General features: G+C 70.3%; 44 protein-coding genes and 2 pseudogenes (2 of these 46 only partly in view). 24 read left to right on the top strand and 22 right to left on the bottom strand.

Features of this window, described 5'->3' with window-relative positions; genetic code table 11:
* From ACFYR3_RS07205 to ACFYR3_RS07195, 3 genes and pseudogenes are all read left to right on the top strand, one after another.
* Positions 1–114, top strand: a pseudogene (locus ACFYR3_RS07205) (FdhF/YdeP family oxidoreductase) (it extends 2,156 nt beyond the left edge of the window).
* A gap of 429 nt (positions 115–543) precedes the next feature.
* Complete coding sequence (locus tag ACFYR3_RS07200; RefSeq protein WP_355840143.1) at positions 544–750, top strand: hypothetical protein; 207 nt, start codon at positions 544–546, stop codon at positions 748–750.
* Positions 747–1,391 carry a PQQ-binding-like beta-propeller repeat protein gene (locus ACFYR3_RS07195; RefSeq protein ID WP_355840144.1) on the top strand — a complete coding sequence of 215 codons (645 nt, stop codon included), beginning with the start codon at positions 747–749 and terminating at the stop codon, positions 1,389–1,391. The genes ACFYR3_RS07200 and ACFYR3_RS07195 overlap by 4 nt, the downstream gene beginning before the upstream one ends.
* Positions 1,392–1,436: 45 nt before the next feature.
* On the opposite strand, the gene ACFYR3_RS07190 is transcribed toward ACFYR3_RS07195, so the two are convergent.
* Positions 1,437–2,669 carry a magnesium and cobalt transport protein CorA gene (locus ACFYR3_RS07190; RefSeq protein WP_355840145.1) on the bottom strand — a complete coding sequence of 411 codons (1,233 nt, stop codon included), beginning with the start codon at positions 2,667–2,669 and terminating at the stop codon, positions 1,437–1,439.
* A gap of 154 nt (positions 2,670–2,823) precedes the next feature.
* On the opposite strand from ACFYR3_RS07190, the gene ACFYR3_RS07185 reads away from it, so the two are divergent.
* The gene (locus ACFYR3_RS07185; RefSeq protein ID WP_355840146.1) at positions 2,824–3,930 is read left to right on the top strand and encodes a winged helix DNA-binding domain-containing protein; all 1,107 of its coding nucleotides are present in this window, start codon (positions 2,824–2,826) and stop codon (positions 3,928–3,930) included.
* Between the two features lie 251 nt (positions 3,931–4,181).
* On the opposite strand, the gene ACFYR3_RS07180 is transcribed toward ACFYR3_RS07185, so the two are convergent.
* From ACFYR3_RS07180 to ACFYR3_RS07170, 3 genes are all read right to left on the bottom strand, one after another.
* Entirely contained in the window at positions 4,182–4,973 is a 792-nt protein-coding gene (locus tag ACFYR3_RS07180) for a serine protease (RefSeq protein ID WP_355840147.1), read from the bottom strand.
* Between the two features lie 654 nt (positions 4,974–5,627).
* The gene (locus ACFYR3_RS07175) at positions 5,628–8,477 is read right to left on the bottom strand and encodes an AAA family ATPase (protein ID WP_389281903.1); all 2,850 of its coding nucleotides are present in this window, start codon (positions 8,475–8,477) and stop codon (positions 5,628–5,630) included.
* A 151-nt stretch (positions 8,478–8,628) separates the two neighbouring features.
* The gene (locus ACFYR3_RS07170; protein ID WP_356784568.1) at positions 8,629–9,480 is read right to left on the bottom strand and encodes a helix-turn-helix transcriptional regulator; all 852 of its coding nucleotides are present in this window, start codon (positions 9,478–9,480) and stop codon (positions 8,629–8,631) included.
* A gap of 102 nt (positions 9,481–9,582) precedes the next feature.
* Here ACFYR3_RS07170 and ACFYR3_RS07165 point away from each other — a divergent pair, with 102 nt between their 5' ends.
* Complete coding sequence (locus tag ACFYR3_RS07165) at positions 9,583–11,262, top strand: AMP-binding protein (RefSeq protein ID WP_389281901.1); 1,680 nt, start codon at positions 9,583–9,585, stop codon at positions 11,260–11,262.
* A complete protein-coding gene (locus ACFYR3_RS07160; protein WP_389281899.1) occupies positions 11,259–12,866 on the top strand; it encodes an AMP-binding protein in 1,608 nt (535 codons plus the stop codon). Before ACFYR3_RS07165 ends, ACFYR3_RS07160 begins: the two co-directional genes overlap by 4 nt.
* A 97-nt stretch (positions 12,867–12,963) precedes the next feature.
* On the opposite strand, the gene ACFYR3_RS07155 is transcribed toward ACFYR3_RS07160, so the two are convergent.
* Positions 12,964–13,560, bottom strand: coding sequence for a hypothetical protein (locus ACFYR3_RS07155; RefSeq protein ID WP_389282033.1), 597 nt, complete (start codon positions 13,558–13,560; stop codon positions 12,964–12,966).
* Positions 13,561–14,353: 793 nt separating this feature from the next.
* Here ACFYR3_RS07155 and gcl point away from each other — a divergent pair.
* Entirely contained in the window at positions 14,354–16,138 is a 1,785-nt protein-coding gene (gcl, locus tag ACFYR3_RS07150; RefSeq protein ID WP_389281897.1) for a glyoxylate carboligase, read from the top strand.
* 98 nt (positions 16,139–16,236) lie between these two features.
* Positions 16,237–17,145 carry an alpha/beta fold hydrolase gene (locus ACFYR3_RS07145; RefSeq protein ID WP_389281895.1) on the top strand — a complete coding sequence of 303 codons (909 nt, stop codon included), beginning with the start codon at positions 16,237–16,239 and terminating at the stop codon, positions 17,143–17,145.
* Here the strand turns inward: ACFYR3_RS07145 and ACFYR3_RS07140 are convergent.
* The 4 genes from ACFYR3_RS07140 to ACFYR3_RS07125 all read right to left on the bottom strand — a co-directional run bounded on the left by ACFYR3_RS07140 (position 17,114) and on the right by ACFYR3_RS07125 (position 20,838).
* The gene (locus ACFYR3_RS07140; protein WP_355840154.1) at positions 17,114–17,701 is read right to left on the bottom strand and encodes a TIGR04222 domain-containing membrane protein; all 588 of its coding nucleotides are present in this window, start codon (positions 17,699–17,701) and stop codon (positions 17,114–17,116) included. The two genes, ACFYR3_RS07145 and ACFYR3_RS07140, sit on opposite strands and share 32 nt — an antisense overlap.
* 270 nt (positions 17,702–17,971) lie before the next feature.
* Positions 17,972–18,211: a hypothetical protein gene (locus ACFYR3_RS07135; protein ID WP_389281893.1), complete on the bottom strand. Its 240-nt coding sequence runs from the start codon at positions 18,209–18,211 to the stop codon at positions 17,972–17,974.
* A gap of 849 nt (positions 18,212–19,060) precedes the next feature.
* A complete protein-coding gene (locus ACFYR3_RS07130; RefSeq protein ID WP_389281891.1) occupies positions 19,061–19,954 on the bottom strand; it encodes a 2-hydroxy-3-oxopropionate reductase in 894 nt (297 codons plus the stop codon).
* A 44-nt stretch (positions 19,955–19,998) separates the two neighbouring features.
* Positions 19,999–20,838: a TIM barrel protein gene (locus ACFYR3_RS07125; protein WP_389281889.1), complete on the bottom strand. Its 840-nt coding sequence runs from the start codon at positions 20,836–20,838 to the stop codon at positions 19,999–20,001.
* Positions 20,839–21,086: 248 nt separating this feature from the next.
* Between ACFYR3_RS07125 and ACFYR3_RS07120 the strand changes: the two genes are divergently transcribed.
* The 5 genes from ACFYR3_RS07120 to ACFYR3_RS07100 all read left to right on the top strand — a co-directional run bounded on the left by ACFYR3_RS07120 (position 21,087) and on the right by ACFYR3_RS07100 (position 24,243).
* Entirely contained in the window at positions 21,087–21,347 is a 261-nt protein-coding gene (locus ACFYR3_RS07120) for a hypothetical protein (protein ID WP_389281887.1), read from the top strand.
* Positions 21,344–21,757 carry a helix-turn-helix domain-containing protein gene (locus tag ACFYR3_RS07115; protein WP_389281885.1) on the top strand — a complete coding sequence of 138 codons (414 nt, stop codon included), beginning with the start codon at positions 21,344–21,346 and terminating at the stop codon, positions 21,755–21,757. The genes ACFYR3_RS07120 and ACFYR3_RS07115 overlap by 4 nt, the downstream gene beginning before the upstream one ends.
* 438 nt (positions 21,758–22,195) lie before the next feature.
* On the top strand, positions 22,196–23,392 hold the full coding sequence (locus ACFYR3_RS07110) for a helix-turn-helix domain-containing protein (protein ID WP_389281883.1): 1,197 nt from the start codon (positions 22,196–22,198) through the stop codon (positions 23,390–23,392).
* A gap of 177 nt (positions 23,393–23,569) precedes the next feature.
* Positions 23,570–23,878, top strand: a complete 309-nt coding sequence (locus ACFYR3_RS07105; protein ID WP_389281881.1) for a hypothetical protein — start codon at positions 23,570–23,572, stop codon at positions 23,876–23,878.
* Positions 23,875–24,243, top strand: coding sequence for a hypothetical protein (locus ACFYR3_RS07100; protein WP_389281879.1), 369 nt, complete (start codon positions 23,875–23,877; stop codon positions 24,241–24,243). Before ACFYR3_RS07105 ends, ACFYR3_RS07100 begins: the two co-directional genes overlap by 4 nt.
* 264 nt (positions 24,244–24,507) lie before the next feature.
* On the opposite strand, the gene ACFYR3_RS07095 is transcribed toward ACFYR3_RS07100, so the two are convergent.
* From ACFYR3_RS07095 to ACFYR3_RS07085, 3 genes are all read right to left on the bottom strand, one after another.
* Positions 24,508–24,786: a hypothetical protein gene (locus tag ACFYR3_RS07095; RefSeq protein WP_389281877.1), complete on the bottom strand. Its 279-nt coding sequence runs from the start codon at positions 24,784–24,786 to the stop codon at positions 24,508–24,510.
* 136 nt (positions 24,787–24,922) lie between these two features.
* Positions 24,923–35,605 (bottom strand): LamG-like jellyroll fold domain-containing protein, encoded by a 10,683-nt coding sequence (locus ACFYR3_RS07090; RefSeq protein WP_389281875.1) that lies wholly within the window; start codon positions 35,603–35,605, stop codon positions 24,923–24,925.
* Between the two features lie 180 nt (positions 35,606–35,785).
* On the bottom strand, positions 35,786–36,094 hold the full coding sequence (locus tag ACFYR3_RS07085) for a hypothetical protein (protein WP_389281873.1): 309 nt from the start codon (positions 36,092–36,094) through the stop codon (positions 35,786–35,788).
* Between ACFYR3_RS07085 and ACFYR3_RS07080 the strand changes: the two genes are divergently transcribed.
* The 6 genes and pseudogenes from ACFYR3_RS07080 to ACFYR3_RS07055 all read left to right on the top strand — a co-directional run bounded on the left by ACFYR3_RS07080 (position 36,093) and on the right by ACFYR3_RS07055 (position 42,172).
* A complete protein-coding gene (locus ACFYR3_RS07080; RefSeq protein WP_389281871.1) occupies positions 36,093–36,611 on the top strand; it encodes a hypothetical protein in 519 nt (172 codons plus the stop codon). The two genes, ACFYR3_RS07085 and ACFYR3_RS07080, sit on opposite strands and share 2 nt — an antisense overlap.
* Positions 36,612–36,795: 184 nt before the next feature.
* Positions 36,796–37,302 (top strand): annotated as a pseudogene (uraD, locus tag ACFYR3_RS07075) (2-oxo-4-hydroxy-4-carboxy-5-ureidoimidazoline decarboxylase); the annotation flags it as partial.
* Positions 37,303–37,403: 101 nt separating this feature from the next.
* Complete coding sequence (uraH, locus tag ACFYR3_RS07070; RefSeq protein ID WP_355840168.1) at positions 37,404–37,805, top strand: hydroxyisourate hydrolase; 402 nt, start codon at positions 37,404–37,406, stop codon at positions 37,803–37,805.
* Positions 37,806–37,810: 5 nt separating this feature from the next.
* Positions 37,811–38,779, top strand: a complete 969-nt coding sequence (pucL, locus tag ACFYR3_RS07065; protein ID WP_355840169.1) for a factor-independent urate hydroxylase — start codon at positions 37,811–37,813, stop codon at positions 38,777–38,779.
* Positions 38,780–38,962: 183 nt separating this feature from the next.
* Positions 38,963–40,339 (top strand): 8-oxoguanine deaminase, encoded by a 1,377-nt coding sequence (locus tag ACFYR3_RS07060; protein WP_389281869.1) that lies wholly within the window; start codon positions 38,963–38,965, stop codon positions 40,337–40,339.
* A 405-nt stretch (positions 40,340–40,744) separates the two neighbouring features.
* Positions 40,745–42,172, top strand: coding sequence for a nucleobase:cation symporter-2 family protein (locus tag ACFYR3_RS07055; RefSeq protein ID WP_389282031.1), 1,428 nt, complete (start codon positions 40,745–40,747; stop codon positions 42,170–42,172).
* 74 nt (positions 42,173–42,246) lie between these two features.
* On the opposite strand, the gene ACFYR3_RS07050 is transcribed toward ACFYR3_RS07055, so the two are convergent.
* Both ACFYR3_RS07050 and ACFYR3_RS07045 read right to left on the bottom strand, forming a co-directional pair.
* Positions 42,247–43,062 (bottom strand): chitosanase, encoded by an 816-nt coding sequence (locus ACFYR3_RS07050; RefSeq protein WP_389281867.1) that lies wholly within the window; start codon positions 43,060–43,062, stop codon positions 42,247–42,249.
* Between the two features lie 143 nt (positions 43,063–43,205).
* Entirely contained in the window at positions 43,206–44,816 is a 1,611-nt protein-coding gene (locus tag ACFYR3_RS07045) for an MFS transporter (protein WP_355840346.1), read from the bottom strand.
* Positions 44,817–44,936: 120 nt separating this feature from the next.
* Between ACFYR3_RS07045 and ACFYR3_RS07040 the strand changes: the two genes are divergently transcribed.
* The gene (locus tag ACFYR3_RS07040; protein ID WP_355840172.1) at positions 44,937–45,338 is read left to right on the top strand and encodes a helix-turn-helix domain-containing protein; all 402 of its coding nucleotides are present in this window, start codon (positions 44,937–44,939) and stop codon (positions 45,336–45,338) included.
* Positions 45,339–45,365: 27 nt separating this feature from the next.
* On the opposite strand, the gene ACFYR3_RS07035 is transcribed toward ACFYR3_RS07040, so the two are convergent.
* From ACFYR3_RS07035 to ACFYR3_RS07020, 4 genes are all read right to left on the bottom strand, one after another.
* Positions 45,366–45,788 (bottom strand): acyl-CoA thioesterase, encoded by a 423-nt coding sequence (locus tag ACFYR3_RS07035; protein WP_355840173.1) that lies wholly within the window; start codon positions 45,786–45,788, stop codon positions 45,366–45,368.
* A gap of 160 nt (positions 45,789–45,948) precedes the next feature.
* Positions 45,949–46,593: a hypothetical protein gene (locus ACFYR3_RS07030; protein WP_355840174.1), complete on the bottom strand. Its 645-nt coding sequence runs from the start codon at positions 46,591–46,593 to the stop codon at positions 45,949–45,951.
* 54 nt (positions 46,594–46,647) lie between these two features.
* Positions 46,648–47,298 carry a histidine phosphatase family protein gene (locus ACFYR3_RS07025; protein WP_355840175.1) on the bottom strand — a complete coding sequence of 217 codons (651 nt, stop codon included), beginning with the start codon at positions 47,296–47,298 and terminating at the stop codon, positions 46,648–46,650.
* Positions 47,299–47,402: 104 nt separating this feature from the next.
* Positions 47,403–48,611, bottom strand: a complete 1,209-nt coding sequence (locus ACFYR3_RS07020; protein WP_389281864.1) for a pyridoxal phosphate-dependent aminotransferase — start codon at positions 48,609–48,611, stop codon at positions 47,403–47,405.
* 84 nt (positions 48,612–48,695) lie between these two features.
* Between ACFYR3_RS07020 and ACFYR3_RS07015 the strand changes: the two genes are divergently transcribed.
* Positions 48,696–49,334: a helix-turn-helix domain-containing protein gene (locus ACFYR3_RS07015; RefSeq protein ID WP_355840177.1), complete on the top strand. Its 639-nt coding sequence runs from the start codon at positions 48,696–48,698 to the stop codon at positions 49,332–49,334.
* Between the two features lie 232 nt (positions 49,335–49,566).
* Here the strand turns inward: ACFYR3_RS07015 and ACFYR3_RS07010 are convergent, their stop codons facing one another.
* Genes ACFYR3_RS07010 through ACFYR3_RS07000 form a run of 3 tightly spaced genes read right to left on the bottom strand, consistent with a single transcriptional unit; the run spans position 49,567 to position 53,228 of the window.
* Positions 49,567–50,400, bottom strand: coding sequence for a hypothetical protein (locus ACFYR3_RS07010; RefSeq protein ID WP_355840178.1), 834 nt, complete (start codon positions 50,398–50,400; stop codon positions 49,567–49,569).
* Complete coding sequence (locus ACFYR3_RS07005; protein WP_389281862.1) at positions 50,400–51,662, bottom strand: VWA domain-containing protein; 1,263 nt, start codon at positions 51,660–51,662, stop codon at positions 50,400–50,402. The genes ACFYR3_RS07010 and ACFYR3_RS07005 overlap by 1 nt, the downstream gene beginning before the upstream one ends.
* Before the next feature lie 54 nt (positions 51,663–51,716).
* Complete coding sequence (locus tag ACFYR3_RS07000) at positions 51,717–53,228, bottom strand: IucA/IucC family protein (protein ID WP_389281860.1); 1,512 nt, start codon at positions 53,226–53,228, stop codon at positions 51,717–51,719.
* A 92-nt stretch (positions 53,229–53,320) separates the two neighbouring features.
* Between ACFYR3_RS07000 and ACFYR3_RS06995 the strand changes: the two genes are divergently transcribed.
* The 3 genes from ACFYR3_RS06995 to ACFYR3_RS06985 all read left to right on the top strand — a co-directional run bounded on the left by ACFYR3_RS06995 (position 53,321) and on the right by ACFYR3_RS06985 (position 56,120).
* Complete coding sequence (locus ACFYR3_RS06995) at positions 53,321–54,850, top strand: IucA/IucC family protein (protein WP_389281858.1); 1,530 nt, start codon at positions 53,321–53,323, stop codon at positions 54,848–54,850.
* Between the two features lie 62 nt (positions 54,851–54,912).
* The gene (locus ACFYR3_RS06990) at positions 54,913–55,827 is read left to right on the top strand and encodes a HipA family kinase (protein ID WP_389281856.1); all 915 of its coding nucleotides are present in this window, start codon (positions 54,913–54,915) and stop codon (positions 55,825–55,827) included.
* Positions 55,824–56,120, top strand: coding sequence for a SelT/SelW/SelH family protein (locus ACFYR3_RS06985; protein WP_355840183.1), 297 nt, complete (start codon positions 55,824–55,826; stop codon positions 56,118–56,120). The genes ACFYR3_RS06990 and ACFYR3_RS06985 overlap by 4 nt, the downstream gene beginning before the upstream one ends.
* 125 nt (positions 56,121–56,245) lie before the next feature.
* On the opposite strand, the gene aceB is transcribed toward ACFYR3_RS06985, so the two are convergent.
* A protein-coding gene (aceB, locus tag ACFYR3_RS06980; RefSeq protein WP_389281854.1) for a malate synthase A crosses the window boundary here: on the bottom strand, positions 56,246–57,671 show its 3' portion. Its footprint extends 209 nt past the window's final position; 1,426 of the gene's 1,635 nt are visible here — the last part of the coding sequence; its start codon lies beyond the right edge, outside the window; its stop codon occupies positions 56,246–56,248.

The raw sequence follows: 57,671 nt of genomic DNA, 5'->3' as shown, positions 1-57,671 counted from the left end.
GCGGCCGGCTACATGCCGGAGATGAACGTACTCTGCGCGATCGGCGACTACAGCGTCCAGAGCGACCAGCCCCTGATGAAACACGTCAAGGTCACCATCGCACCGGCCGGCTGAGCGGGTCGGTGGCATGGCGTGTCCCCGCTGACGGGACACGCCATGATCGGCTGGTCCTTCGGCGGCCCGGTCGTGCACGCAGCCCCGGTGGAGCTGGACCGGCGTGGGCACCGAGTCGGTCTCGTGGCCGTCCTGGACGCCCCACCGGCGACCAACGCGAGGTCGGACAAGGTCAACGGCTGTCGTCGTACGGTCCCGGCCGGCGGCCGTACGTCCTATGCTCCCTCGAGGAGTACGACGTGGACGCCTCGCACCACGACTTGCACATGCCCCAACTCGCAGGCCGGACAATGGAGTTCATCGCCCGCAAACTGGCGCAGTGACGGGTGTAGGTGTGCCCCGGGTCACCGGGCACGCCCTTCGGGGGAGTTGCACCCGCGTTCACCGTCAAGCCGGCGGAACCGTTCCACAGCCTGGAGGGCTGACATCATGCGCTATCTGATCCTGGGGTTCATCGGGGTGTCCGCCGGGTTCCGGGCGTTGACAATGCGTCGAAAGCAGTTGAGCGGGACCGGTGGGCCGCCCCGCTCGGTGTTCCGGCCGGGGTTTCTCGCGGTTCTGGGCGGAGTCGGCATCGCTACGGGCTTCTTCCTCCTGGTCGCTGCCGTCGTCGACCTTGTCCAGGGGCGGGCGTGAGGGCCCACCCTGTACCTCACCGATTTGGCCAGGCGCGAGATCCGGGCGATCGGACGGCGTGGTCCACCACCAAGGCGGGCAGCCTCGACTTCGCAGCCTCCGCACCGGGCGCCCTGTACCTGGCAGAGCGTAACAAGGACGCGGCCAACGGCGGCAGGAACACCGCGGTGGTCCGCCTCGACACCCGTACCCGCACCGGCCTCCGTGTCCCCATTCCAGGAGGTTTCGATATTCACCTGCCGTTCAACACCACGCAAGCGATCAACGACCACTATGGAGTTGCTGATCGCGATCTCTTCTACCTCGTGGCACGCGGCGGCGACACCATCGCCGTGGACACCAGGAGCAGGCGCATCCGGTGGCACCGCGACCCTGGAGCGAACGTCCCGACCGGCATGCCGACCCCCGTCGGGACACAGCTGCTCTATCCCACTCTCTTCGGAGAGGTGTTCGCTGTGGACCCTCGTACGGGCGAGCGACTCTGGCAGACCCACCCGCGTGCCGCCTCCGTCAAGAACCCATCGGGTTCGCCGAGCCCTGTCATGGTCGTAAATGGCAGGCTGTATGCAGTCTCCGCTCGCAACAGCGTCTTCGCAGTCGATGCGAGCCCCTCCCCGCCGGCCCCCGATCAGCAAACGTGATCACCTCACACAACTCCTCGTGGCTACGCCCCTCACGTCGACCACTCAGAGCCAGTCCCTCCGCTTGAAAATCACGTACAAACTGACGCAAACAACCCCCATCAGGCCGATCGCGAAGGGGTATCCGAAGCGCCAGCTCAACTCGGGCATGTGGTCGAAGTTCATGCCGTAGATCGTGCCGACGAGGGTGGGGGCGAAGAGAATGGCCGCCCAGGACGAGATCTTCTTGATCTCCTCGTTCTGTTCGAAGCCCGCCTCCGCCAACGCCCGCATCTCCGCGTTCTGTTGCTGGGTGACCAGTGTCGCGTTGACGGTGAGGATGTCGGTGAGGGCCTGGCGGAAGCCGTCGACGCGTTCGCTGGTGTGGGTGACGTGGTCGGCGACGTCGCGAAGGTAGCGCTGGAGTTCCTCGTCCGTGCCGTACTTGGCGAAGCCGGCCATCAGGCTGTGCAGCATGCTGACCAGTGGGCGGGTGGCGCGCTGGAACTCGACCATCTCGCGCGAGAGTTCGTAGATGCGTCGGGACACCGCCGGGTCGCCGCGGAAGACCTCGGTCTCGATCTCGTCGATGTCGTTCTGGACGCCGGTGACCACGGGGGCGTACCCGTCGACGACGGAGTCGAGGATCGCGTAGAGGACCGCTTCCGGGCCGAGTCTCAGCAGTTCCGGACTGCCCTCCATGCGGCGGCGCACCGCCGAGAGGTCCGGTGCCGCGCCATGCCGGACCGTGATCACGAAGTCGGGTCCCACGAACACGTGCAGCTCGCCGAAGTCGACCTCCTCGGCCGCGTCCAGATAGCGGGCGGCACTCAGCACGACGAAGAGCGTTTCGCCGTAGCGCTCCAGTTTCGGCCGCTGATGCGCCTCCATCGCGTCCTCGACGGCCAGCGGATGCAAGTCGAACTCGGCCGCCAGCGAGTGGAGTTCGGCCTCCGTCGGACGGGCCAGGCCGATCCACGCCATGCCGTCCGGCTGCTCGCGCAGTTCACGGAAGGTCTCGGCCAGCGACGTGGGCGTCGACACCCGCACCCCGTCGCGGTACAGCGCGGACTGGACGACGCTGACGACCTCGGAGGGCTCGGGCGCGGGAGGGGAGTCGTGCGGCGCGGGAGGCTGCGGGGGCGGCGCGGACGGCGGGGTCAGGGCGCGCCGCCAGAGGGACTTCCGCACGGCCTTCGCACCCTTCGAACCCTCGGGGTTCCTCGCCTCCGCGGAGCTGTCCGCGTCCCTCGTACTCTTCCGGTTCTTCGAGGCTTGGCGGTCGCGTCGCTCGGACATCGCGGCTGCCTCCAGGATCGAACGTACATCTGTGTGATCACGGAGCAGGATATACGGGGCAAACGGTCCGCGAGTGTCCGGCGGCAGCGGGATCGGCTCAGAGTTGAGGAGTTGCGGACAGAAGGTGTCCGCAAGAGGCGTTAGCGTGCCGGATATGACGAAGACGACCGCGACGGCCCCCGTGCTCGGCACCCGCGCCCTCAACCGCGCGACTCTCGACCGTCAGCTCCTGCTGCGCCGCTCCCCGCTGTCCGCGACGGCCGCGGTCGAACACCTCCTGGGCCTCCAGGCGCAGAACGTGAAGCCGCCGTACTACGCCCTCGCCGCCCGGGTGGACGGCTTCCGGCCCGAGCAGCTGTCGTCCGCCATGGACGCACGCGAGGTCGTCCGGATCGTCACCATGCGCTCCACCATCCACACGCACACCGCCGAGGACGCCCTCACCCTGCGCCCGCTGGTGCAGGCCGCTCGCGACCGGGAGCTGGGCCAGTTCCGCAAGGGGCTCACCGGCGTCGACCTGGAGCGGCTCGCCGCGGTCAGCCGTGAGCTGGTGGAGACCGAACCGCGCACCATGAAGGAGCTGCGCGAGGCGCTGCTCGCCGAGTGGCCGGACGCCGACCCGTTCGCCCTCTCCATCGCGGCCCGCTGCACCCTGCCCCTCGTCCAGGTCACCCCGCGCGGCCTGTGGGGCCGCAGCGGCCAGGTCGCCCTCACCACCGCCGAGCACTGGCTGGGCCGCCCCGCCGAACCGGCCCCGACACCCGACGCGACCGTGCTGCGCTATCTCGCCGCCTTCGGCCCCGCCTCGGTCAAGGACATGCAGACCTGGGCCGGCCTGACCAGGCTCCGCGAGGTCTTCGAGCGGCTCCGGCCCCGCCTGACGACGTTCAGTGACGAGAACGGTGTGGAGCTCTTCGACCTTCCCGACGCGTCCCGGCCCGACGCGGACACCCCTGCCCCGCCGCGCTTCCTGCCCGAGTTCGACAATCTGCTGCTGTCCCACGCCGACCGCTCCCGGGTCGTCCCCGCCGATCTCAAGGGGCGCACCTGGCAGGGCAATCAGGCCTACTGCACCCTGCTCGTCGACGGATTCCTGTCCGGCCTGTGGAAGCTGGAGGCGGGCGCGCTCGTCGTCGAACCCTTCGGCCGGTTCACGAAGGCGCAGCGGGACGAGGTCATGGCGGAGGGGGAGCGGATGCTCGCGGCGATGCACGACGGGGAGGGGTACGACGTCCGGTTCGGCACGGTCGCACGGTCCTGAGGCTCCGTCACGGTGTGCGACCTGAGGTGCCGGCGGACGGTTGGGGGGCTGCGGGGAAGCAGCCGTCCGCCGGCAAGTGTGAGGGCCATCGAGCGGAGGCCGAGGTGGAAACCGTGGGGGAGACCGAGGTGGAGACTGTGGGGGAGGCCGAGGGGGAGACCTGAGTGGATGAGGGGCGTTGCGGGCCGCTCGTGGAGGCTCGCAACGCCCCTCGGCTTTTACCTGAGGGATACTCAGGAGATCATTGGTTACTACGAGTTGACCTGTGTGGTCACCAGGCTGGAGAACGTCGCCAGGCGGGTGTAGACACCCGGGTAGCCGGCCTCGGCGCAGCCTTCGCCCCAGGAGGTGATGCCGGCCAGCACGCCGCCGATGAGCAGCGGGCCGCCGCTGTCGCCCTGGCAGGTGTCGACGCCCCCGGCGGTGTAACCGGCGCAGACCATGTCGGAGGCCACGTAGTCGGAGCCGTACGAGCTCGCACAGCTGGAGTCGGACACGATCGGGACGGTCGCGGTGCGCAACTGGTTGGAGGAGCTGCCGTTCTCCGAGGTGGTGCCCCAGCCGACGATGCGGGCCGTGGTGCCGGTCGCGTACAGGCCGGTGTCCGAGGAGGCGACGTACTTCGCCGGGGTGTACGACATCGACGTGGACAGGGTCAGTACGGCCACGTCGTCGCCGTTGGTGGCGTCGGTGTAGTCGGGGTTGATCCAGATCTTGCTGACCTTGCTGACGGTGCCGTTCGTGCCGTTGAGGTAGGTTCTGCCGCCCACCACGCGGATGCTGCCGGTGGTCTCGCCGGACATGCAGTGGGCGGCGGTCACGACCTTGTTGGCGGCGACGAGGGTGCCGCCGCAGAACTGGTTCTGCGAGGCGTCGGTGATCTGCATCATGAACGGGTACGCGGTTGTCGTGGTCGTCGTGCCGCCGACGATGGGCTGGGGCGCGGCTGCGGCGGAGGGGGCGCCGAGCAGCGTGGTCGCGGCGGCTGCGGCGGTCGCCGCACAGACGGCGGCGGTCTTTTTGACGCGGTTGAGCCCGAACATCGGTCTCCTTGAAAGTTGCCGGTGGGGGGACGCACGGGTGTGGGGGGTGAGTCACGACGCCCCTGGGTGGGGTGTCGTGTGCCCGAGCGAGCGGCACGCCCACACGCTAGGGCGTGGGACCGCTCCCTCCCAATGAGGGAACCCCCTAGTGGAGATGGGGGAGGGAAAACCCTTGCCCGGGGCGAGCGGTGTTTGACGCGGGCGCCGTCCGGTTGGTCCCGGCCCGGCGGGCCCGTCCGTCTGACGCCCGTTCACCCGAAGGAGTCACCCAGCAGCTCTACCGCCCTGGCCGGGAGCTCTACCGTTCCGGCCCGGAGCGTCACCGTTCCGGCCCGCAGTCTCACCGGTCCGGCCGCTTCCCGCAGGGGCCGCGTCACAGTCGCCCGCACCTCCATCGGCCCGTCGGCCTCCCGCCGGGGGCTGAGTCACCGTCCCGGCCCGCGGCCTCACCGTTCCGGCCGCCGACCGTGCGGGCCGTGGCACCGTCTTGGCCGCCCGCATCTCCGCCGGTCCTGCCGCCGGCAACCGGGGCTTCGCCACCGTCCCGGCCCACGGCCTCACCGGTCGGCGCGCTTGCCACCAGAGGCGCATCGCCGTTCCGGCCCGCCGTCTCGCCGAACGGGGCCGCTTCCCGGTGTCATCCGCCGGAGGGCCTCAGCCGGGCCTGCGTTCCGCCGCCAGCCGCACGATGTCCACCCGCGACCGTATCCCGAGCTTCCGGTACACCCGGGTGAGGGTGGCCTCCACGGTCTTGACGCTGATGAACAGGCGCGCGGCGATCTCCCGGTTGGTGGCGCCCTCCATGACGAGGGCGGCGACCTGGCGCTCGGTCGCCGCGAGGGTGTCGAGGGCGGCGGAGGCGAGGGGCGGAGCGGCCGGCCGGGGTGCGGACGCCGTCTCGACCTGACGGAGCCAGGGCAGCGCACGGCACCGGCGGAACAGCCTGGCCGCTTCGTCGTAGGACGCGGGTCCCGGGACGGGGGTACCCCCTGCCCGAGCGGAGCCGAGAGCTTGGGGGAGGGTGCGCAGACCCGCCAGGGCGTACGCCGCGCGGGCCTCCTCCAGGCCGTACCCCAGCTTGGCGAGGCGCTCCTGCGCGGAGGCCAACTGGCGTTCGGCGGGCCCCTGTTCGCCGCGCGCGGCCCGGACCAGGGCCTCGGCACGGTCGAGCACTGCGAGCACGCTCTCGCGTTCCAGCCGCAGCGCGCGTCGGCGGGTGACGTCGATGACGTCCTGCGCCTCCGCGGTCTCGCCGATCCGGACCAGGGCCTCGGCGAGGTCCCCGTGCCAGCGGCCCCGGGCGGGGTCGATGACACCGAGTCCCTCCTCCAACTCCCGGACCCGGCGCAGGGAGTGGACCGCGGCCGAGGCGTCCCCGGCGACGAGCTGGGCGTGCCCGAGTGCGCCCAGGGCGCGCGACAGGTAGACCAGGTCGCCGTCCTCCTCGGCGCGGTCCACCGCCTCGTGGGCGAGGGCGAGCGCCCGGTCCACGTCACCGCCCGCCGCCTCGGCGAGCGAGGTGAACATGGCGGTGGCCGCCTCTCCGATGCCGGTGTCGCGGGCCAGCCTGAGGCTCTCCCGGGCCAGGTCGAGAGCGCGGCCGCAATGGCCGGAGCGCAGTTCGGTCTCGGCGAGACCGCGCAGGAAGTGCAGCTCGCTCTCGACCATGCCGCGCCGCTGCACCTCGCGCAGCAGTGCGGTGATGGCCGTACGGGCCTCGGCGAGTCGGTCGCCCATGATGAGCCAGCGGAAGCGGGCGGCGCCGGCGCCGTTGTGGTCGCAGGCGACCCGGGGGTCCTGCGGCTCGCGCATCGCCCGCTGGATGGTCGACGGCGCGTCCGGGTGCCCCATCAGGGTCTCCATCTGCGCCTGGAAGCCGAGTGCGAGGAGTTCGGTGCGCCGGTCCCCGGCGCGTGCCGCGAGCCGAGCGGCCCGGGCGGCCTCCTCGCGGGCCTTGGTCATCTCGCCGTCCATGAGCAGGGCCCGCCAGGCGAGTTGGTAGCGGACGAGGGCGACCAGGCCGGGGTCGTCGCCCGCGTCGGCGAGCGCCTGCGGGAAGACGGCGTCGATCTCCGACATGGCCTGTCCGGCGGCGTCGACGACGACCATCCAGGCCCGGACCCGGTCGGCGGGGGCGGTGGCCCGGGACAGCACCTGGCGCGCGATGTCCCGGGCGAGATCCGTCTCGCCGGCCGTCAGCGCGTCCTCGGCCGCCTGCAGGCGCCGTTCGTCCGGGCCCGGCCGGGTGTCGGCCAGGGTGTGCCGGGCGGCGAGCAGTCCGAGCCCGACGGCGACGGAGGGGGCGCCGCGGTCACGGGCGGCGGCCGCGGCCTCGCCGAGCCGGGCGGCGACCGCGGGGTCCGTGCCGGTGGTGGCCAGGGCGAGGTGCCGGGCCCGTTCGATGGGATCGGAGGCCGCGCGGGACAGGGCGGCGTGCGCGGCGCGCCGCTCCTGGGCGTCGGCCTCCGCGTACAGGGCGGCCGAGACGAGGGGGTGCGCGAAGCGGATGCCGGGCGTCTCGCGTTCCGTGGCGAGGAGCCCGAGTGCGGTGGCCGAGGCTGTCTCCGCCTCGGCGTTCTCCCGGCCCGCGGCGTGCAGCAGGGCCAGTGTCGGGCGGGCTCCCGCGCTCACCACCAGCAGGGTGCGGCGGGCCTCGGCGGACAGCATGTCGAGACGGCTGAGGACGAGCGCGCGCAGGGACGTCGGCACGGGCAGCGGCTCGCCCGGACTCGGCCGGGTCGGGGACTCGGCGAGGGCGCGGCCCAGCTCCAGGGCGAAGAGCGGGTTGCCGCCGCTGGTGCGGTGGATGTCGCGCACGGTGGAGCGGGGCAGGCCGGTGTAGCCGCGCTGGCCGAGGAGTTCGGCCACCTGGGTGCGGGCCAGCGGGGCGACCCGCAGGGCGAGGGTCTCCGGCACAGACGCGCGTAGAAAGCGGTCGTGGTCCTGTTCCTGCGGCTCGGTCTCCGTACGGACCGCGCAGAGCATGCGGACCGGCGTGCCGCCGAGCCTGCGGGCGGCGAAGCCGAGCAGTTCGGCGCTGGCCGGGTCGAGCCACTGCAGATCGTCGGCGACGATCAGTACCGGCCCCTGGGCGGCCAGGGCGCGGAACGCCGACAGCACCGCGAGCCGCAGCGCGAGACCGTCGCGCTGGAGGGTCGATTCGCCCCGGCCCGTGAGCGCCGATTCCAGGGCGGTGCGCTGCGGGGCGGGCAGCCGGTCGGCTATCTCGTCGACGACCAGACCGAGGAGGTCGGCCAGCGCGAGGAAGGGGAGATGGGATTCGGACTCGGTGGCCGAGCACCGCAAGACGGTCCGTGCCGATTCGGCGCATTCGGCGGCCAACGCCCGCAGGACGGTCGACTTTCCTATTCCCGCCGGCCCGTGCACGAGCACACTGCCGCCGCCGGAGAGCTGCTCAAGTGCCCGCGCGAAGAGTTCCTCCCGGCCGATGACCAGGTCGGGGCGCGGTCTCGCAGGTTCCTTGAAGTCCCCTCGCACGGTCACCGCTCCCCTCGTGTGTCGTGTCCTGGCCAATATTAGGCAATGTCTCTTTGAATTTCGGACAGTCTGGGTGGTGAGGGAAATAACAGATGTCGCGCATAAGTCATTTCACGGTCCGGCCGATTGAATGAGGAGCGCCAGAACGGGTGGTCCGCTAGGGCAGCACACCGGCCCGGCGCGCGGCGACGACCGCCTCCAGACGGGTGTGCGCGCCGAGCCTGCGCATCGCCGAGCGCAGATACCCCTTCACGGTCTCCGGACGGAGCCCGAGCCGCTCGGCGGCGGTCGCGTTGGTCGCGCCCGCCGCGACACAGGCGAGGACATCCACCTCGCGCGGAGCGAGTCCGACCTCGCGCGGGACCCCCGCGGACGGTGCCGCCGCGTCGGCCAACCGGCCGCACACGGAGAGGAGTTCGGCCCGCAGTTCCGGGTCGGCGATCCGTGGCGCCAGCGCCCGCAGCGTCCCGTGCGCCTCGCGCACCTCCTCCCATGCCGCGCCTCCCGTCGCTCCCGCCGCCGGGCCGGGCTCGCGGACCACACCGAGCAGATCGCGTGCCTCGTCCCGGACGACCAGCGCCTGTTCCACGTCCCGGGCCGCCGCGACGGCCGCCCCCAACGTGCGGTCGCCCAGGGGCTGGGCCGTCCTGAGGGCGCCGTACAGCACCCCGCGCACCCGGCGCCGTACGACGACGGGAACCGCGAGGACAGAGCACAGCCCCTCCATCGCCACCGCCGTGTCGTACTCGTGGCTGATCTGCCGCGAGGCCGGGTAGTCGCTCACCGCGCAGGGCCGGGCGAGCGCCACCGCCTTGCCGCCCAGGCCGTTGCCCGAGGAGACCGCGAGCGCCCTCAGCGCGGGCGTCGCCGTACCGCTCAGCTCACTGATGCGCACCAGCCGGCCGCCGGAGTCGACCAGGCCGCCGAAGGCGACCGGCAGCCCCGTGGCGCGGCGCAGCCGTACCAGCGCGGCGCGCACTTCCACCGACTCGGCCGTGTCTGCTGCCACCTGCTCTTCCCTTCATCGCGGCGCACCCCCCGTTCGGGGGTGGTGAGACCTGCAACACGGAATACACGATGGTAGGCGGCGGTCCGGCAACGAGGAGGACACATGACGGCGACAACGGGCAGGGCGGACGAGTTCCGCGCCGCACGGGACTTCCTGCTGGAGCACCGCGCGGACTACACCGCGGCCTACGAAGGCTTCAGCTGGCCCCGCCCGGAGCACTTCAACTGGGCCCTCGACTGGTTCGACGTCATCGCGCGGGACAACGACCGCACCGCCCTGCACATCGTGGAGGAGGACGGCGAGCGTGTCGAGGTCTCCTTCGCCGCGATGTCCGAGCGCTCCGACCGGGTGGCCAACTGGCTGCGCGACCGGGGCGTACGGGCCGAGGACCGCATCCTCGTCATGCTCGGCAACCAGGTCGAGCTGTGGGAGACGGCCCTCGCCGCGATGAAATTGCGCGCCGTCGTCATCCCGGCCACCCCGCTGCTCGGCCCCGCCGACCTGGCCGACCGGGTCGAACGCGGCCGGGTGCGGCACGTCGTCGTGCGGGCCGAGGACACCGCGAAGTTCGACGCGGTACCCGGCCGATACACCCGGATCGCGGTCGGCGGCACGCGCCCGGGCTGGCAGGCGTACGAGGAGACGGCCGACGCCGACGCCGCCTTCGAGCCGGACGGCCCCACCCACGCGGACGACCCCCTGATGCTCTACTTCACCTCGGGCACCACCGCCCAGCCCAAGCTGGTGGAGCACACCCACGTCTCGTACCCGATCGGTCACCTGGCCACCATGTACTGGATCGGGCTCCAGCCCGGGGACGTCCATCTGAACATCTCCTCACCCGGCTGGGCCAAGCACGCCTGGTCGAATCTCTTCGCGCCGTGGAACGCGGAGGCGACCGTCTTCCTGTACAACTACACGCGCTTCGACGCGGGGCGTCTGATGGCGGAGATGGACCGGGCCGGCGTCACCACCTTCTGCGCCCCGCCCACCGTGTGGCGCATGCTCATCCAGGCCGATCTGAGCCTGCTGCGGACCCCGCCGCGCGAGGTCGTCGCCGCGGGCGAGCCGCTGAACCCCGAGGTCATCGAGCAGGTCCGGCGCGCCTGGGGCGTCACCATCCGGGACGGCTTCGGACAGACCGAGACCGCCGTCCAGGTGTCCAACAGTCCCGGTCAGCCCCTGAAGACGGGCTCCATGGGCCGGCCCAGCCCGGGTTTCCGCGTCGAGCTGCTCGACCCGGTCTCGGGCGCGCCCGGCGTGTCGGAGGGCGAGATCTCCCTCGACCTGTCCGAACACCCCGTAGGCCTGATGACCGGTTACCACGGCGACCCCGACCGTACGGCGGAGGCGATGGCGGGCGGCTACTACCGCACCGGGGACATCGGCGCGCGTGACGCCGACGGCTACATCACCTATGTCGGCCGCGCCGACGACGTGTTCAAGGCCTCCGACTACAAGATCTCGCCCTTCGAGCTGGAGAGCGCGCTCCTGGAGCACGAGGCGGTCGCCGAGGCCGCCGTGGTCCCGGCCCCCGACGAACTGCGCCTGGCCGTCCCGAAGGCGTACATCGTCCTCGCGGCCGGGTACGAGCCCGGCCCCGACACCGCCAAGATCCTCTTCGAGCACGCGCGCGCGGTCCTCGCGCCGTACAAGCGCATCCGCCGCCTGGAGTTCGGCGAGCTGCCCAAGACCGTCTCCGGCAAGATCCGCCGGATCGAGCTGCGCGAGGCCACGGCCGCGGGCTCGGACGCCGAGTACCGCGAGGAGGACTTCCGGTGAGTGAACTGTCGTACGCGCACGGGACGAGTGGCACGGCGCTGCTCGGCGACACCATCGGGGCCAACCTCGACCGGGCGGTCCAGGCCTGGCCGGATCGCGAGGCGCTCGTCGACGTGCCGTCCGGGCGGCGCTGGACGTACGCCCAATTCGGCGCCGATGTCGACCGGTTGGCTTTCGCCCTGCTCGCCGGCGGCATCACCAAGGGCGACCGGGTGGGTATCTGGGCGGTCAACTGCCCCGAGTGGGTGCTCGTCCAGTACGCCACCGCCCGCATCGGCGCGATCATGGTGAACATCAACCCGGCGTACCGCACTCACGAGGTGGAGTACGTCCTCAACCAGGCCGGGATCTCCCTGCTGTTCGCCTCCCTCAGCCACAAGAGCAGCGACTACCGGGCGATGGTCGAGGAAGTGCGGGGCCGGTGCCCGCGGTTGCGGGAGACCGTGTACTTCGGCGACCCGAGCTGGGACGCCCTGCTGAGGCGGGGAACCCCCGACCGGTACGACGAACTCCATGAGCGCGGCGCCGAGTTGTCCTGCGACGACCCCATCAACATCCAGTACACCTCGGGCACGACGGGCTTCCCCAAGGGGGCCACGCTCTCCCACCACAACATTCTCAACAACGGTTACTTCGTGGGTGAGTTGATCGGCTACTCCGAGCAGGACCGGGTCTGCATCCCCGTGCCGTTCTATCACTGCTTCGGCATGGTGATGGGGAATCTGGCCGCCACCTCGCACGGCGCGTGCATGGTCGTCCCCGCGCCGTCGTTCGACCCGGCGGCGACACTGCGGGCCGTACAGCAGGAGCGGTGCACATCGCTCTACGGCGTACCCACCATGTTCATCGCGGAGTTGAACCTCCCGGACTTCGGGTCGTACGACCTGTCCACCTTGCGCACCGGCATCATGGCGGGCTCGCCCTGCCCGGTCGAGGTGATGAAACGGGTGGTCGCCGAGATGCACATGGAGGAGGTCTCCATCTGTTATGGCATGACGGAGACCTCGCCCGTCTCGCTCCAGACCCGCCGGGACGACGATCTGGAACACCGCACCGGCACGGTCGGCAGGGTCCTGCCGCACCTGGAGACGAAGGTCGTCGACCCCGTGGATGGGGTGACGCAACCACGAGGCGTCGCAGGTGAGTTGTGCACCCGCGGCTACAGCGTGATGCTCGGCTACTGGAACGAGCCCGAGAAGACCGCCGAGGCCGTCGACGCGGGGCGCTGGATGCACACGGGCGACCTCGCCGTGATGCGCGAGGACGGGTACGTCGAGATCGTCGGCCGCATCAAGGACATGATCATCCGAGGTGGCGAGAACGTCTACCCGCGCGAGATCGAGGAGTTCCTGTACGCCCACCCGAAGATCGCCGACGTCCAGGTGGTCGGCATCCCCCACGAGCGCTACGGCGAGGAAGTGCTCGCCTGTGTCATCCCGCGCGATCCGGCCGACCCCCTCACCCTGGACGAGCTGCGCGCCTTCTGCGAGGGCCGGCTGGCGCACTACAAGATCCCCAGCCGGCTGCGCATCCTGGAGACCTTCCCGATGACGGTGTCGGGGAAGGTGCGGAAGATCGAACTACGGGAGACGTACGCGGAGTAGGCGCCCGGGGTGCCCGTGCGTGTGCCCGTGCTCGTGCCATGCACCTGCCGTTGTCCCCACCCCCACCCCCACCCCCGCCCCTGTCCCTGCCCGGTGGTCAGCCCGTGACGGCGATGAGCTCGTCGGCCGGGCTGTTCACCGGCTGCGGGGTGCCCGAGAGGTCCAGGACGAAGAGGGGGACGCCGAGGGTGTCGGCCCGGGCGCGGGCGTCGTCGGCGTACCCCGCAAGGGAGAAGAACACGCAGTCCGAGGACTCCGTCATGGCGGTCAGCCACAGACACTCCACATCGCGCAGCGAGGCCGGCCGCACGGTGGGGTCCACCTGGGCCAGGATGCCGCGCGCGGCGAGCCCGATCCCGGACGGGGGCCGCTGGTCGGCGCGCCGGATGTCGCGATAGCCGAGCCATCCGAGATAGAGCGCGGCGGCGGTGACGGCGTCGCGTGCGGTGCGGATGGTGACCGGCTGGAACGCCGGTCGGCGCTCGGGGGAGCCGTCCCGCCCGCGCCCGCCGACCCCCCGGGGCGCACCGACCCCGGCACCCCGGTCCGGCGTCCGGGCCTGCACGGTGCCCCGGCGTGAGCCGGCCTCGGTGTCCCGGTCCCGGTCTTCGCTCCGGTCGGTGCCCTGAGGCGCGCCGGGCTTGATCTCCTGGCTCGGAGTCCGGGTCCGGACGCTGTCCTGGGGCGTGCCGATTCCGGCGGCCCCGTCCTGTTCCTGTTCCTCGTCCCTGTCCCCGTCGTTGTCGTTGTCGTTGTCCGGGAACGTGCCCCGGCCGGGGGCTCGATGGTCGCTTCCGGGGCCGTCCGGGGTAGTGCCCTGACAGTCGGCCTCGCCGCCGTCGGGAGGGCCGCCCACTCCCGGGCTCCGCCGACCGTCCTCGTCGCCGGGCGTCGGCGCGTCGGTGCCGTCGCGTCGCGTGGTGTCGGCCGTGCCCGGTGCGGTCTCCGCGCGCGGCGGCCGGCCGACGGCTCGCGCTTCTCCAGCCCCGCGGAGCGGGATCCGCAGCGTCGTTCCGCAGGGGCAGCCCAGTTCCGGCTGCGGCCACTGGCTCTCGCGGCCGCAGGCATCGCAGCGGACCGGGACCCAGTCGTCGTCCCACGCGCGGTGGGTGACGGGGACGGGCTCCGCGAGGCGGTCGAGCGGGGCCGTCACGGGTGCTCCGCACACACACGGATACGACGGGGCCGCGTAAACGTGCTCGCGGCGGCACGCCGGGCACCGCACCGGCACGCTCTCGGCCATGGACCGCTCCAGAAGGTCACGTCGGGTCAGCGCGTCCATCGTCCTCCTGCCGGGCGACGTCCGGCAGCGAAACGCCGCGACGCACACCGGCCCGCTCCGTCGCGTCGCCCCACCCTTGACGCTCCTTGCCTCGACACCTACATTACTTCCAGATGGTAGAAGTTACTTTCCACGATACGGAATGAGCGACTCTTCGCGGGGCGCGACGGGAGCGCGAATCCGACAGCCGAAGCAGGAGTACTCCATGGCTCGTATGACCGCTGCCCGCGCGGCAGTCGAGATCCTCAAGCGCGAGGGCGTCACCGACGCGTTCGGCGTCCCGGGTGCGGCGATCAACCCCTTCTACGCAGCGCTCAAGGCGTCCGGAGGGATCAGCCACACCCTCGCCCGGCATGTCGAGGGTGCCTCGCACATGGCGGAGGGCTACACCCGGACCCACCCGGGCAACATCGGTGTCTGCATCGGCACATCGGGCCCCGCCGGCACCGACATGATCACCGGCCTCTACTCCGCGACCGGCGACTCGATCCCGATTCTGTGCATCACCGGCCAGGCGCCGACCGCGGTGATCCACAAGGAGGACTTCCAGGCCGTCGACATCGCCTCGATCGCGAGGCCCGTGACGAAGATGGCCGTCACCGTGCTGGAGGCCGCGCAGGTTCCCGGCGTCTTCCAGCAGGCCTTCCACCTCATGCGCTCCGGGCGCCCCGGGCCGGTTCTGATCGACCTGCCCATCGACATCCAGCTCACTGAGATCGAGTTCGACCCCGACACGTACGAGCCGCTCCAGGCGTACAAGCCCGCCGCGACCCGTGCCCAGATCGAAAAGGCGATCGGGCTGCTGAACGCGTCCGAGCGTCCGCTGATCGTGGCCGGCGGTGGAGTCATCAACGCCGACGCCACCGAACTCCTTGTCGAGTTCGCCGAGTTGACGGGCACCCCGGTCGTCCCGACGCTCATGGGCTGGGGCGTGCTGCCCGACGACCACGAGCTCAACGCCGGCATGGTGGGCCTGCAGACCTCGCACCGCTACGGCAACGCGACCTTCCTGGAGTCCGACTTCGTCCTCGGCATCGGCAACCGCTGGGCCAACCGCCACACCGGCAACCTGGATGTCTACACGGCCGGACGGAAGTTCGTGCACGTCGACATCGAGCCCACCCAGCTCGGCAGGATCTTCGCCCCGGACTTCGGCATCGCCTCCGACGCCAAGGCCGCCTTGGAGCTCTTCGTCGAGGTGGCAAGGGAGTTGAAGGCCGGGGGCGGGCTGCCCGACCGTTCCGCGTGGGCGGCCTCGGCGCAGGAGAAGCGGGCCACGCTCCAGCGCCGGACGCACTTCGACGACATCCCGATCAAGCCGCAACGCGTCTACGAGGAGATGAACAAGGCCTTCGGCCCGGAGACCCGGTACGTCACCACCATCGGCCTCTCGCAGATCGCCGGCGCCCAGATGCTGCACGTCTACCGGCCGCGCCACTGGATCAACTGCGGCCAGGCGGGCCCGCTCGGCTGGACCGTCCCGGCCGCGCTCGGCGTCGCCAAGGCCGACCCCGGCGCGCAGGTCGTCGCGCTCTCCGGCGACTACGACTTCCAGTTCATGATGGAGGAACTGGCCGTCGGCGCCCAGCACCGGATCCCGTACGTCCATGTCCTGGTGAACAACGCCTACTTGGGCCTGATCCGGCAGGCACAGATCGGACTGGACATCAGCTTCCAGGTCAATCTGGAATTCGAGAACATCAACTCCCCGGAACTCGGCGTCTACGGCGTCGATCACGTCAGGGTCGTCGAGGGCCTCGGCTGCAAGGCGATCCGCGTCACCGACCCGGGCGAACTCGGCGCCGCCTTCGAGCGGGCCAAGAAGCTCGCCGCCGAGTTCCAGGTCCCGGTCGTCGTCGAGGCGATCCTGGAGCGCGTCACCAACATCGCCATGAGCAGGACGAACGACATCGGAAACGTGGTGGAGTTCGAGGAGATCGCGACCGAGCCCGGCCACGCGCCCACCGCGATCAGGACGTTGAAGGTCTGACGCGGACGCCCGTCCGCACGCGAGGGCGGCCCACCCCAAGGGATGGGCCGCCCCGGCGCGTTGTTCCCAGGGGCGGGCGTGTCCGGCATGCTCGCCCCATGCGGATGACCGTCCCCACCCCCCTCGGCGACATAGCCGTGCGCTGCCATCCCCCGTTTCCCGGCGCCCGCCCGGAGGGAGCCTGTGTCCCGCCCGAGGCCCCCGCGCTGCTGCTTCTGCACGCCAACCCCGGGGACGGCCGTGACTTCGACGCCGTGCTGCCCGCCCTCGCCGACCGGTACCGCACCTTCGTCGTGGACTGGCCCGGGTACGGCGAATCCACCGCGCCGGAACCCGGGCGGGTCACTCCCGAAGGGCTGGTGGAGGTCGCCGAGCGGGTGATCGACGCGCTCGCCGAGGAGCAGGGTGTGCGGGAGGTCGCCGTGCTCGGCAACAGCGTCGGCGGCTATGTCGCCTGCCGCCTCGCCGAGGGCCCCCGCGCCGCGTCGGTCACCGCGCTCGTCCTGGTCGACCCCGCGGGTTTCACTCGGCACACCCCGCTCACCCGCTGGTTCTGCCGTGAGGTGATGGGCCGCCCCGCCCGCGCCCGCCGGCTGGTCGTCCCGCTGGCTCGCGCCTATCTGGGCCGTCTTGGCACGCCGAGCGCGCGGGAGACGTACGCCCGTGTCCGTCAACTGGCCCGCGACGAGTGGAGACTGGCGGTGCACTGTGCGCTCTGGCGCGGTCTCGCCGACCCTGAATTCGGCCTCGCGGACCCGGCCGCCCTGGATCTGCCGATCCTGCTGCTGTGGGGGAGCCGCGACCCGGTCGTGCCCGCTCTCCTCGACGGCCGCCGTGCCCAACGTCTGCTCCCGGCAGGCACGTCGAGCGTTCTGCTGCCCACGGCCCACGAGCCCTACAACGAACGCCCGGGTCTCTTCCTCCGGCATGTCCTGCCGTTCCTGGAGAATCCCCGGGCGGTCACCGCACGGAGTGTCAAGCCCCCCAGCCGCCCGCGCACCCGGTGAAGGCATCGCCCCCCACGTCGCCGCTCCGGGGCAGCCCGCGCTTCTCCCGGCCGCCGCGCCCCTTCAGGCCGGCGGCCTCGGTGAAGCGCGGCACCAGCACGGTCAGGGCGGCGTCGCCGTACAGGGCGACCGCGAGCAGGACATCGGCCGTGGCCAGGCCCTCCGGTCCGGTGGGAGGCGGGACCGCGGCACGCAGCTCCCGGAGGACACGCCGGGCGGCGCGCGTCCGGCACGGGGGCAGTCGGCGCAGCAGTCCGGCCGCCGCGGCCTCGCCGCGCAGCTCCACCAGCGCCCGTCGCACGCGCGGCCGGTCCATCAACTCCCGCATTCCCGCCGGGAGATAGAGCGAGCCGCGCACGGCCCTCTCCAGGGGGAGCCCTGACACGAAGGGCGTCCCCGGGGACGGGGCCGAGGTCCGTATCGTGACCGGCGGGCCCGGGACCACCGCGCCCCTCAGATGCAGGGCGACCACGGCGACCTTCACGGCCGCACGGGGCCCGCCACGCAGCAGCGCGACGGTCAAAGGCCCAGGCCCGACCGCCGCGCTCCCACTCATGGTGCTTCCCCCGTACCCCCGTTCGGGACCCGCCGCCCCCGTGCCGGCGGGCCCCGTGTGCCGAGAATGTGCCTCATCCGGCGGGAGGTGAAGCCCCTGGGGCACTGTTCAGAGGTTGATTTGAGGGTTCCGTAGGCGTTCTACGCCCGCTTGCGTACGGACGGAGCCCGTTTGCCGCCCGTTTCCGCTCGCGGTCCGTGGTCCGCGGTCTGCGGTCCGCGGCTTACGTCCGGCGTCCGGGGTCCGTCCGGGGACCGATGCCCGCGGTCCTCACCCGTCCGGGTGTTCCGAGTGCTCCGAGAGGCCCGGCCAGTCGTCCGGACCACCGCCCTGCCACTCGATGATGTCGCTCTCCTCGACCTCGATCGCGTCGAGGTCGACTTCCGCCTGACGCAGGATCTCGACCACGTCGTCGAGGTGGTACGCGATGCCCAGCACCCGGTCGCCCTCGGTGACCCGCCGCGACCCGTCCAGCGCCGGTGTGTGCACCACGATCCTGGGAAGAACCACGCCGTCAGCCTCCATGGTCCCAGGCTGCTGCGTGCGGCCGGAATCCGCTACCCGGAGCCCGGCGCGCCGCGCTGCGGGGGTTGTGGCCGTCCGACGGCGCGAGGCTGGGCGCGACAGTACGTTCGCGCCGCCGGACGGAGTCCGTGGCCCTTGGGGGCCGGTGGGGGCGGGCCCCATGGGCCGGTGTGGCTGGGACCGCGGCGGATGCGACGGAACCGTGACGCCGCTTCTCTCAGGTCGAGAAACGGGTCCCGGGACCTTCACCACCGCACTGGCTCGCATGCCGCCGCGGTCCTCGCCACGCCCGCGGTCCTGTCGTGCGGCCACCCCTCATCGGGGCCGCTCGATCCACCGCGGGCTACGCGCATCGCCCTGACGTTTCGTCAGGGGCGGTACGCGAGACGGGGTTTCAGTCTTCGCGCAGAGCACGGACCGCCACTTCCACGCGCCTGCCGTACTCCGGATCGTACGAGAGGGTAATGGACCTGGCGGAAATCTTCTTCCGCCATGTGGACATCGTCCGCTTGGTGGAGCCTAGGTTCGGCGTGAACCGGACGTCAACAGCTTGTTGAAGTTGTTTCGTCGGGCGGTCGGCTCAAGGCGATTCGGTGAGGCGGATCCGGGCCGCGGCGGCGCCTGGGCGCGACAGGACAGGTGTCAGCGCCACCGCGGCCCGGAAGTCGAGATGTCCGGGCAGGGCCCGGCGGGCACTCGGCCGTGTTCAGCCCTCGGCCGTGTTCAGCCCTCGGCCGAGCCGGCGTACTCGGCCATGGTTCAGCGCTAGGCGTGCTGTTCAGGACCTGGCCGTGCTGTTCAGGACCTGGCCGTTGCCCGGCTCTCGGCCGTGGTTCAGATCTGTGCGCCGGAGAGGCGCTCGACCGCGCGCAGCAGCGCGGAGTGGTCCAGGCCGCCGTCGCCCTGTGCGCGCAGGCTGGCGACGAGCTGGGCGACCACGGCGCCGACGGGCAGCGCGGCGCCCACGGTGCGGGCGGCGTCCGTGACGATGCCCATGTCCTTGTGGTGGAGGTCGATGCGGAAGCCCGGCTTGAAGTCGCGGTTCAGGAAGTTGTCCTTCTTGCGGGCCAGCACGGTGGAGCCCGCGAGGCCGCCGCCGAGGACGTCGAGTGCGGCCCTCAGTTCCACGCCGGACTTCTCCAGGAAGACGACGGCCTCGGCGCACGCCTGGATGTTGACGGCGACGATCAGCTGGTTGGCCGCCTTCACCGTCTGGCCCGAGCCGTGCGGCCCGCACAGCACGATGGTCCTGCCGAGGGCCTCGAAGAGGGGCTCGGCCTCGTCGAAGTCGGCCTGCTCGCCGCCGACCATGATCGACAGCACGGCCTCGATCGCACCGGCCTCGCCGCCGGACACCGGGGCGTCCAGTACGCGAACGCCCTTCTCCGCGCCGGCCTTCGCGAGGTTCACCGAGGTCTGCGGGGTGATCGAGGACATGTCGACCAGCAGCGCGCCGGACCTCAGGTTCTCCAGGATGCCGTCGGGGCCGTACGCGATGGCCTCGACCTGCGGGGAGGCGGGCACCATCGTGATCACCACGTCGGCGTCCCGCACGGCCTCGGCGATCGAACCGGCGGCGGTGCCGCCCGCGGCGGCCAGGCGCTCCAGCTTGTCCCGCTCCAGCGTGTAACCGGTGACGTCGTACCCGGCCTTGATCAGGTTCTCCGCCATGGGCGAGCCCATGATGCCGAGACCGATCCATGCCACCTTGGGAAGGTTGTTGCTCATGGGGGTGCCTCTCTGGAATCTCAGTTCCGTCATCGGGGTGCTGCTCAGCGGGCGGCTTGGGCGTCGGCGGGCAGCCAGTCGAAGGCCTCGGCGCTCGGCCGGTCGCCCGGCTTGTACTCCAGGCCGACCCAGCCCTCGTAACCGGCCTTGGCCAGCTGGTCGAGGAGTTCCTCCAGCGGGAGGGTGCCGGTGCCCGGGGCGCCGCGGCCGGGGTTGTCGGCGATCTGTACGTGGCCGGTCCGGTCGGCGTAGGCGGCGATCACCCGCGGCAGGTCCTCGCCGTTCATGGCGAGGTGGTAGAGGTCCATGAGGAACCTGGCGTTGCCGAGGCCGGACGCCTCGTTGACCTTGTCGACGACGGCGACGCCGGCCGGTGCGGTCACCAGCGGGTAGCGCGGTGACTCCCGCTCATTGAGGGTCTCGACGAGGAGAATCGCGCCGATCCGGTCGGCGGCGCGTGCCGCGAGGACCAGGTTCTCCAGCGCGAGCGCGTCCTGCTCGGCCGGGTCCACGCCCTCGACGCGGTTGCCGTACAGGGCGTTGAGCGCCGTGCAGCCCAGCGACCCGGCGAACTCGGCGGCCACCTCGATGTTGGCCCGGAACCTCGCCGACTCCTCCCCGGGGATCGACAGAGCGCCCCGGTCGGGACCGGGCAACTGTCCGGCATAGAAGTTCAGCCCCGTCAGTTGGACGCCCGCGTCCTCGATCGCCTTCTTCAGGGCGTCGAGCTCGGACCGCTCGGGGGTGGGGGAGTCGACCCAGGGCCACCACAGCTCGACCGCCGTGAAGCCCGCCGCGGCGGCTGCCGCGGGGCGCTCCAGGAGCGGGAGTTCCGTGAAGAGGATCGACAGGTTGACGTTGAAGCGCTGGTCCGCGAATCCCATGGGGGTCGGCGCTCCCTTCCGTACTTGCGGCCGTGCTGTCGGCCGGGCCGGCGATTCAGGGTTGTTCGGTTATTCCGTATTGCGGAAATTGGTTTCTGCCTAATGGAAGATTGCCGCTGGGTGTCGGGGCTTGTCAAGGGGGTGCCGGCGGAAAGCCGCACCCGTGACCCGCGCCGCACGGCGTGCCCACGGCGGCTCGGGTCACAGGGGGCTGCCGGGATGTCCACGGCGCGCAGTAGGTTGAGCCCGTGCGATTGAGAGTGGAGTTCACGACCGAGCCCTTCGATCTCGACGAGGCGCCCCGGCACGCCCTGGTCGCCCGTGAGGTCATCGAGACGGCCGAGCTGGACGCCGTGGACGTCGGCCCGTTCGGCAACACCGCGGAAGGCGGCGCGGACGCCGTGCTCACTGCCGTCGACGTGCTCCTGCGCAAGGTCCTGGAGGCGGGCGCCACCCGCGTCTCGCTCCAGGTCAACATCGTGGGCGCGCCCGGGGAGGGCGATAAGTGACCGGATTCGGGGACGACCCCTTCGTCGCGGCGGTCAAGCCGCTGGTCGACGCCATGGGCGGCGAGATGCTGCCGCCCGAGCTGGCCGACGTGGACGATGTCGTGCTGTCCTGGGAGGGCGCGGACGTCGTCGCCGTACGCCTGCCGCAACTCGCCGACTCGCTCGACCGCATCCTCGCCGCCCTGGAGCGCAAGCGGGGCAAGCCGCTCGCGGAACTCGACCGCAAGGCCAAGCAGGACATCGTGCGCACACTGGAAGCGCGCGGGGCCTTCTCCGTGCGGCACGGCGTGGAAACCGTGGCGAGCGCGCTCGGCGTCAGCCGGTTCACCGTCTACAACTACATCAATTACGTCAACGAGCAGCGGGCCAAGGCGCATGCGGACGAGGGGCAGTCGCGGCAGGACGGGTGACGCGAGGCGGCGCGATTCAACCCCGAAGCCTCGCTCCTACGGGCTCTCGACCTCACGTCCGGGGCTACACCCGGCCAACTTCCCGCCGCCGCCTCGCCGTCGGCCTGGCGCTCTCCGTGCGGGCGCTTCCGGCTTCTCCGCGCTTCCGGCACAATGCTGCGCTGTTTCTGCGCGGCCTGGTCTCTGGCCGGCCCGCGGTGGCGGAGCCGAGAGCGGGCCGGGTGGGTGGCAGTGCCGCGCGCGACCCGCGCCGGCGGGTCGCCTTGAAGACACAGAGAAAGTTTGGACGCATCCTGCTTCGGTGGTATGCCGCGGGCATCGGCTGGTCGTTCGGCTTGGAGTGTGGTCCTGCGGGCAGCCGGGATGATCACTGTTCGGCCGGTCCGGGACCGTGCGCTGGGGGTACCGTCTGAGTGTTGCCGCAGAACGGAGTTCGCCGTGTCGCAGAGCATCGAGGAACACGCCGGCGCTCGGATTGCCCGTATCCGGAAGCAGCGCGGCCTCACGCAGCAAGGGCTGGCGATGCGGGCGCACCTGTCGAAGTCGCTGTTGTCGAAGGTCGAGTGCGGGCAGAAGCCCGCTTCTCCGGCTCTTGTCGCCGCCTGTGCCCGTGCACTGGGTGTTTCCACAGCCGACTTGCTGGGACAGCCGTACGCCGACGAACTGCGGCGCGACCGCATGGACGCTCTGATCCAGCCGATCCGTGAGGGGCTGGAGAACTGGGACATCGCTCTGGACTGGGAGACGGCTCCGCGCCCGGCCTCGTTGATCTGGGCGGATGTGCGGCGGGTTCTGGAGCAGCGCCGTCAGGCGCAGTACACGGACATGGTGCGCGACCTGCCCGTGCTGATCGGCGAGTCGGTGCAGGCCGTGCACACCAGTGCTGGGGAGGAGCAGCGGCTGGCTTACGAGTGCCTGGCGGAGACCTTCCGGTGTGTCTTCACCGTGGCGTGGAAGCTCGGCTTCCTCGACCTGGCGACGGTCGCGCTGGACCGGCTGGCGTGGACCGCGCCGCGCACCGACGAGCCGGGGTTGGCTGCCATGCATGCCTTTCTGCGTGCGCAGACCACGTTGTCGTCGGGTCGGTACGACGTGGGTCTGCGGGTGGTCGACCGGGCTCTGCAGGATCTCGACGGCCAGGAGTCACGCCGCCCGGCGGGCGTCGAGGCGATGCGGGGCATGCTGCACCTGCGTGCCGCGACCATCGCGGGTCGGATGAAGGACCGGGACCATGCGGACGCCCGCCTGGCCGAGGCCCGTGCCCTTGCCCGGGCAACGGGCGAGTTGCCGGACTTCGGCGTCACCTGGGGGCCGGTGAACGTCGGTGTGCATGCCGTGGCCATCGCGTCGGAGGCTGACGACTTCGGGCGTGCGATCGAACTCGCCGACAACGTGCGCATTCCACGCGGCTGGACCCGTTCCCGGGCCGGTCACCACTGGATGGACCTCGGTCGGTCCCACGCGTGGGCGGGCCACCCGGACAAGGCGCTGGACTGCCTGAACCAGGCCCGGCGCATCGCCCCGCAGCAGACCCGCTACCACCCGACCGTGCGGGAGACCGTGCTGGCGCTGAAGCGGCGGGAGCGGGCGCGTAACGGCTCGTTGGCGCAGTACGCGGAGTGGGTCGGGATATAGCGGGCTTCTGGGGGGAGGAGTTGCACCCTTCGGTGCAACCGCGGTGCATCGCCGGTCGGCAGGCTGACGTCTCGTCAGGACCCCCGCGACCATAGGGGTCTCCCCTGCTCGAACGAAGTCGAGAGCTTGGGGAAGAACTGTCCGGGGGCATGGCCAACGCTGACAAGGAGCGTCGACGTGCCGCACTGTATCGCCCACATATTCGAACCGCTGCTACGGCTGCTGTGGCCCGCACGGGGCCGCCATCGCAGACCTGATCACTCATCCGCCGGCCTTGCTGTGGAGGCGTCGACCGTCTGTCCGGCTCGCGTGCTGGCCGCCCGGGTAGTGCGTGGTGAGGAGGTCGGGCTCGTCCGCCCCTACCTGGTCGCGCACGAGCGGTGGGAGGCGCAGAAGCGGCAGGCTCGGCGTCGCACGTTCCGGCTGGCACTGCGCGGCATCGACATCAGTACCCGGCTGTTCGACGGTGTGGAGGTCACGGCGTGACGAGCGGGACCGGAGAATTGCGCCTGCTGCCGTGGGTCGGGCCCGAGGGCAAGCCGTGCTATCTCGTAGGTGACGGAGCCGGATATCTGTCGAGGCTTGCCAACAACATGGAGTCGACCCAGCTCGGCCTGGCCGGGGAACTCTTTCAGGAGGCGAAGCGTGTTCTGGACAAGCGGCAGTGGACGCAGGGAGAACTGCAGCTGCTGGCAGTCGAGTTGACTGAAGCGCTCGGCAACGTGCACCGCATCGCAGTGAGTCGCGGCGCACGCCTGACCACACCCGCCGACGACGATCTCGACACCGGGGGCGACCTGGAAGACGAGGAAGACGGGCAGGACGGTTCACCCCCGGCGCTCAGCCGCTGACCGTGCCTCGCGGCTCCCTGCTCCATCCAGGCAGGGCCGCAGAGATCCCCGAAGAGCCGTGGTTTCCGGGGATCTTCCTTGCATGCCGTCAGGTGTCCTTGGAGCGCTTGAATGCCGGAGCCCCCACGAGCACGTCGTGGGGGCTCCGGCATCCAGCCACGTTGCCGTCAATCGGCGTGAGAGGCCCCGCCTTGACCATTGATCTGGCGAGAGCTCTTTCGGCTGCAACGCAGCGCTGCCGGTCACCCGACGGACACGTCAATCTCAGATGTCGTCAACCGGCCAAGCTTCCAAGGATTCAACGATCTCGGTAAGTTGCGCCACGAGATCCACCTCGGACATCCTCCCGCTGTCGAATCGACTCCACAGGTCGGGGAGCTGCTCCACGGCCGATCCAAAACCTTCGATCAGCTCGGCAATGCGCATGGGATCCGCGGCACTCTTTCCAACCCTGAGCATCCAGATCTGAGCAGCCGCATACGCTGCAATACCCCTGCCCGCCAACGAGACAGCATCCCATCCCAAGCGGTCGTCAGAGGCCATCTGAACGAAGGGTGCAAAATAAGGAGAACTTTCCGTATTCACTTCACAAACCTCGATTAAATAATCCGCGCTAGCCTGGCCCGTTCGGCCCTCTGCGTAAAAGAATCGAACGGGCCAGGATGCATCACTCGATGCCTTATCCGTCGTCTCTGAAGGCGGACTGTAGACCACGCTTTGCCCAAGCGGCTATTCGCACTCCAGTATCGGGAAGGTCGGTTACACCTCCCTTTCGCAGAACATCGCATACGTGGGTCAGGCAGCTGTTGGTCAAGAAATCATACTTCCCCTGTTCGGTGCCGATTTTTTCGCCCTGGAAGGCGCGCGCCTCCGTAGCATTCGGCAGTCTGAATGAGAATGTAATCGACCCGATCGGCCCCTTGTAGTTACGGATAGCAGTCCGAGTGTGGCCGACATTGGGCATCAGTTCAGAATGCGTGATTTCTCCTTCACCATCCATTACCTCGACGGTGAAGTGGACATTGTTTCCATCGCCCACGTGAGCATGAACGAGCGCCGTTCCCTCGTCCACGTCGCAGCTGTCATTGTGGACCAGTACCGGCGTGGATCCCGCCAGCACGTAGTACGAGTGGAACTGCTGGACAGTGAGGTTCCAGCGGTTGGCCGCGCCAGGGGTCGTTCGGGTGGAGACGACATAGACGTGGCCGTTGCTGGCCGTGTTGAGGGCATCGCCGTGGTGAAGTCCACCAGCGGCCACCCAGTTGTGGGTGGTGTCGTTCCAGAAGGGATGGTTGGCGGTGGTGTGCAGGGTGCCAGTGTGGCCGTCCTTCGTGCGGACGGTCAGATCGAGCAGGTCGTGGTCGTGATTGATCAGCACGTGCTGGACCGTGCGGGCGCCTTGGTGCTTGCCCGTCTTGAGGCTCGCGGCCTCGACCTTGTCGCCGACCTTGATCTTGCCGATCGCCTTGGTCTTGCCGTCTCCCATCAACACCTTGGTGCCGGGGGAGAAGCTGCAATTACAACCGGTGCACGCCTTCGAGCGGCTGTCGCCCGACTTCTTGGGCGCCTTGAGGCCGCCACCCTCCTCGACCTCGCCGGCCTTGGAGGCTCCTCCGGCCGACTTGGGTGCGGCGGAGCTGACCGACTTGGCCGCCGAGGAACCGGCTGCCGCTTCCTCTCCGGCAGAGGCCTCGACTGCGACTGCGCCTCCACCCGCGACGGCCGAGACGCCGGCGCCTACGAGGACTGATCCGCCTTCCGCGATGGCGGCCGTGATGCCGCCGGCGACTGCTCCTTCAACGCCACCCATCGCGGCGCCTTCGAGCATGGCCCCGCCGATGGCTCCGATGCAGGCGCCGGCGGTGGCGATGACGCAGGCGACCGCACCGACCGCTGCGAGGGTGACGAGAGTTGCGACGATGGCGGTCTTGTGCTTCTTGATGAACTGGCCCGCGGCCCTCTTGGCCTTCTTCAGCTTGCTGCCGAGCACCTTGCCTGCGTGCTTGACCGTTTGGGCGGCGCTATGGTAGTAGCTCGCTGCTTTCTTCCTCGCACGGTGCACGATCTGCCGGGCGCGTTGGTACTTGTGCTTGACGTAGTGGTAGACGGCGGGATAGTGGTCGTGGACGTAGTGGGCGGCCTTGTGGGCGTAGTGCTTGGCCGCGCCGACGATGCCGTGCTTCTTGACCTCGCGGACGACGTTCCGGACGTGCTTGATGCCGGAGTGGATCGCGCGGCGCACGCTGGAGTGGTGCCAGGCCGAGGAAGCCTTCTTCTTGATCTTGTGTCCCACGGACTTGATGGCGCCCATGATCGACCAGTGACCGGTGGGGTCGGTGGCCGTCAGCGGGTTGTCGTTGCCGTAGGCGAAGCGGTCGGCGTCGACCGAGTCGGGGACGGGGTTGAGGCCGACGGTGTCGCGGGAGGCGAACTGGCCGGTGTTGGGGTTGTACCAACGGGCGGCCATGTCGACCTGGTTGGTGTCCGGGTCGGTCCACTCCGACTGGTAGCCCAGGGCTCCGACCATGCCCTGCCTGGTGAGGACCTTGCCGAACGGGTCATAGGTGGTCGAGCCGGTCAGGGCGGTGCCCGAGTCGGTGAACTGGCCCACCACGTCGTCGTGCACGTCGGTCATCGCCAGCACCTTGGTGCCGGAGGAGTTGATGCCGACCAGCGCGCCGCCAGGGTCGCGGCCGTAGGTGGTGCCGCCGTCGGAAGCCAGGTCGTTGCCCATGCCGGTGTAGGAGAAGGTCTGGTTGGACCCTCCGATGCCGGCGGTGACCATGCGGCCCAGGCCGTCGTAGCTGTACGTCTTCGATCCGGAGGTGATCACCCGGTTGAAGGCGTCGGCGGCGGTGGTGGAGGTCTGGCCCGCGTTGGTGGTCGAGCTCAGGGTGCCGCGGGCCGTGTAGCCGTAGGTGCTGTTCGCGTCCGAGGTCAACTCGTTGCGGGCGTTGTAGGTGTAGGTGTCCGCGCCGACGCGGGTGCGGTTGCCGGCGTTGTCGTAGCCGTAGGTGGCCGTGGTGGTGCCGTTGTTCCAGGAGGCGAGCCGGTCGGCCCAGTCGTAGGTGTAGGTGTTGGAGGCCGCCCCCGCGAATCCGGTGGTGGTCTTGGAAGTCTCGTTGTCGTTCAGGTCGTAGCCATAGGCGATCGACGCCTCGGTTCCGCCCGCCGGTTTGGTGAGGGTGTCGCCGGTGAGCCGGTGCGCCCAGTCGTACTGCAGGGTGCGGCTGGCCTTGCCGGTGCCGTAGGAGATGGTCGACGGCAGCGACATCGTGTTGTAGCCGACGGTGGCGGTGGACCCGGTGGCGGCGTCGTTGACGGTCTTCAGACGGCCGGCCGTGTCGTAGCCGTAGGCGGACGTGCCCGCCGCGTCGGTGCGCGAGGTCATCTGTCCGTCGCCGCTGTAGGCGAAGGACGAAGTTCCCGACGGTCCGGCCGTGGTCAGCAGGTCGCCGCGGTCGTCGTAGGAGAACGTGTCGTCCGTGCCCGGGGCGGCGGCGGAGGTGATGCGTCCGTCGTTGTCGTAGCCGAAGGTGTGGTCCGCGGTCGCTGCCTCGGCGCCGCTGCCGGTCTGCCTGGTCAGGTCACCGGTGGTCGAGTCGTAGGAGTCGGCGACCGACACGCCGCCGGGGGACAGTTGCTTCGTCACCCGACCCCCGCCGTCGTAGACGGTGGTGTAGGTCCGGTCCGCGACCGCCGGATAGGTCGGCGTGGACGGTTCGATCTGCGACTCCGGCAGGCCCCACTTGTTGTACGTGGTCAGCCAGTCGTGTCCGGCCACGGGGTTGCCCGAGGCGTCGTAGCCGTTGCCGTCGGTGAACCGGGTGAGGTTGCCGACCGCGTCGTAACCGAACGACGTGGTGATCGACTTCCCGGCCGCGACCGGCTGCACCTCCTTGGTCACCATGCCCGTCGCGTCGAGGGTGAAGGCGGAGGTGTGACCGTTGCCGTCCGTGGCGGAGGTCAGGTTCCCCGACGGGTCGTACGTCGAGGAGGTGGTGCGGCGCAGCATCGCGGTGGAGTCGTACTCCGCGGTGCCCACCGAGTTGCCGAAGGCGTCGTAGGTGGTTGTCGCGTAGGTGTTGTCAGGGTTGGTGACCTTGGCCGGCCTGCCGTCGAGGTCGTAGGCGTACTGGGTGGCGTTGTTCGCGCCGTCCACGACCTTGGTCTGCTCACCGGCCGCGTCGTAGGTGAACGAGGTGGACACACCGTTCGGCGACACCGACGAGGACAGCAGGCCCCCGGGCGCGTCGTAGTGGTTGACGGTGGTGTACGCGGCCTGCGAGGGCCGTCGTTCGACCTCGGTCGTGGTGAGCTGGCGGCCCAGGTAGTCGTAGGTGGCCTGGGTCACCGCGCCGGTGGGGTCGGTCGCCGACAGCAGATCGCCGTCGGTGTCGTAGGTGGAGTGCGAGGTGCGTCCGCCCGGCAGGGTCTCGTTCACCTGGTCGCCGAGCTGGTCGTAGGTGTAGGAGGTGACCTTGCCCAGCGCGTCGGTCTCGGTGGTGATCTGACCGGCGGCGTTGTACTGCGTGGAGGTCGCCGGGGTGATCGCCGTCGAGGAGCCCGGCGGCGTGTACGACGGCATGGTCTGCGAGACCTGCTGGCCCAGCGGGTCGTACGCGGTCGTGACGACGTTGCCGTTCGGGTCCTTGGTCTCCGCCGCTTCGCCGTAGGTGTTGTAACCGGTGTACGCCACGGGGTGCGAGGCGGCGACGCTGGAGGTGCCTGTCGCGGCGTCGGCCGTCTCCGTGTTCACCGTCGGCGCCGTGGTGACCGCGACGTTCCCCTCCTCGTCGTAGGAGTAGGACGTGACGTTGCCGTTCGCGTCCGCCGCCCAGGTCGGGAGTCCCCGCTGGTCCAGGTGCGCCCGGGTGGTGTGCACGGTCGAGTTCGCCGCGGGAAGCGTCCCGCCGTACAGGCTGGAGGCCTGGGTGGCGGACAGTGCCTCGGAGTAGGTCTGGACGTCCGAGACGGAGCCGTTGGCGTACTCGCCCCAGACGCCCGCGGCCACCTTGCGGGCGATGTCGAGGGTGCCGGTGCTGTTCCAGGGGGTGGTGAAGGCCTTGGTGCCGGCCAGGGCGCCGTTGACGTAGAGGTTGAACTGGCCGGCGGCTGCGTCATAGACACCGGTCAGGTGGGCCCACTGACCCACGACGGGGGTACCGCCGTAGGCGGCGGTCCAGGTGGCGGCGGCGGTGTCGCCCGAATGGCCGCCGAAGGCCCAGGCGTTGGATCCGGAGGAGTAGTAGAGCTGGAAGGCGCTGGTGGTGGTGCCGTTCTGGGAGACGAAGGTGGAGTTGGCCGTCGTGGAGTTGAGCTTGACCCACGCCGACACGGTGTAGCTGGTGGCGGTGTCCACGACGGGACTCGTGGTCTCGGCGTAGGACGTGGAGGTGCCGTTGAACACGGAGCTGCCGCCGTGGTCGGTGGACCTCGTCACCCCGCTCGCGACGGTTGCGGGGTTGTTCGCGCCGGAGGAGTCGGCCGCGTTGCTGCCCGAGGTCTCGTTGAGCTTCCAACGTCCGACCGGCGCGGTGGTGCCGTCGTGCACCGCGGCCGAAATGGTGTTGCCGAGCGCGTCGTAGGAGTACGAGGTCGTCTCCGGGGTGCCGGAGGCACCGGAGTGCGTGGAGGTGACCACGTGGTCGTCCGGGTCGTACGACACCGTGTCGCTGCGGTTCACACCCGAGGGGTCCAGCGTGGTCTTGGTGGTGCGGGACGCCGCGTCCACCGCGTAGGTGGTCGTGGTCGTTCCGTCGTTGGAGATCTCCTTGGTCAGGTTGCCGGCCGCGTCATAGGTGTTGGCCTGCTGCACGAACGACTTCGGGTTGTTCGGGTCCGTCACCGCGTCCGTGCGCGTGACCGTCGCCGACAGCCCGTTGTCGGTGTAGGTGTAGGACGTGGTGAAGCCCATCGAGTCCGTGACCGAGGCCAGCCGTCCGGCCGGGTCGTAGGCCCGCGAGTCCAGCGTCAGCGTCCGCGCGGTCGACGGGTTGTCCGGGTCGCCGGTGTAGCCGGGCTGTGTGGCGGTGACCTGACGGTTGTCGGCGTCGAAGGTGTAGTCCGTTTCGTTCCCCGACGCGTCGACCTCGGTGATCACGTTTCCGTATACGTCATACGTGTACGTCGTGGTCTGGAGCGTCTTGTCCGAGCCGTCGGTGTTGAACGCCGACACCTGCGACGCGGTGTTCTTCCGGTTGCCCGAGTCGTACGTCCACTCCGTGCGCCGCGGCCCGTCACCGCCGGTCAGGTCCTTGGTCGTCTCGGAGGTGGCGTTGCCGTCGGCGTCGTAGACCGTCGTCGTCTGCGCGGTGTGGGTCGCGCCCGTGACACGGTCGATGACAGCCGGGGCGGTGTCGGAGACGACCTGGTCGTCCTTGTCGTACGTGTACGACGAGGTCAGACCCGACGGATAGCTGTCCGATGTCTCGGTCTTGGTCGTCCGGCGGCCGATGTTGTCGTAGCCGTACGCCACCGACGCGCCATTGGCGTCGGTCTGCTTCGCCAGGTCACCGTTGTGGTTGTAGGTGTACGACGTGGTCGCGCCGCCCGGCGTGATCGTCGACGCCTCCAGGTACGCCGGCGCGTTCCCGGTGTCCGCGGCGGGCGTGGTCGACGTGGTGTACGTCGTGGTGGCGGTACGGCCGCTGGGGAAACCCGGCACCGGCGGGGTGGTCACCGTCGTCTGGTTGCCGTACGCGTCGTAGGCGTAGCTCGTCAGGTACGTGTTGTCCGTCGGGCCGGAGGAACGCCCGTCCCGCTCGGTCAGCAGCAGGTCGTTACGCGGGTCCGGCGCCGGGTTCGCGGTCGTGTCGTCCGGATAGTAGGTGTAGTAGTCCGTCTCGCACAGGTTCTGTGCCTGGTTCTGGCACGTCGACTTCGACACCACGTTGCCGCGCACATCGTGCCCGGTCGTGGTCGTGTTCCCGTCCGGGTCGGTGGTGGTGTAGAGGAAGCCGGAGGTGTCGTAGCCGTACGTGGTGCGGTTGCCCAGGGCGTCGGTCTGGGAGAGGACCCGGTCGCCGTTGTCGACGTCGTAGCCGTAGGTGATGTACTTCGTCGACCCGTCGGGGGTCGGCACCTGGATCTGCACCGTCCGCACCGGCGCGACACCGGAGGAGGACTTGTACGCCGCCCACTCCTGCGACACCTGAGCGGCGCTCAGGGCCGAGCGGAAGACCGCGACCTCGGCGAGCGATCCGTTCCAGTACTCGGTCTCGCTCCCCGCGTACAGGCCGCGTCCGATCTGCAGAGCGCCGGTCGCGGACCACACGTTCGGCCGCGCGATCGTGCCCTGGAGCGTACCGTTGACGTAGAGCGAGAGCAGCCCGCTCGTGGCGTCGTAGCTGGCCGCCAGGTGGGTCCACTGGCCGGTCGCCGCGATGGCGGTCGAGTACACGGCCTGCGTGGTCAGGTTGCCGCTCGAGGAGTCGGTCGTCGGCACCCGCAGCGCCCACTTGTTCTGGGTGTGCTGGTAACCGAGGTAGAACCCGGCGTGGTACGTGCCGTCCTGGCTGACGGCCGTGTAGTCGCTGGTGGTCGAGCCGAGGTTCACCCAGGCCGAGACGCTGAAGCTCTTGGAGGTGTCGACCTCCGAAGTGCCGGGGCTCGCCCAGGAGCTGGAGGCGTTCGCGAACGAGGCCGCCTTCACGTCGGCGGACCCGAACGGGCCGGTGCCGCCGAGGGTGACGTTGTTGTAGGTGGCGTGGCCGGTGTTGACCTCGTTGGCCGCGGCGGAACCCGAGGTGTCGCTCAGCCGCCAGTAGCCGGAGGGCCTGGCGCCCATCACCGTCGAGCGGTAGACCTGCGAGGATCCGGTGACCGTGGGCGGGGCCAGCTTCCAGACGCCGCCGTTGTTGTCCGTCTCCTGGGAGATGGTGTCGTCGACCGCGTTGTACTGCACGGTGTTCTGGGTCTTGCCCGAGGGCAGCGTGATGGTCTGCAGCACCTTCGAGGCCGCCGTCGCAGCCGTGTACTGGTTGGCGATCGTCGTCGCGTTCAGCGGCTGGTTGAAGATCGCCGCCTCGGCCATCAGACCGTTGTAGTGCCCGAGGGTGTCGGCGGGCATGTCGGGCCAGCCATTGGTGTCCACGCCCGCGCCGAAGGAGACGTACGGCTGGTTCCACGACCACAGGCTGCCGGCCATGGTGCCGGTCAGGGCGCCGTCGAGGTACATCGACTGGGTGTTGCCGGCGGAGGTGAGCACCACCTGGTGCCAGGCGTTGTTGTTGACCGCGCTCGCGGACTGGAGCGTGGTGTTGCAGCCCGCGGCCTTCGCGAAGCAGCCGTGCAGCTTGCCGTTGGTGCCGATGTAGATCGCCGGAGTGTTGTACTTGGTGTTGGCGACCGGGTCGGAGTCGGTCAGCGGCTTGTCACCGTAGTAGAACAGCACCCCGCCGGCCTGCGACGTCTTGAACCAGAGCGACACCGACGCGTACGTGCGCGTCGCGCCCGGCGTGGACGGTATCGACAGGTACGAGCTGGTGCCGTTGAACGACGCGGCGTGGCTGCTCGCCAGCGGTCCGGTCGAACCCAGGGTGACATTGTGGTAGGTGCCGTTGAGGTTGCCCTCGTTGGTGTCCACGCCGTCGGCGGCCGTCGTGCCGGCCGTCTCACCCATGCGCCAGTAGGCGAACGGGTCCGCGTCCAGCACCGTGGTGCGGTAGTGGTTGCCGTTGGCGTAGCCGTAGGAGGTGCAGTGCGTGGGGTCCGCCGGCGGGCAGACCTTCGTCAGGCTGTCACCGGTGTAGTTGTAGTTCCAGGTCTCGATCGTGCTCGAGTCCCCGGTCGTCGCGGCGTCGGTCGCCACCGTCGCCACGTGCGCCGTGGTCGCGCCCGAGGGCGTGGACCAGGTGAAGTTCAGCTTCCGGCTCGAGACCTTCGAGGTGATCGTGGTGAGCTGGCCGGCGGTGTAGTCGAAGGTCTCCGCGCGGCCCGCGTAGTCCGTGATCGAGGTGATCGCGTACGCGCCGGTCCTGCCCGTGATCCCCGTCTGGAAGACATAGGCGGTGTCGTCCTTGTCGACCAGCTTGTAGCCGACGGTCGGGGTGGTGATCGCGGTCAGCGACGCCCAGCGTCCCGGTGGCGGGGTGAAGGAGCCGTCGGCGTTCTTGCCGAAGCCGACCTGCGAGCCGTCGGGGTAGGTGATGTTGACACTCGCCACCGCGCCCGAGGAGTCCTTGACCTCCGTGGCCTCCATGTCCGCGACCGTCGACCAGCCCGCGCCGAACGCGCCGTCCACCCGCGGGTCCAGGGAGTTGTAGTCACGCTCGACCGACAGCGACGGGCCCACCGTCTGCACGTCGGCGTCGGTGTCGGAGGTGGTGTAGTTACCGACACTGGGATCGAAGTCGTGCCCGTCGGTGTTCTGCGACAGACCCGAGGTCACCACGGGCTGCGGCACCACGGCCGTGAGCTCGTTCTGCGTCCACGGCGAGTAGAGCAGGCTGTCGTAGGTGCGCACCTGCCACAGGTAGGTGCCGCCCCAGGTCATCTTCCCCGAGGGGACGCTCCAGTCACCGCCGCTGATCAGCCCCGAGTCGGAGATCACCGCACCGGTGGAGGCGTCCAGGAGCTGGAACTGGTACTTCAGCGCCGAACCGGGGTAGTTGTCCGAGTCGTACCCGTACGCCACCAGTTCCGGCTTCAGCGTCTGGGTGTTGTAGTTGTCCGGCGGGTACGAGGCGTCGATCTGCGGGGCCACGTTCCCGTTCAGCGTCAGGTCCAGATAGGGCCGGTAGCTGGTGGGGGCGTTGACCGAGTCGAACTGCTTCCAGTGCAGGGCGTCGCTGTTCGTCGAGTACAGCGCGAGACCGTGGTTGCTCACCGTTCCGCCGGCGACGCCGTTGAACCAGGAGCTGCTCAGCGGCACGTTCATCCACGTACCCGTGGACCGCGAACCGCCGGAGTTCGTGCACGCCGCACCAGGGTTGGCGGTCAGCGACCCCAGCGCGGTGCTGTCCCACGCCGGGCCCGGGTAGGAGGTGACCGCCGAACCCGTCCACGAGGCACTGATCGGCGCGACGGAGAACGGCTCGGCGGTGCAGGTCGCGGCCCAGATGTCGAAGAGGTGCAGGCTCGCCGCCGACACGGTCTGACCGGTGATCATGCCGGTCAGGCCTGTCAGGTGCAGGAACGAGTTCGCGCTGTGCGTGCCGGAGTCGTAGGACCCGACCTTCAGCACGTCCTCCGTCGAGTGGTCGCCCGCGAGGCCGCTCTCGGCGTACGTGCTGTCGCTGACGGCCAGCGTCGGGTCCACCGTGACCGGCCACACCCGGTTCTTGGCGCCCAGCCACGACCGGTCCGCCGTCATGGTCAGGATCCAGTCGTCGCCGGACCGCGAAAGACCGTACTCCACGGCCTGCGACCTCGCCGGCTCCCCGGACCTGCGGTTCAGGTGCGAGTCCTGCATGAACGCGTGCGGAATCCGCTCCACCACGGCACCCGACGCGTCGGTGAACTCGACCGATCCCTTGTCGGCGAGCTGCGGCTTCAGACCCTTGGCGTCCAGCTTGAACGACCACGACGTCGGCGCCTTCGCCGAGGACAGGACGATCTTCTCCTTGACGCCGTCCGCCAGCGGTACGAGCTTCAGGTCCGTGTCCGGCAGCACACCGGCGTAGGTCACGGTGCCGTCCGCGTCCGTGACGCCCGGCACGTCCTGCGCGCCCTTGAGCGCGTACGCCACCTGGTGCCCGGAATCGGACTCCACCGATGCCAGCCGTGCGTCCCCCGCACCATCGGCGACGTTCACCGACACGTCGTTGGCCTTCTCCCGCCAACGTCCCGCGGACTTCACCAGCGTGGTGTCGATCGGCTTCCAGGAGCCGTCGGAGGCATGGAAGTTGTGGCGGGAGAAGTACACGCGCTTGGTCGTCGTGCCGTTCGCGTTGTGGAACAGGTCCGTCGTCGCCGACGACTTGGCCGCATCACGCTTGCTCGTCGACGCATGGAACCCGTCACGGCCGTTGGCCACGGCCGCGCCCGTGGTCACCGTCTTTTTGCCGTGTCTGTGCCGGGTGTACTCGGCCAGTTCCCCCTTGCCCTTGCCCGACTTGTGCCCGCGCCCGCCCTTCGCCCGGGTGTGAGCCGCCGACGTGGTGTGCTTGAGCCCGCCGGCCGAACCGCCGAGCTGCTTGGGCAGTTTCAGATGCGGGGAGCGCAGCCAGTCCCACAAACCCGTCACCGACAGCTTCGGCATGCTCAGCGCCGGCAGTGTCATCCCCTGCGCCACCGCCTCCTCGGCGGTCGGCGTGAACGACAGGAGGAAACAGACCACCAGCACGACCACACGCGCCGCCCTGCGGCGGGGTGACCAGGGTGGCGGTTGGGAGGAGCGGCGACGTAGGAAGGGAGACATGAATGATCCTTTGCGGACACGTATCGATCATGAAAGCGACTCGATAGTTCCGTAAACGATCAAGCTTTGACCATAGTCGGTTGATCTTCTTACAGGATCCTTACATTGTGGGTCGACGGCCGCTCGATTTTCCCGACAGGGCACACCCGAAACCCAGTTGAAACGACCGCTGACGATGAATCAGGACGTACCGGTCAGAGAGGTCAGAAGTCCACGTATGCGGTCCCGTACCTCCGACTGGTCGCCCTTCCTCACCACCGAGACGTTCGCCGATCCCGGCCCGTCCCCCACGACGACGAAGCGCACCTGCTTTTGACGGGGCGCCACCGCACGCACCGCCTGGACCGGCGTCGCGCCGACGGCCACCACCACCGAACACTGCTCCTGCACGAGGGAGTTGACATACGGCACCACGTTCGCCCGAGTGTCCGGCCCCGTCGCCGGCAGGAAACTCACCCGGACCCTGGTCGAGCGGGAGGCCTCCTGCATGCCGGCCCACACCGGTGCCGCCGGCACGCCCGGCACAACTCCGCGACTGTCGGTGAGAAGGCAGGCGTCCACGTCCCGATACACCCGGGCCGTCGGCATCTCGCCGCCGCCGTCGGCGGACGGCCACAAGCAGACTCCCGCCACCACGACGGCGATCACGCCCCCCAGCCCTGCGCCGAGAGCCACCCGACGCCTGCGCAACGCTTCGGGCAAAGCCGACCGAATCAGCCTGAACCACTGGGATGACCACCGCATGTCTGCACCCTTCAACAAGGTCCTCGGGGCGACCACCGCCCGCGAAGAGGTGAGCATAAGACAGCGTCTCCACCCCGGAACCTTCGAGAGGTCCCAGGTGAGCGGTTCATCCGCCCAGCATGTGACCCACCGTCTTGTGTCCGGCGACGGCTGGTCACCGACGCCGCCTCTGGTCGACCATGAGCGCGGGGCGCTGCTGCCGTGCAGAATGGACATGACGTTCTCGGTCTACAGCTACCTGAATCGTGAAAAGGACGCCTGACCGGCGAAAACGCTCCTCATGGCGGCAGGGGTACGCCCGCCGTGACCCGCCGTCGCCCGCCGCCGTCCGGAACGATCGGGCGGCGGTTTCTGTAACCCGAAGTTTTCAACAAAGTGTTGACGTCGTGTTTTCGAGGGCGTTAGCTGTCCGAAGCCCGTCCAGCACAAGGCCACGGAGGCTTCCTGTGACGTCGAGTACGACTTCTGGCGGCCTCGCCCGCTTCAACGCCCTTCAGGAGCTCGCGGCCTTCGCCGTCCTCCATGAGGCGTGCGCCTCCCGCGTGTGGGCCGAGCGGCTGCTCGCCGCCCGCCCGTACGCAACCCCCGACGACCTGTACACCGCGAGCGACGCCGCCACGGCCGAACTCACCGCGGCGGACCTGGCGGAGGCGATGGCCGGGCACCCGCCCATCGGGCGGCCGAGGCCCGGCGACCCGACCTCCTCCCGCGAGCAGCGCGGCATGGCCGGTGCCTCCGCGGAGCTCAAGGAGGAGATGCTCGAACTGAACCTGGCCTACCAGGAGAAGTTCGGCCATGTCTTCCTCATCTGCGCCACCGGCCGGACCGGCGAGCAGATGCGCGACGCTGCCAAGGAGCGGATCGGCAACTCGGCCGAGCGGGAGCGCGAGATCGTCCGCGTCGAACTGGGGAGGATCAACCGCATCCGGCTCGGCAATCTCGTACAGGAGGAAGCCGGCGGTCTCGTACAGGAAGAGCCCGCCGGTCCCGTGCAGGAAGAGCCCGCCGGTCCCGTGCAGGGAGAACCCGGCAGTCCCGTACAGGAAGAAGAGGCATGAGCACCGACACCACGGCCTCCGTGTCCACCCACATCCTGGACACCAGCGTGGGCCGCCCCGCCGAGGGCGTCGCCGTCCAACTCGCCGCCCGCGCGGGGCGCGAGGGCGGCTGGCGGGCGCTCGGCGGTTCCGCGACCGACGCGGACGGCCGGTGCAAGGACCTTCCGGCGCTGCCGGAGGGCACGACCCACGTACGCCTCGACTTCGCGGTCGAGCAGTACTTCGAGTCGGATTCAGCGACACAGCAAGCCGATGCGCAGCAGGACGCCCCCGCGAATCGGGACAGCGAGACGTTCTTCCCCGAGGTGACGATCACCTTCGCCGTCAGGCCGGGCGAGCACTACCACGTACCGCTGCTGCTCAACCCGTTCGGCTACTCCGTTTACCGAGGGAGCTAGCAGACATGACCGACCAATCCCACCGCGGCACCGGCCCTTCCCACCGTGGCCGCCCGGTGCTCCTGGGCCAGAACCAGTACGGCAAGGCCGAGAACCGCGTCGTCAAGATCACCCGCGACGGCGACACCCACCACATCAAGGACCTGAACGTGTCCGTCGCGCTGAGCGGCGACATGCAGGAGGTCCACCTCTCGGGCTCCAACGCGAACGTCCTGCCGACGGACACCACCAAGAACACGGTGTACGCGTTCGCCAAGGAGTACGGCATCGAGTCCGCCGAGCAGTTCGGCATCCATCTGGCACGGCACTTCGTGACCAGCCAGGAGCCGATTCTGCGGGCCCGCATCCGCATCGAGGAGTACGCCTGGGAGCGGATCGAGGCCTCGGACGCGGGCTCCCGGGTCGTCGGCGCGGAAGAGGCCAATCACTCGTTCGTACGCAAGGGCCAGGAGACACGCGTCACCCAGATCACCTACGACGGTGACACATGGGAGGTCGTCTCGGGCCTGAAGGACCTCGTCGTGATGAACTCGACGAACTCCGAGTTCTGGGGCTACGTCAAGGACAAGTACACGACGCTCCCGGAGGCGTACGACCGCATCCTGGCCACCCAGGTCTCCAGCCGCTGGCGCTTCAACTGGACCGGCGACGAGCAGGAGATGCCCAACTGGGACAAGTCGTACGACCAGGTCAGGAAGCACATGCTCCAGGCCTTCGCGGAGACCTACTCCCTCTCGCTCCAGCAGAGCCTGTACCAAATGGGCGCGCGGATCATCGACCACCGCGGCGAGATCGACGAGGTCCGCTTCTCGCTCCCGAACAAGCACCACTTCCTGGTGGACCTGACGCCGTTCGGCCTGGAGAACGACAACGAGGTGTACTTCGCGGCCGACCGTCCGTACGGGCTCATCGAGGCCACCGTCCTGCGCGACGGCTGCGAGCCGCGCATCCCGGTGGACCTCACCAACCTGTAGGACCGCACCCGGCGGTCCACCCGGACCGCCTCCGTGGTTCTGCCGCTGTACCCCCGACGCGGGCGCCGGCGTCACGTCCCAGGGGAGAGCGGGGGCATCTGCGCAATCACAGCATCACGGACCCGGTCGTCACCCCGCTCGGCCCCCGGGTCCGTCCGCCAATGGGAAGAACGAGGAACCGCCGTGGCAGTCCAGCGCATCGTCATCGAGAACTGCGCCATCGCGACCGTGGACGCGGGCGACACCGAGTACGCCTCGGGCCACATCGTCGTCGCCGACAACAGGATCGAATCGGTGGGCGCCGGGAAGGCTCCCGAGAACCTGGAGAACGTGGTACGCCGGGTCGACGGCACCGGGCATCTGGCCACGCCCGGCCTGGTGAACACCCACCACCACTTCTACCAGTGGATCACCCGCGGCCTCGCCACGGACCACAACCTCTTCAACTGGCTCGTCGCCCTCTACCCGACCTGGGCGCGCATCGACGAGCCGATGGCCTACGCGGCCGCACAAGGTTCCCTCGCCATGATGGCCCGCGGCGGTGTCACCACCGCCATGGACCACCACTACGTCTTCCCCAAGGGCTCCGGAGACCTGTCCGGCGCCATCATCCGGGCCGCCCGTGAGACCGGCGTCCGCTTCACCCTCGCCCGCGGCTCCATGGACCGCAGCGAGAAGGACGGCGGACTGCCGCCGGACTTCGCCGTCGAGACCCTCGAAGGGGCGCTGGCCGCCACCGAGGCGACCGTCGACGAGCACCACGACGCCTCCTTCGACAGCATGACCCAGGTCGCCGTCGCACCCTGCTCGCCCTTCTCCGTCTCCACCGAACTCATGAAGCAGGGCGCCGAGTTGGCCCGCCGCAAGGGGGTACGGCTGCACACGCACGGTTCGGAGACGGTGGAGGAGGAGCAGTTCTGCAAGGAACTGTTCGGCATGGGTCCGACCGACTACTTCGAGTCGACCGGCTGGCTCGGCGAGGACGTGTGGATGGCGCACTGCGTCCACATGAACGACTCCGACATCGCCGCCTTCGCCCGCACGAAGACGGGTGTCGCGCACTGTCCGTCCTCGAACGCCCGGCTGGCCGCGGGCATCGCCCGGGTCCCCGACATGCTGGCGGCCGGCGTTCCGGTCGGCCTCGGCGTCGACGGCACCGCGTCGAACGAGTCGGGCGAACTCCACACCGAGCTGCGCAACGCCCTGCTCATCAACCGGCTCGGCGCCCACCGCGAGGCCGCCCTGAACGCCCGTCAGGCGCTGCGCCTCGGCACCTTCGGAGGGGCCCAGGTCCTCGGCCGCGCGAGCCAGATCGGCTCCCTGGAGCCGGGCAAGCTCGCCGACCTGGTGCTGTGGAAGCTGGACACCCTTGCGCACGCCTCGATCGCCGACCCGGTGACGGCGCTGGTCTTCGGCGCCGCCGCCCCGGTCACCCTCTCGCTCGTGAACGGCAGGCCGGTCGTCGAGGACAGCAGCCTGCTCAACGTCGACGAGGATGCCGTCGCCCGCTCCACGCGCGATGAGGCACAGCGGCTGGCGCGGATCGCCGCGCAGGCCTGACCACCACAGAACTCCGGCCGAGGGGGACGGCCCTCGGCCGGTAGCCGTGGACCCGAGCGGGGTCCACGGCGGCCGTAGCCGGGGCGTGCATGGACGTGCGCGCCCCGGAACGGTCTCCGCCGCGCGGACGCCGTGTCCGCGCGGTGGCCATCGTCCCGGTCCCGCACGACCGCGCATCACCTCCCTGACAACCACGTCGACGGCGACGTGCACCCGACCGGAGGAGCCGCCGTGGCCGCCCAGCCCGAGCCCAGCACCGATGCACGACCAACTGGATCAACGGAAACAACTGGATCAACGGAACCGACCGGAACGGCCGGATCGACTGGATCAACGGAGTCGACTGGAACAGCCGGATCGACCGGACCGACCGAAGCGAGTGGATCGACCGGAGGAACAGGGCCCATCGAGGCAAGTGGATCAACCGAGGCGACGGGATCGCCCGGACCAACGGGCCCATCAGCGCACCCGGTTGACGAGAGACTGCCCGCGCTGAAGATGGCGGCCAGCGGTCTGCAGCACGTGGCCGCCATGTACGCGGGAGTGGTCGCCCCGCCCCTGATCGTCGGCGCCGCGGCCGGTCTGTCCGCCGCCGAACTCACCTTCCTCACCGGCGCCTGCCTGTTCACCGCGGGTCTCGCCACCTTCCTGCAGACCCTCGGCTTCTGGAAGATCGGAGCGCGGCTGCCCTTCGTCAACGGCGTCACCTTCGCGGGCGTCGCCCCGATGACCGCCGTCGTCGCCTCCGCCAAGGACAAGAGCGACGCACTGCCGATCATCTTCGGCGCGGTCGTCGTCGCCGGTGTCCTCGGATTCGTCGCGGCCCCCTACTTCAGCAAGGCCGTCCGCTTCTTCCCGCCCGTCGTCACCGGCAGTGTGATCACGCTCATCGGTGTCTCGCTGCTGCCGGTCGCCTTCGGCTGGGCGCAGGGCCCGAACCCCGCGGCGGACGACTACGGTTCACGGACCTACCTGGGACTCGCGGCGGTCACGCTTGTCATCGTTCTGCTGCTGCGCCGCTTCACCCGCGGTTTCGTCAAGCAGATCGCGGTCCTGCTCGGCCTGGTCATCGGCACGCTCGTGGCGATCCCCTTCGGCGTCACGGACTTCGGGCCGGTGGCCGACGCGGACGTGGTCGGCTTCCCGACGCCGTTCCACTTCGGCGCCCCGCAGTTCCACCTCGCCGCGATCCTCTCCCTCTGCGTGGTGATGGTCGTCTCGATGACCGAATCGACCGCGGACATGCTGGCGTTGGGCGAGATCGTGGAGCGCCCCGCCGACGAGCGGACCATCGCGGCCGGACTGCGCGCCGACACCCTCGGTTCGGCGCTGAGCCCGCTCTTCAACGGCTTCATGTGCAGCGCCTTCGCCCAGAACATCGGCCTCGTCGCGATGACGAGGATCCGCAGCCGGTACGTCGTCGCCACCGGCGGCGGCTTCCTGGTGCTGATGGGGCTGTGCCCGATGGCCGCGTCACTGATCGCCGTCGTACCCCGCCCGGTGCTCGGCGGGGCGGGCGTCGTCCTCTTCGGCTCGGTCGCGGCCAGCGGCATCCAGACGCTGGTCAGGGCGGGTCTGGAGAAGGACAACAACGTGCTGATCGTGGCCGTCTCCCTCGCGGTCGGCATCATCCCGATCACCGCGCCCGGGTTCTACCACGCGTTCCCGGAGACCGTACGGATCGTCCTCGACTCCGGCATCTCGACGGGCTGTGTCGCGGCCGTCGTCCTCAACCTCGTCTTCAACCACCTCGGCGGGGGACGCGAGAACGCGGGCGAGGTGACCCACCCCATGGAGGCGGGCGAGGACCTCAAGGCGGTACCGGCCCACTGACCGGCCGGACCGGAACGGGCACACGGAGGGCGCGGCACGAGAACCGCGCCGCGCCCTCCGCCGTGCCGCGCCCGTCAGCCGATGTGGTAGCTGTCGCCGTAGACCTTCCAGTCCAGCGGTGTGTTGAGGCTCAGGTTCCGGTTGCGTACGAAGACCCGTTGCTCGGTGTCGACCCGGGTGGTGTCGGAGTGGGCCTCCTCCTGCTTCATGGCCCACACCCGGGCGTCGAGGAAGGCGTTCAGATACGTCACCTCGTCGCCGCCCTGGGCCGGCGGCTTGGCCTTCGCCAGCGCGCGCCGCCGGATGTTGCGGAAGCTGGTGCTGTCGTCGCCGTCGCCGTGCATCACGATGGCGTCGTAGTACGTGAACTGGCCGAGGACACCGATGCCGTCGGCCTTGCCCTGCCCTACGGCGGGGTTGAAGTAGACACGGTCGCGCTCGTCGTTCTGGGCCTGCTGGAACGCCGAGTCCTGGGCGGCTTTGCGCCAGTCGGCCGGGAAGCCGGGGTCCAGGCCCTCGTGGGAGTCGCTGCCGTCGACCGCACGCAGCGCCGGCAGGTACTTGGCCAGGACGTTTCCGGGCTTGCGCTGCGTGTACAGCTCGACGAGGTCGAGCATGTCGTGGGTGCCCGAGCAGAAGCCGATGATCCCGGCGGTGTAGCCGCGCCCGTCGCCGATGTCCTCGATGTACTTGTACTGCGCCTTCCAGTCCAGCGAGGAGTTCTCCGCGCTGGAGACCAGCTTCATGGCGATCTCCTTCTTCGCCGGGTCGTCCAGGCCGACCGCCGAGGCGGTCGCGGTCTGGGTGGCGATCAGGGGGCCTGCCACCAATGAGGCTCCGATCAGGGTGAGCAGAGTGCGACGCGAAGTGCCTATGTGGGGGGTGTGCACGGTACCTCCGATGGGGGAGTGGTGTTGCCGCGTACTGTTAGGAAAGTTTCCTACCAGAGATTGAAGGCGGCGTATACCCGTCAGGGGAAGGCGAGTTGAGGGTTCGGGGTCGGCTGTCGAGCCGTATGAGCCACCGTGCGGGGCTACTGAGTGGTGGGCATGGCCCGCCGCTCCGGACGCTCGTCGGTGGGGGCCGTTGCTCGGGCCTGCGGGCTTTCGTCCGTGGTGACCGGCATGCGCGCCTCCGGCCCCTGGTCCGTAGTCGCCCCCGTCCGCACCTCTGGCCTGCCGTTCGGCTCAAGTGTCCCATCCAGCAAGGGAGTTGATCGGCTCCGGCGGGGGCGCAGCAGGGCGGCGGCCAGGGTCAGGGCCGTGGCCGCGATGACCGTGGCCACCGTGAACGCCAGCCGGTAGCCGTCCGCCGTCGCCGCGACGACGTGCTCGCCCGCGCCGGTCAGCCGCTCGGTGCGGCTCGCCGCCAGTGTCGTCAGCACGGCCAGCCCCAGTGAACCGCCCACCACCTGCGTGGTGTTGAAGAGTCCGGAGGCCAGGCCGGCGTCTTCCGTGCGGGCGCCCGACATGGCGAGCCCGGTCACCGCGGGCATCGCGGCCGCGAATCCCGCGGCGAGCAGGAGCAGCGGGGGCAGCACGTCGGTGACGTACGACCCTTCGGCCGGGGCCCGGCTGAGCAGGGCGAGGCCCGCCGTGATGAGGGCGAGTCCGGCGAGCAGGACGCGGTACGGGCCGAAGCGGGCGATCGTGCGCGCCGACAGACTCAGCATCAGCACACCGATGGTGATCGGCGCGGGCAGGAACGCCGTGCCGGTGAGCAACTCGCTGTAGCCGAGGACGCGTTGGAGGTAGAGCGCGCCGAGGTACTGGAAGCCGTACATCCCGGCGATCATCAGGATCTGTACGCCGTTCGCGCTCGTCAGGGTCCGGGAGCGGAACAACCGCAGCCGCAGCAGGGGGCGGGCGGCCCGCGCCTGGCGCAGGGTGAAGCCGGTGAACAGGGCGAGCGCGAGCAGACCCAGGGCGATTGTGCCGCCGAGGCCGCGCTCCCCGGAGCCGACGATCGCGTACACCGTCAGCATCAGGGCACCGGTGACCAGGGCCGCGCCCGGATAGTCGGCGCCGCTGCCGAGGCCCGCTCCCTTGTCCGGGGTGAGGACGCGCAGTGCGGCGACCAGGGCCAGTACGCCGATCGGCAGGTTGATCAGAAAGATCCAGTGCCAGTTGAGAGCCTGCGTCAGCGCGCCGCCGAGGAAGGTGCCGAGGGCCCCGCCCGCGGCACCGACCGCGCTGAACACCGCGATGGCGCGGCCCTGTTCGCGGGGCTCGGGGAAGAGCGCCACCAGCATGCCGAGGACCACGGCCGAGGTCATGGCCCCGCCGACCCCCTGGAGGGCGCGGGCCGCGACCAGCATGCCCTGTCCGCCGGCGACCCCGCACAGCACGGACGCCGCGGTGAACACGGCGAGCCCGGCCGTGAACATCCGCTTGCGGCCCACCAGATCGCCGAGCCTGCCCGCGAGCAGCAACAGCCCCCCGAACGGGATCAGATACGCGTTCACGACCCAGGCGAGCCCTGGGGCGGAGAAGCCGAGGTCGCTCTGGACGGCGGGCATGGCGACGGTGACGATGTTCCCGTCCAGGATCGTCATCAGCGTGCCGGCGCACAGGACGACGAGCGAGGCCCACCGGGAGTACGTTCGTGGTGTCGGCGAGCCCGCCGGTTCGGTCCGGGACAGCATGACGATGACCTCCGTGTTCGCCATGGACCGCCGCGGTCCCATGGCCGTTCTCCTTGGTGCACGACTTGTAACGGGGTACATCGTCAGTGACCATGGAGACGGGTGGAAGGAGGCACTTCAATGTCCCAGGGGAACACCGGTGTTACCTCGCAGGCAGTGCTCGCGCAGGCGTGCCCGGTCCGCGAGGTTCTTGACAGGGTCGCCGGAAAATGGAGCGTGCTGATCATCGTGGCCGCCGCGCACGGCCCGATCCGCTTCACCGAACTGGAGCGCAGCATCGAGGGGATCAGCCGCCGCATGCTGACCCTGACCCTGCGCAACCTTGAGCGCGACGGCCTCGTCACGCGCACCGTGCATCCGACCGTACCGCCGAAGGTCGAGTACGAACTCACCCCGGTGGCACGTGAGTTGCACGTGACACTGCTCTCCCTGACCGACTGGGCCGAGCGGCACCGTGTCACGATCGCCGAATCCCGCGCGGCCTACGACGCCGAGCACCGGCCGGAGACGGTCGACGCGTAGGCCGCCCGGCGGCGCGGCCTGCTGGAGTCAGGATTCGAAATAACTGGCGTCGGTGGCCAGGGACTTGAAGACATCCCGGGGGCCCGGCAGGAGTCGGCGTTCCGTGAGGTCCATCAGCCCGCAGACCGCCGTGATCTCGGCGGACACCGTGCCGTCGGCCTTCCGGATGGTCTGCTCCATGCGGAAGCTCTTGCCCTCACCCCAGATGAAGGCGCACGTCACCTCGACCTCGTCGCCGGCGAGCAGCTCGCGCCGATAGCGGATGGTCGTCTCCAGCACGACAGGGCCCACGCGCCGGTCCGCCAGCTTCGCCTGGCTGATCCCCGCCGCGTGCAGCATCGACCAGCGGGCGTGCTCCGCGTACTGCAGATACACACTCTGGTTCAGATGCCCCTGCACGTCGGTCTCGTATCCGCGAACGGTCACGGGGACGGAAAACGGCTCTGCCACGACTTTCCCTTCGATGACTGCGACTGCGACTGCGACTGCTTCTGCGACTACGACTGCTACTGCTACTGCTCCTACGAATGCGACTGCTTCCACGACTGCGACCGCGACGGCGGCAAGGCCGCAGCTGCCCGGCTCCCTCGGGGTACGGCAACCACGCGCCTCACGCCCGCCGGGGCGAGGCCAGCGCGTACCGGGTGCCCGTGCGCGGTTCCGTGTGTTCGCCCACCTGCCAGCCCGCCTTCTCCAGGGTGGCCGCGCAGGCCCGCAGCGCCTCCGGGTCCGGCTCGCGCACGGCGACGGCCTCCGGCTGCGGTGTCGCCCGTACCCGGTAGCCACCGCCCTCCGCTCCGGCGGGCCGGTGCCCCGCCGCCTCCAGCGCGAGCGCGGCGGCCTGCACCAGATGCGTACGCTCCCAGGCGCACGGAAGGTCGGTGGCGCCGTCCGGACGGGTCATCCGGCGCAGCTCCAGGAGCCCCTGCCAGGCGCTGTGCACCTCCCGCAGCCGCGCGGGGCCCGTCTCGGGCCCCTCCTCGCCGCCGATCCGCGCGGCGAACACCCCGGACGCCGCCGGGGCGGACACCTCGGCGGCGCCGGCCGGCTCGGGAGTCGCGGGTATCCCGGGTGCCTCGCGCAGCCGATGGCCGGCCGGTGTCAGGAAGTGGTCGCGCGGGGGACGCGGATGGCGGAAGGCGAGCCCCCGCCGCACCAGGGCGGCGAGCTGGGCCTCGGTTCCCTTCAGCCGCCCGGTCACGGGATCGGCGGTATCGACGAGGCGCTGCTGCGCGGCGGTCGGCGGTCGTGTCACGGCGCGCTCCCTCCACCACCGGGTGGTGCCACGGCGCTCCTGCCCGGCCGCGGCTCAGTGTTCCTCCGACCCCTCTCCCGCCGGGGAGAGCGGTCCATGGGAACAGTACGCGTCGGGTCTGACATTCCAGCCGGCCACCACATGCCGCCGGTGCTCCGTGCTCAGCCGGCTCATCGTCCCGGTGCCGAGTTGGAAGAGGGCGCCGGACTGGGCGGTCAGCCCGAGCCGGCGCGCGGTCAGCACCCGCAGGAAGTGGCCGTGCGAGACGACGACCACGCTGCCCTCCGACTCGGCGAGCGCCGCGTCGATCCTGGCCAGGATCCGCTCGGCGCGCGCCCCCACCTCGTCCGGGCTCTCCCCGGGGTGCTCGGGCGGCCCGGCCGCGACGCCGTCCGTGAACAGGAACCAGTCGGGCCGCTCCCGGTGGATCTCGACGGTCGTGATGCCCTCGTACCCGCCGTAGTCCCACTCGCGGAGGTCGGCGTCGACGCGCGCGCCGACGACCCCCGCCAGCTCGGCCGTCTCCCGCGCCCGGCGCATCGGGCTGACGAACGCCGCCGCGATGTGGTGCCGGGCGATCAGCGGACCGAGCCGTCGTGCCTGCTCGCGGCCGTTGTCGGTCAGCGGGACATCCGTCGACCCCGTGTGCCGCCCGGACATCGACCATTCGGTCTCACCGTGCCGTACGAGGAGCAGGTCACCCATCGCCGCGCCCTTTCCGTCCGTGCGTCAGCCGCTCTCCCTCGTACGGTGACACCGGCCGGGCCGGGCCGCAGCACCGGCTCCTCCGACCGGCCCCACCCCGTCCGCTACTGCCGGTACCCGCTCAGGAACCGCCCGATCCGGCTGATCGCCGCGTCCAGGTCGTCGGCGTGCGGAAGGGTGAGAATGCGGAAGTGGTCGGGTCGCGGCCAGTTGAAACCGGTGCCCTGGACGACCTGGATCTTCTCGCGCAGCAGCAGGTCCAGGACGAACTTCTCGTCGTCGTGGATCGGGTGCACGGCGGGGTCGATGCGCGGGAACGCGTACAGCGCGCCCTTGGGTTTCACGCACGAGACGCCGGGGATCTCGTTGAGCTTCTCCCAGGCGCGGTCGCGCTGCTCGCGGAGCCGGCCGCCGGGCCCGGTCAGCTCGTGGATCGACTGGCGGCCGCCGAGCGCGGCCTGAATGGCGTACTGCGCCGGAGCGTTGGCGCACAACCGCATGGAGGCCAGCATCGTCAGCCCCTCCAGGTAGTTGCGCGCGTGCTGCTTGGGGCCCGTGACGACCAGCCAGCCGGAACGGAAACCGGCGACGCGGTACGTCTTGGACAGGCCGCAGAAGGTGAGGACCACCAGGTCGGGGGCGAGGGCCGCGGCCGAGTGGTGCACGGCGTCGTCGTAGAGGATCTGGTCGTAGATCTCGTCGGCGAACACCATCAGGCCGTGCCGGCGGGCGAGATCGAGGATGCCCTCGACGATCTCCTTCGGATAGACCGCGCCCGTCGGGTTGTTGGGGTTGATGATGACGACCGCTCGCGTCCGGTCGGTGATCTTCGCCGCCATGTCGTCCAGGTCCGGGTACCACTCGGACTGTTCGTCGCAGAGATAGTGCACGGCCTTGCCGCCGGCGAGCGTGGTGACGGCCGTCCAGAGCGGGAAGTCAGGGGCGGGGATGAGGACTTCGTCGCCGTCCTCGACCAGGGCCTGTACGGCCATGGAGACCAGCTCCGAGACGCCGTTGCCGAGGAAGACGTCGTCCACGCCGACGTCCAGGCCCCGGTCCTGGTAGCGCTGGGCGACGGCCCGGCGGGCGGACAGGACGCCGCGCGAGTCGGTGTAGCCGTGCGCCCGGGGCAGCATCCGGATCATGTCCTGGAGGATCTCCTCCGGCGCCTCGAAACCGAAGAGTGCCGGGTTCCCGGTGTTGAGGCGCAGCACGCTGTGGCCCGCCGCCTCCAGTGCGTCGGCATGCTCGATCACCGGGCCGCGGATCTCGTAACAGACCTGGCTGAGTTTGCTCGACTGCCGGAACTCCATGCGCTGCGCCCTCCGGTTGTGGTGTTGCTTGGTTTTACCAAGTAGGAGCTTGGAAAGTCCAACAAGATAGCTAGACTGCGTCGCATGTCACCGCGCCGAAGCTACGACCAGTACTGTTCCGCCGCCCGTGCCCTCGATGCCGTCGGGGACCGGTGGACCCTCCTGATCGTCCGTGAACTGCTCGGCGGGCCGCGCCGCTACACCGATCTGCACGCCGATCTGCCGGGCGTCAGCACCGACGTCCTCGCCTCCCGGCTCAAGGACATGGAGCGCGACGGCCTGGCCACGCGGCGCCGCCTGCCGCCTCCGGGTGCGGCCTATGTCTATGAACTCACCGTACGCGGGCAGGAGTTGCTGTCGGTCCTCCAGGCGCTCGGGGAGTGGGGCGCGGCCGCGCTGGGCGAGCGGCGGCCCACCGACGCCGTACGGGCGCACTGGTTCGCGCTGCCGCTGCTGCGGGGGCTGGAAGCCGCCGGGGCGGGCGAGGGGCTGGTCGAAGTGCACCTGGACGAGGGCCGGTTCCATGTGCGGCTGGGTGCCGCGGAAGGGCCGCTCTACGGGGACGGGCCCGCTCCGAAGGAGCCGGACGCCCGGCTGACGCTGGACACACGGACGTGCGAGGCCATGAACCGAGGGACTTTGACCCTGCTCGACGCGCTGCGCGAGCGGACCGTGGACGTGACGGGCGACGGACCCCTCGCCAAGGCACTCCGCGAGGTCTGAAGCCGTGGCGGGCACGGTGCACCGCCGGCCCGCCGGATGGACCTGACGGGCCGGCCGAGGGGCCTGACGGCCCGCTGGAGGGACTCGGCGGGCCGCCGGAGGAACCCGACGGGCCGCCGGACGGACCTGACGGGTCGGTGGAGGGGACCCGGGTGGCCGCCGGGACCGGCAGACGGAGGCCCGCCCCGCTCCCTGGCCGGGAGCGGGGCGGGCCTTGTCCACGGACTACGGGTCAGGCGCCCGGCGGAATCCGGGACGGGCGGCCGGAGCCGCGCGTCAGCGCGTATCCGCCGATGCCCGCGAGCGCCGCGAGGACGCCGCCGATCGCGGTCCACACCCAGCGGTCGGACCACCAGTCCGAGCCGTCGGGCCGGAGCGAGGACAGCACCGCCGTCTTGGAGTCGGAACTGTCGTCGGACTTCTCGGACGTCGTGGCGATGCCCGGGACCAACGGCTTGGCGAGCGAGCCGTCGACCGCCGCCGAACCGCCGATGTCCTTGGAGTCCACCCGGAGTTCCGTGCTCATCGGCAGACCCAGATCGGCCGCCCCGAGACCGGTGGCGGTGAGCCGGATGTAATACGTGCCCGGCAGCGGGTCGTTGGCCCAGGTCTCCGACCAGGCGCGGACGGTGCGCAGGGTGCAGGACAGCTCCACGGTGGACGCGTCCGTCGCCGCCGTCCGGGTCTGCGCCCCGTACTGGCAGGCCTGGCGGCGCCGCAGACCGTCGTACACGTCGATCTGCCAGGTCTCGGCGGAGGCGCGCTTTGACGCCTCGGGCAGCTTCACCGTCGCCTTCACGGTGGGCCGCTGCCCGGCGTCCGCGGGGAACTGCCAGTACAGGTAGTCACCCGCGGAGGCGCCGGCGGTGGCCTGCACGCCCTGCTCGATCTCGGTCGCCGTACGGAACGACGTACCGGCCTCGGTGGGCGCGGTGGCGTCACCCGACGGGCTCGCGGAAGGCGAGGCGTCGGCGACGGCCGGGGAAGCGGCCGCACCGAGCAGCGCGGGCGCCGCGGCGACCCCCGCGAGAAGGACGGCGGTGCTCAGCACACGTCGGATACGCATCAGTTGGTCCTCCAGACCGAGAACCGCCAGCGAGAGATCCAGCCCCACAGCACACCCGCGAGGAAGCCGATGAGCACCAGGGTGCCGAGCAGCCACCAGCCGCGCCCGAGGCCGAAGGAGGCCACGTCGCCCGCCTGGTCGGGGCCGCCGACGACGTCGACGGTCAGTTCCAGCGGCAGTCCGGGCGTGGTCTTCACGCCGGGCGCGGCCGAGAAGGAGTTGGACACCTGCAGACACACGACCTCGGCGGGCGCGTTGTCGTCGTCGCTCTCGGCCTTTGGGTAGCGCAGACCGGTCGAGACGACGTCGGTGCGGCCGTTCCCGGCCGCCTCGCCGCGCACGATCTCCCGGCCGTGCACGGTGACGGCACGCAGCAACACCCCGTAGTCGGGGTTGACCTGACGGTCGCCCGCGATGCTCACCGAGGCGCGCAGCTCCTTGCCGGGCGCGACCTCCACGCGGTACCAGCGGTGCTGGGCGAACTCCTCGCGGTCGGTGTAGATGCCCGACTTGACGGCGGGAGCGCCGGTGCACGAGTCGGTACCCTGCACAGCCACCGGCTTCACCACCGGATCGGCGGCGCGGACCACCAACTGGTTGACGCGGTCGCTGAGTTGCTCCTTGTGCTCCACCGAGGTGTACGTGCCACCGGTGGCCTCGGCGATGCAGCTCAGCTGCTTGCTCACCTTGACGTCGGGGACCAGCCCCAGGGTGTCGATGGTCAGGTCGATGCCCTTGGCCGCGATCTCGCGGGCCACCTGGCACGGGTCGAGCGGCTGGCAGGTGTCCTCGCCGTCGCTGATGAGCACGATGCGACGCGTGCCCTCACCGCCGTTGAGGTCGTCGGCAGCCTTGAGCAGGGCGGGGCCTATCGGGGTCCAGCCGGTCGGGTTGAGGGTCGCGACGGCGGTCTTGGCCTCGGTGCGGTCCAGGGTCCCCACCGGGTACAGCTGGGCCGTGTCCTTGCAGCCCGTCTTGCGGTCGTTCCCCGGATAGTTGGCGCCGAGGGTGCGGATGCCGAGCTGCACCTCCTGCGGGGTCGCGTCGAGCACTTCGTTGAACGCCTGCTTAGCCGCGGACATCCGCGACTCGCCGTCGATGTCCCGGGCACGCATCGAACCGCTGACGTCCAGCAGGAGTTCGACCTTGGGAGCGGTGGCCGTGGTTTCGTCGGCGACCGCTCCGGCCGGGAAGGCGATCCCGGCGGCCAGGGCGGCGAGCAGGGCGCAGACGCCCGCCGCCAGCCGTTGTCTTGTGATCATCGGCGGATCCTATTGATCAAAGGTGCCGCGCGTAAAAACGAGAGGTGTCCCGCGTCACGACGAGCCGGGTCCAACGAGCGGCTGCGGGAGCCGTGTCCACAGGTCACCGGGGGTCTCGGGGGACAGTCGCATCAAGGTCAGCGCTTTGGTGGGGAGCGGCTCGCCGAGGAGCCCGGGGAGGTCCGCGGTGCGCGGAAGATCCGGCGCGACCGTCTCAAGAGCCTCGCGGAGCACGGCCGTCGAGCCCGCCGTCGCGCCCAGCGCGCCGCCGACGAGGGAGCCGAAGAGCTTGCGGCGCAGCGCGGTCTCGTCGTCGGTCACGATGCGTCCGGACAACCGCGGGACCGGGATGCCGTGGCGGGCCAGCCGGGCCGGGCTCACCCGGATGTCGGCCAGGTCGCGGTAGACGAGCCGGACGGGGGAGCCCACGCGGTCGAGGACCACGAGCAGGTTCTGGCCGTGTGCCTCCAGGGCCACCCCGAGCTCCAGCAGCCGCAGCCCCACGGTGAGGACGAGTCGGGTGAACTCGGCCAGCCAGGAGGCCTTTTCGGGCAGCGCGGTCAGCGGAAGGGCGGCCACCGGGACACAGCGCTCGCCCGTACCCGCGTACCCGTCCGGCGATTCCCGTACCACCGCGGCGAGATCGGGGAAACCGGCGGTGGCCGCGCCGAGGGTGCGGGTGATGTGCAGCGGCACGTCCAGGCGTGCCGTCATCTTCTCCATGAAGGCCGAGACCGTGTCGGCCGTCTCCACCGAGTACACCGAGATGTCCCGCACCGACGAGGTCAGCCGCGCGCTCAGCGCCGTCTTCACGTGCGGCCCGTCCGGCACCGCGAGGGTGCGCAGGGACATCAACGGGCGGGCGGCGAAACCCTCCTGGACCGGCGCGTCCAGCACATGAGCGCTCTGCCAGGGATGCACGGGGATCAGCACGCGCTCCCCGTCCCGCAGCCACTTCGGCCACTCGCCCGTGACGAGCGTGTCGTCCACCGCCACCAGGCCCAGGTCCACCGACGGCCGGTGCTCCGGCCCGTACGCGAGCTGCTCGGCCACCGAGAACCCGGGCCGCGCACGGCAGTTGGGATGGTACGGATGCCCGTCGACGATCCGCTGCTCCCACACCCAGCTCGCCTCGGACGTTCCAGGGACGTCGTCGGACGCCCGGTCCGCCCGCGACAGCGCCAAGGAGGCCACGCTGTCGCCGAGTTCGGCCGCGAAGGCCCTGCCGTGCGGCACGTCGAGGGCCTCGACGAGCAGCTCCGGACGGTCGTACGCCCGCTCGCCGAGCCGCACTTCGGTGACGTACGCGGAAGTGGCGTACGGGTCGGGGTGCGGTCCGTGCAGCCGGCGGCCGTCGGTCAGGCGGACCGTGAGGCCGTCGCGGTCCGTGTCCCGGCGGGCGATCCACGGCAGCGGCTCGTACGCCAGCGCGCGCCACAGCCGGGTCAGCACCGCGGCCCGAGCGCCGGGCAGCGCCTCCGCGTACGGCGCCGACAGATCGGGGCGTACGACGCTCAGTTCCCCGGCGAACGCGGCCTCGGTGTCGGGCGTGGAGGGACGGTGCACAGGCGGGCTCCTTGGGTACGGGACTGCATCGTGATCGTCCGCCGCGGCAGACATACTGATCACCAGTGCACCGTATGGATCGAATGAACCGGATGGATCGCGTGGACTTCAAGCCGACCGTGTTCCCCCAGCTGACCCGGGGCGACATGGACGAGGCCGCCGACGCGTACGCCGCCGCGCCGTTGCTCAATTGTCTCCTTCGCGAACTGGCGGAGCCCACCGGGGAACCGGGCGTCCACCGGTTGCGCGCGAGCGGCCGGCTGCTGCGCGTGCGCGGGACGCGGCGCCCCTTCGGGCCCGAGGCGTACGCCGACGGGGCCTGGCACCGGCTCACCCACTCGGAACTGGTCGCACTCGCCGTCGAGGAGCTGCGCCGGTTCACCGGCGTGGCCAACACAGGGCTGCCCGCGGAGATGACCGACAGCCGGGACGTGGTCGCGGCCCTCCTCCGGGCCCGCGCCCGCACGACGCCGCCCGAGGACCCGTACCTGCGCTCCGAACAGTCCCTGATCATGGGGCACCCGTACCACCCGGCGCCCAAGACCCGCGGCGGCGGCCCGGCCACCGGCTGGCTGCCGTACGCCCCCGAGGCGTACACCCGCTTCCCGCTGGAGCTGCTCGCCGTGCGCGAGGACGCGGTCGTCGAGGCGGGCGACACGACGGCGCTCGACACGCTGGGCCAGGCCCCGCCGGGCTACCGGCTGCTGCCCGCCCACCCGTGGCAACTCCACCTGACCGGCGCCCTCCCGGCGATCCGGGACGCCTTCGCGGACGGCCGGCTCGTACGCCTCGGACCCACCGCCCGCCCGCTCTGGCCGACGGCCGCCGTCCGCACGCTCTACGCCCCCGAGGGCGACCTGTTCGTCAAGTTCAGCCTCGATGTCCGCATCACCAACGACATCCGCCGGCTCTGGAAGCACGACCTGCTCAAGATGCGCGCGACCGACGCGGCGACCGCCGCCGCCTTCGCCGCACGGCCGGGGCCCGCCGCCTGGCTGAGCGACCGCGGCTACCGCACCGCCGACTTCGCCTTCGAGGAACTCGCCGTCCTGGTCCGTGACGGACTGCGCGACCACCTCGTCCCCGGCGCGACCCCGCTGCTCGCCGCCGCCCTCGTGGAGGGCTTCGACGGCAGCCCGCTCGACAGGCTCACCGACCCCGCCGCCTGGTGGGCCGCGTACCTGCGCCAGGTGGTGCCCCCGGTGCTGGAGGCGTTCGCCCGCCACGGAGTCGTCGTCGAGGCGCATCTGCAGAACACGCTGGTGGCCGTGGACGCAGCCGGCATGCCCGTCCAGGCCCTGTTCCGGGACGCGGAAGGCGTGAAACTGCTGCCGGGGGTGACCCGCGCGGCCGGCTGGGAACGGCTCGTGTACACCCTGATCGTCAACCATCTCATCGAGCTGGCGGCCCTCCTCGCCGAACGGTTCCCGGGCGCGGACCCCTGGCCCGCGGTACGAGAGGAACTCCACCGCTACGGCACGGACCACGACCTCCCCGAGATCGCCGCGCTGCTCTCCTCGCCCACCCTCCCGGGCAAGACCAATCTGCTGCTCCGCTGGACGGACGCGGACGGCGCCGACGCGCGCTATGTGCCGTTGCCGAACCCACTGGCCGGCTCCTGACGCCCGCTGACCGGAACCTGACGCCCGGGGGCCGGGCGACCGGCTGTCCTACAGTGTGAGGTGTGCTCCGCGACGTGACCGCTGTTCGATACGTGACCCCGCTGACGGCGGGCGGCTCCGTGCCCGGGGTCGTCGAGGCCGACGACCTGGGGACCTACGTCGTGAAGTTCACGGGTGCCGCGCAGGGCCACAAGGCGCTGGTCGCCGAGATCATCGTCGGTGAGCTGGCCCGCGCCCTCGGGCTGCGGTTCCCCGAGCTGGTCCTCGTCCACTTCGATCCGGCCGTCGGCGGGCACGAGCCCCACCAGGAGGTCCAGGACCTGCTGCGGGCCAGCGCCGGGCTCAACCTCGGCATGGACTATCTGCCGGGCGCGAAGGACTTCACCCCGGAGATCGCGAGGACCTTCCCCGTCGACCCGCTGGAGGCGGGCCGGGTGATCTGGCTGGACGCCCTCACGGTCAATGTGGACCGCACGGTGCACAGCTCGAACCTGATGATCTGGCCCACCTTCGGCATCGCGCCGCCGCGGCTCTGGCTGATCGACCACGGCGCCGCCCTCGTCTTCCACCACCGCTGGGACGCCTCGTCGCCGGAGAAGGCGTACGATTTCCGGCGCCACGCGCTCGGCGGCCATCACCCGGACACCCGCGCGGCCGACGCCGAGCTCGCGCCCCGGGTGACCGAGGAACTGCTGCGCGCGACCTTGGCCGAGGTGCCCGACGCCTGGCTCACGGACGAACCCGGTTTCGCGAGCCCCGACGCGGTCCGCGAGGCGTACGTCGGCTATCTCCTCGCGCGGGTCGGGGCCTCCGCGGCCTGGCTCCCCACGGACTTCCCGACCCGCGAGCAGCTCGCCGCCGAGGACGCCGAGCGCGCGGAACGGACCCAGAGGGGGCGGCCGGACTGGCTCAAGACGGTCCCGGACCTGCACGGCAAACCGGCGGCTGAACAGGATTGGTCGGTGCATCTCGGATGACGGACGTCCAGCGGGTCCAGATCGAGTACTGCACCCAGTGCCGCTGGCTGCCCCGCGCGGCCTGGCTGGCCCAGGAACTGCTCACCACCTTCGAGGCGGAGCTCGACGAGCTGTCGCTGAAGCCCGGCACCGGCGGCGTGTTCGTCGTCCGGGTCAACGACGAGGTGATCTGGGACCGCCGCGAGCAGGGGTTCCCCGAGCCCACGGCGGTCAAGCGCCTGGTACGCGACCGAGTGGCCCCGGAGAGATCCCTGGGCCACTCGGACAGAAACGCGGACGAACCGGCGAACTGAGACCGGACGGATGGACCGGACCGGCGAGCCGAGGCCGGACGGATGGACCGGACCGGCGAGCCGAGGCCGGACGGACGGACCTGACCGGAGCACGAGACCGGGGCTGCCGACCGACCGCCGCCGGGTCAGCCGGCCAGTTGCTCGTACGCGGGCAGCGTCAGGAAGTCCGCGTAGTCCTCGTCCAGCGCGACCGTCAGGAGCAGGTCGTGCGCCTGCTGCCAGCGGCCGGCCGCGAAGGCCTCCTCGCCGATCTCGGCGCGGATGTCCGCGAGTTCCCGCGCGGCGATCTCACGGGTCAGCTCCGGGGTGACCGCCACGGTCCGGCCGTCGTGCTCGAAGACGACACCGGCGTTGATCCACTGCCAGATCTGCGAGCGCGAGATCTCGGCGGTGGCGGCGTCCTCCATGAGGTTGAAGATGGCGACCGCGCCGAGCCCGCGCAGCCAGGCCTCGATGTAACGGATGCCGACCTGCACGGCGTTGACCAGACCGTCGTACGTCGGCCGGGCGTCGAGCGAGTCCACGGCGATGAGGTCGCCGGGCGCGACCGACACGTCCTCGCGCAGCCGGTCCTTCTGGTTCGGCCGCTCGCCGAGGACGGCGTCGAAGGAGGCCATCGCGATCGGGACGAGGTCGGGGTGGGCCACCCACGAGCCGTCGAAGCCGTCGCCCGCCTCACGGTCCTTGTCGGCCTTGACCTTCTCGAAGGCGACCTTGTTGACCTCTTCGTCGCGCCGCGAGGGGATGAACGCGGCCATGCCGCCGATCGCGTGAGCGCAACGCTTGTGGCAGGTGCGGACGAGGAGTTCGGTGTACGCGCGCATGAACGGGGCCGTCATCGTCACCGCGTTGCGGTCCGGCAGGACGAACTTGGTACCGCCGTCACGGAAGTTCTTGACGATGGAGAAGAGGTAGTCCCAGCGACCCGCGTTCAACCCGGAGGCGTGGTCGCGGAGTTCGTAGAGGATCTCGTCCATCTCGTACGCGGCCGTGATCGTCTCGATCAGGACGGTCGCGCGGACCGTGCCCTGCGGGATGCCGACGTAGTCCTGCGCGAAGACGAACACGTCGTTCCACAGGCGGGCTTCGAGGTGGGACTCCGTCTTCGGCAGGTAGAAGTACGGGCCCTTGCCGAGGTCGAGGAGCCGCTGGGCGTTGTGGAAGAAGTACAGGCCGAAGTCGACCAGCGCGCCGGGCACGGGCGTGCCGTCGGCGGCGACGAGGTGACGCTCGTGCAGATGCCAGCCGCGCGGCCGCATCACGACCGTCGCGAGCTCGTCGTCCGGTCCGAGGGCGTACGACTTGCCGGAGCCCGGGTCGGTGAAGTCGATGCTGCGGGTGTACGCGTCGATCAGGTTCAGCTGACCGAGGACCACGTTCTCCCAGGTGGGCGCCGAGGCGTCCTCGAAGTCCGCGAGCCACACCCGGGCGCCGGAGTTGAGGGCGTTGATCGTCATCTTGCGGTCGGTGGGGCCGGTGATCTCGACACGGCGATCGTTCAGCGCGGCCGGAGCGGGGGCCACCCTCCAGGAGTCGTCCGCGCGGATCGCG

Origin of the sequence: Streptomyces sp. NPDC005784, assembly GCF_042871525.1 — a bacterium.
Classification (GTDB): domain Bacteria; phylum Actinomycetota; class Actinomycetes; order Streptomycetales; family Streptomycetaceae; genus Streptomyces.
Note: the sequence above shows the minus strand (reverse complement) of the source record. Positions and strands in the feature narration are given on the sequence as shown.

Coding starts and splice junctions, on each gene's coding strand:
- ACFYR3_RS07200 (WP_355840143.1), top strand. CDS start 544: ATGCGCTATCTGATCCTGGGGTTCATCGGGGTGTCCGCCGGGTTCCGG.
- ACFYR3_RS07190 (WP_355840145.1), bottom strand. CDS start 2,669: ATGTCCGAGCGACGCGACCGCCAAGCCTCGAAGAACCGGAAGAGTACG.
- ACFYR3_RS07185 (WP_355840146.1), top strand. CDS start 2,824: ATGACGAAGACGACCGCGACGGCCCCCGTGCTCGGCACCCGCGCCCTC.
- ACFYR3_RS07180 (WP_355840147.1), bottom strand. CDS start 4,973: ATGTTCGGGCTCAACCGCGTCAAAAAGACCGCCGCCGTCTGTGCGGCG.
- ACFYR3_RS07165 (WP_389281901.1), top strand. CDS start 9,583: ATGACGGCGACAACGGGCAGGGCGGACGAGTTCCGCGCCGCACGGGAC.
- gcl (WP_389281897.1), top strand. CDS start 14,354: ATGGCTCGTATGACCGCTGCCCGCGCGGCAGTCGAGATCCTCAAGCGC.
- ACFYR3_RS07145 (WP_389281895.1), top strand. CDS start 16,237: ATGCGGATGACCGTCCCCACCCCCCTCGGCGACATAGCCGTGCGCTGC.
- ACFYR3_RS07140 (WP_355840154.1), bottom strand. CDS start 17,701: ATGAGTGGGAGCGCGGCGGTCGGGCCTGGGCCTTTGACCGTCGCGCTG.
- ACFYR3_RS07130 (WP_389281891.1), bottom strand. CDS start 19,954: ATGAGCAACAACCTTCCCAAGGTGGCATGGATCGGTCTCGGCATCATG.
- ACFYR3_RS07125 (WP_389281889.1), bottom strand. CDS start 20,838: ATGGGATTCGCGGACCAGCGCTTCAACGTCAACCTGTCGATCCTCTTC.
- ACFYR3_RS07095 (WP_389281877.1), bottom strand. CDS start 24,786: ATGGCCTCTGACGACCGCTTGGGATGGGATGCTGTCTCGTTGGCGGGC.
- ACFYR3_RS07090 (WP_389281875.1), bottom strand. CDS start 35,605: ATGTCTCCCTTCCTACGTCGCCGCTCCTCCCAACCGCCACCCTGGTCA.
- ACFYR3_RS07080 (WP_389281871.1), top strand. CDS start 36,093: ATGCCGGCCCACACCGGTGCCGCCGGCACGCCCGGCACAACTCCGCGA.
- ACFYR3_RS07085 (WP_389281873.1), bottom strand. CDS start 36,094: ATGCAGGAGGCCTCCCGCTCGACCAGGGTCCGGGTGAGTTTCCTGCCG.
- uraH (WP_355840168.1), top strand. CDS start 37,404: ATGAGCACCGACACCACGGCCTCCGTGTCCACCCACATCCTGGACACC.
- pucL (WP_355840169.1), top strand. CDS start 37,811: ATGACCGACCAATCCCACCGCGGCACCGGCCCTTCCCACCGTGGCCGC.
- ACFYR3_RS07045 (WP_355840346.1), bottom strand. CDS start 44,816: ATGCTGTCCCGGACCGAACCGGCGGGCTCGCCGACACCACGAACGTAC.
- ACFYR3_RS07040 (WP_355840172.1), top strand. CDS start 44,937: ATGTCCCAGGGGAACACCGGTGTTACCTCGCAGGCAGTGCTCGCGCAG.
- ACFYR3_RS07025 (WP_355840175.1), bottom strand. CDS start 47,298: ATGGGTGACCTGCTCCTCGTACGGCACGGTGAGACCGAATGGTCGATG.
- ACFYR3_RS07020 (WP_389281864.1), bottom strand. CDS start 48,611: ATGGAGTTCCGGCAGTCGAGCAAACTCAGCCAGGTCTGTTACGAGATC.
- ACFYR3_RS07015 (WP_355840177.1), top strand. CDS start 48,696: ATGTCACCGCGCCGAAGCTACGACCAGTACTGTTCCGCCGCCCGTGCC.
- ACFYR3_RS07010 (WP_355840178.1), bottom strand. CDS start 50,400: ATGCGTATCCGACGTGTGCTGAGCACCGCCGTCCTTCTCGCGGGGGTC.
- ACFYR3_RS07005 (WP_389281862.1), bottom strand. CDS start 51,662: ATGATCACAAGACAACGGCTGGCGGCGGGCGTCTGCGCCCTGCTCGCC.
- ACFYR3_RS06995 (WP_389281858.1), top strand. CDS start 53,321: ATGGATCGCGTGGACTTCAAGCCGACCGTGTTCCCCCAGCTGACCCGG.
- ACFYR3_RS06985 (WP_355840183.1), top strand. CDS start 55,824: ATGACGGACGTCCAGCGGGTCCAGATCGAGTACTGCACCCAGTGCCGC.